The sequence below is a fragment of the Nocardia uniformis NBRC 13702 genome, assembly GCF_001613345.1.
GTDB lineage: Bacteria > Actinomycetota > Actinomycetes > Mycobacteriales > Mycobacteriaceae > Nocardia > Nocardia uniformis.
In genome coordinates this window covers 1-56711 of record NZ_BDCE01000073.1, presented here as the reverse complement: position 1 = coordinate 56711, position 56711 = coordinate 1, and the positions used below count along the sequence as shown (strand labels likewise).

Below are 56711 nucleotides of genomic sequence, written 5' to 3'. Positions count from 1 at the left end.
GCCGGGTGAGCAACAAGATGGCGCCGGTACTGCGCCAGGTCTACGACCAGATGACCGAACCGAAATGGGTGCTGGCGATGGGTGTTTGCGCCTCGTCCGGCGGCATGTTCAACAACTACGCCATCGTGCAGGGCGTCGACCACGTCGTACCGGTCGACATCTACCTGCCCGGCTGCCCGCCGCGGCCGGAGATGCTGTTGAACGCGATTCTGAAGCTGCACGAGAAGATTCAGGAAGCACCGCTCGGCGTCAACCGCGAGGAAGCGATCAAGGCCGCCGAGGCCGCCGCACTCGCCTCCACCCCGACAATCCAGTTAACGCTTCCCCGGCCCTAAGACAGGAGATTTCACGCTCGGACCGCAACCGCAACAGCCACCCGAAGGAGGTGATCCGATTGTCTGACGTCGTCAACACGTGTGTGGCCGCGCTCTGCCACAGCCAGAATCACTCTGGCGGCATTCCGATCCCGGTCGTCGGTGAAACCGCAGTCGTGGCATCGGAAAGTGCGTTCGGCGAGTTCGAGTCGCTGCTTGGCTCTCGCGAAGCAACTCGAACACGTCATCGTCGTATAGGCGGGCCGTACCAACACCACCTTCCGGCCGGCCCGCATGCCCCGCTCGATCAGTTCCCGCTTCGCCGCGCCGATGGCCGCGTCGGCGGCCTTACGCGCCATCGTGGATTTGGCCAGAAACTTTGGTGTGAAGTCCTCCACCGCGATCAGATCGTGGTGGTCGACAACCCGTTTCGCCCACACTCGAGCATCGTGTCGGGCCTGGCGGGCAGCCTTCTTCTGCAGCTTCGCCGCCTGGCGGGTGGCCCGCTGATACCCGCCGGACTGCCTGCCGCGTTTACCGCGGCGCCTGGCCATTTTTCGTTGCGCGCGGGCCAGTTCGGCGGCACAGCGGGCACGGTGTCCCCGATACGGCAGGTCGAAGGAGGCGTCAGTGGTTCTAGCCGTGACGAGTACACCCCAGTCGAGGCCGATCCCGCCGTTGGCGACCACTGCGGGTTCGATGGCGCGGCGAACGACGAACGACGCATACCAATCCCCGAGCGAGTCCCGCGTAATACGCACACTGGTGGGTTCGGATGGCAACTCTCTCGACCAGACGACCGGAATGTTCACGCCCTTCGCGAGAACCAGCCGTCCGTCGCGGATGCCGAAACCGCGCTGGGTGTATTCCAGCGACGGTGCGGTTGTTTTACGCGGTTTGACCGTCGGTCGGCCCCGGCCTTTGATCGTGAAGGACTGATCAAGTGCTTGGGCGTAGGGGCGCAGTGTCTGCTGTTGGGCGACTTGGGAGCCCTCCCGCAGCCATGGGCTGTGCGCGCGAGCTGCTGTCAACAGCTTACTCAACCTGCAGAAAGTCGGTTTGAAGCCCGATTTCTGTTGGTGGACAGCCTCATTCCAGACGAATCGGCACCGGTGCCATTCGGCAAGCAGAGCGGCCTCGGCGGTGCGACCAGGCCGCAGCCGATAGGTGTACCGCACCACCTCATCCATGTCGGACAACTTAGCCGAGGGCACCGACACATCACTTCGACGCAGAGGCCTTCGAAAGGAGGATGGCGCTGTCTCACCCTCATGAATGAGGGAGTCTCCGTGCCAAAAATCCGATGACATTCGATTCACCCAGCAGTACGGAAAGTCCCCCGGAGGTAACCGTGGAAGAACCCAAACACGGCGAACCGAAACACGGCGAGTCGAACGAACCGGTCGAACCGCGACCGACTACCGGCCCCACCCAGGACGACGTCGAAACCGAAGCCGCCACAACAGCGCCCGAGTCCACCCCCGATGACATTATCGGCGTGCGCCGCGGCATGTTCGGTGTCACCGGCACCGGCGACACCTCCGGCTACGGCGGCCTGGTTCGCACGGTCAGACTGCCCGGCGGCACCCCACCCCCGTACGGCGGCTACTTCGACGAACTCGATGACGCGCTCCAGGCCGCCCTCGGACCGGTCTACGACCAGGCCATCGAGAAGATCGTCGTCTTCCGCGGCGAACTCACGCTGCACGTGCGCCGCGAACACCTTGTCGCGGTCGCCACCGCACTGCGCAATGACAGTGCGCTGCGGTTCGAACTGTGCCTCGGCGTGAGCGGCGTGCACTTCCCGGACGATAAGGACCGGGAGCTGCACGCCGTCTACCACCTGAATTCCATTACCCACAATCGTCGTGTGCGCGTGGAGGTTTCGATTCCCGACGCCGACCCGCACATCCCCTCGCTCTATTCCGTGTATCCCACCACGGACTGGCACGAGCGGGAGACCTACGACTTCTTCGGCATCCTGTTCGACGGCCATCCCGCGCTGACCCGCGTTCTCATGCCCGATGACTGGCGTGGGCACCCCCAGCGCAAGGACTACCCGCTCGGCGGAATCCCGGTCGAGTACAAGGGCGCGCGTATCCCGCCGCCCGACGAGCGGAGGACTTACTCGTAATGAACGACATCGACACCCGGCACACCCAGGGCGGTGCGCCGGAAACACCTGTCTCCCAGTCGGATCCGAAGCCGGAGCGAAACGTCACGCTGGTCGGGAACGACTGGAACGATATCTCCGCGCAGCTCGACGGTGTCGCCGAGGAACGCATTGTCGTCAATATGGGTCCCCAGCACCCGTCCACCCACGGCGTGCTGCGGCTCATTCTGGAGATCGAGGGTGAGACCGTCACCGAGGCCCGCTGCGGAATCGGCTACCTGCACACCGGTATCGAGAAGAATCTCGAATACCGGGCGTGGATCCAGGGCGTCACCTTCGTCACCCGCATGGACTATCTGTCGCCGTTCTTCAATGAGACGGCGTACTGCTTGGCCATGGAGAAGCTGCTCGATATCACCGACGATATTCCGGAGCGCGTCAGCGTCATTCGCGTCATGCTCATGGAGCTCAACCGGATCTCCTCGCACCTGGTCGCCCTCGCCACCGGCGGTATGGAGCTCGGCGCGCTCACCCCGATGCTCTTCGGCTTCCGCGAACGCGAGCTCATTCTCGATGTGTTCGAGACCATTACCGGTCTGCGCATGAACCACGCATACATTCGCCCCGGCGGCCTGGCCCAGGACCTGCCCGACGATGCCGTCACGAAGGTGCGCGACCTGCTCACCCTCATGCCGAAGCGCCTGCGGGACCTGGAACTTCTGCTCAATGAGAACCCCATCTGGAAGGCCCGCACCCGCAATGTCGGGTACCTGGACCTCACCGGATGTATGGCCCTCGGTATCACCGGCCCGGTGCTGCGTTCCACCGGCCTGCCGCATGATCTGCGCAAGACCCAGCCGTACTGCGGTTACGAGAACTACGAGTTCGATGTCATGACCGATACCGGATGCGACTGCTATGGCCGCTACCTCATTCGCGTCAATGAGATGAAGGAATCGCTCAAGATCGTCGAACAGTGCCTGGACAAGTTGCGTCCGGGTCCGATCATGGTCAGCGATAAGAAGATCGCCTGGCCCGCCGATCTGCAACTCGGCCCCGATGGCCTCGGCAACTCCCCCAAGCACATCGCGAAGATTATGGGCACCTCCATGGAGGCGCTGATCCATCACTTCAAACTGACCACCGAGGGACTTCGCGTGCCACCCGGCCAGGTGTATGTGGCGGTGGAATCCCCGCGCGGTGAGCTCGGCGTGCACATGGTCAGCGATGGCGGCACCCGCCCGTACCGGGTGCACTACCGCGATCCCTCGTTCACGAATCTGCAAGCGGTGGCGGCAATGTGCGAGGGCGGCCTGGTCGCCGACGTCATCGCGTCCGTGGCCAGTATCGACCCGGTGATGGGTGGTGTCGACCGTTGACCGAGATCCTGCTCAACCTGACAACCCGGCCGATACCCTACTCCCCGCAGGTGCACGACCGCCTGCGGATGGAGGCCGAGGAGATCATCGCCCGCTACCCGCACCCGCGGTCGGCGCTGCTGCCGCTTCTGCATCTCGTGCAATCGGTGGAGAGCTATGTCTCCGGCACCGGTATCGAATTCTGTGCCGAGCAGCTGGGTTTGACCGATGCCGAGGTGACCGCCGTGGCCACCTTCTACTCCATGTACCGGCGCACCCGCACCGGCGACTACCACGTCGGCGTCTGCACCAACACGCTGTGCGCGGTCATGGGCGGCGACGAGATCATGGCGGACCTGACGCGGCATCTGGGCATCAAGCACGGTGAGACCACCGCCGATGGCGCGGTCACGCTGGAACATATCGAGTGCAATGCCGCCTGTGACTACGCACCCGTGGTGATGGTCAACTGGGAGTTCTTCGACGACCAGACGCCGGAAACCGCACGGGCACTGGTCGATGCGCTGCGGCGCGGGGAGCAGGTCACCGGCTCCCGCAGCGGCGCACCACTGTGCTCGTTTCGCGAAACGGCCCGCATTCTCGCCGGTTACCCGGATCAGCGGCCCGGAGCCAATGACGGCGCCCCCGGTGCGGCGACCCTCGCGGGTTTGCGTGCGGCACAAGAAAACTCGACCGACGGAGGTGCGCAGTGACCCTGTCGCCGGTACTCACCCGCCACTGGGCGGAACCCGAGTCGTGGACCCTCGAATCCTATCGCCGCCAGGAGGGCTACCGCGCTCTTCCGAAGGCGCTGCGCATGCAGCCGGACGAGGTCATCGCCACCGTCAAGGACGCGGGGCTGCGCGGCCGCGGCGGCGCGGGCTTCCCGACCGGTATGAAGTGGGGCTTCATACCACAGGGTCCCGGACCCGACGGCACCGAGAAACCGCACTACCTGGTGGTCAATGCCGATGAATCGGAACCGGGTACGTGCAAGGATATGCCGCTCATGTTGGCCACCCCGCACATGCTGGTCGAGGGCGTCGTCATCGGCTCGTACGCCATTCGCGCCTCGCACGCGTTCATCTATCTGCGCGGCGAGACGGTGTCGGTACTGCGACGATTGCAGACCGCCGTCGAAGAGGCGTATGCGGCAGGCTATCTCGGCCGCAATATCCTCGGTTCCGGCTACGACCTGGAGGTCGTCGTGCACGCGGGGGCGGGTGCCTACATCTGCGGTGAGGAAACCGCCCTGCTGGACTCCCTCGAGGGCCGTCGCGGTCAGCCGCGCCTGCGCCCGCCATTCCCCGCCGTCGCCGGGCTCTACGCCTGCCCGACGGTGGTGAACAATGTGGAATCCATTGCGTCGGTACCCGCCATCCTGGCCAATGGGGTGGATTGGTTCCGCTCGTTCGGCACCGAGAAGTCGCCGGGCACCACCATCTACTCCCTCTCCGGTCACGTGACGCGACCGGGACAGTACGAAGCGCCTCTCGGAATCACGCTGCGGGAGTTGCTGTCCTACGCGGGCGGCATTCGCGCGGGGCACACCCTCAAATTCTGGACACCCGGCGGTTCGTCGACTCCGCTGTTCACCGACGAACACCTCGATGTGGCACTCGATTACGAAGGCGTCGCCGCCGCGGGCTCCATGCTCGGCACCAAGGCCCTGCAGATCTTCGACGAAACCACCTGTGTCGTACGGGCGGTGCTGCGCTGGACCGAGTTCTACGCCCACGAATCCTGCGGCAAGTGCACCCCGTGCCGTGAGGGCACGTACTGGCTGGTCCAGCTCCTGCAGCGTTTGGAATCCGGCCAGGGCCACAGCACCGATCTCGACAAGCTGCTGGATATCGCCGACAACATCAATGGCAAATCCTTCTGCGCCCTCGGTGACGGTGCCGCCAGCCCGATCTTCTCCTCGCTCAAATACTTCCGCGACGAGTACGCCGACCACATTCGGCACGGCGCTTGTCCGTTCGATCCGTCCCGGACCACCGTCTGGGCGGACGCGGCTCAAGGAGTGCGATGACTTCAACTGTCAGTACCAATGACACCGGTACCACCCCGGCGGATCTGGTGAGCGTCACCATCGACGGCACCACCGTCAGCGTGCCCGCGGGCACCCTGGTGATTCGGGCCGCCGAACTCATCGGCGTCCAGATTCCGCGCTTCTGCGACCATCCGCTGCTCGATCCTGTGGGCGCGTGCAGGCAGTGCATTGTCGAGGTGGAGGGGCAGCGTAAACCGGTCGCCTCCTGCACCATGGCGGTCGCCGACGGCATGGTGGTGCACACCCAGATCTCCTCCCCCGTCGCAGCCAAGGCGCAGGAGGGTGTGATGGAGCTGCTGCTCATCAATCACCCTCTCGATTGCCCGGTCTGCGATAAGGGCGGCGAATGCCCCTTGCAGAACCAGGCCATGACCAATGGCCGTGCCGAATCCCGGTTCGAGGGTGAGAAGCGCACCTACCCCAAGCCGATTCCGCTGTCCACGGCCATCCTGCTGGACCGGGAACGCTGCGTGCTGTGTGCGCGCTGCACCCGTTTCGCCGCGCAGGTCGCCGGTGACCCCTACATCGAACTGATGGAACGCGGTGCGGTGGAACAGGTCGGGATCGCCCAGGGCGAGACCTTCGATTCCTACTTCTCCGGCAATACCGTGCAGGTCTGCCCGGTCGGGGCGCTCACCGGCAGCACCTACCGCTTCCGGGCCCGCCCGTTCGACCTGGTGTCCAGTCCGGCCGTCTGTGAGCACTGTGCCTCCGGGTGCGCCCAGCGCACCGACCATCGGCGCGGAAAGGTCATGCGCCGCTTGGCCGGTGACGATCCGCAGGTCAATGAGGAATGGAATTGCGATAAGGGCCGGTTCGCCTTCCAGTACGCCACCGAACCCGATCGGCTCACCACGCCGATGGTGCGCGGATGGGATGGGCGGCTGGCCCCGGCGTCGTGGTCGGAGGCGTTGGCCGCCGCGGCGGCCGGAATGGCCGGAGCGCACGGCAATGCGGCCGTGCTGGTGGGTGGCCGCGTCACCATGGAGGACGCCTACGCCTACTCGAAGTTCGCGCGAGTAGCCCTGGGCACCAACGATATCGACTTCCGCTCCCGCGCCCACTCGGCCGAGGAAGCCGACTTCCTCGCCGCTCGCGTCGCCGGACAGGGCATTACGGTCGACTACAACACGCTGGAGCAGGCTCCGGTCGTACTGCTGGTCGGGTTCGAGCCCGAAGAGGAATCCCCGATCGTCTATCTGCGGCTGCGCAAGGCGTCCCGCAAGAACGGCACGGCGGTATTCACCCTCTCGCCGTACGCCACCCGCGGGCTGGAGCGGATGTCCGGACAGTGGTTGCCGACCACGCCGGGAGCCGAACCGCATATCCTCGAGGCCCTGCGTGGCGGAGAGCCCACCGGATTCGTCGAACCCGCTATGGCACAGCGGATTTCCGCACTGCTGCGCCAGCCGGGCGCGGTGATCATGGTCGGCGAACGCCTGGCCGGAGCTCCCGGTGGGCTCTCCGCCGCCACCCGTTTGGCCGAGGACACCGGGGCCATGCTGGCCTGGGTTCCACGTCGCGCGGGTGAACGCGGTGCCGTCGAGGCCGGAGCCCTGCCGGTACTGCTGCCGGGCGGCCGTCCCGTCGCCGATCCGCATGCCCGGCAGGAGGTGCGCGACGCCTGGGGAATCGACGAGGTCCCGGGCGCACCCGGCCGCGATACCGCCGGAATCCTGTCCGCCGCACCGACTCTCGGTGCCCTGATTGTCGGTGGCGTGGAGGTCGGGGACCTGCCGGACCCGCATGCCGCCCTGGCCGCCATCGATTCCGCCCGCTTCGTGGTGAGTCTCGAACTGCGGCACAGCGATATCACCGGCCGCGCCGATGTGGTGTTCCCGGTGGCGTCGGTCATGGAGAAGGCCGGCACCTTCCTCACCTGGGAGGGCCGCTACCGGCCGTTCGAGGCCGCCCTGCGGGATTCCACCGTGCGTCGCGAGGCGGCACCGATGCCCGAACACCGGGTGCTCAATGCGATCGCCGCGGAAATGGGTATCGCACTGGGTCTTCCGGATGCCGCGCATGCCCGCGCCGAACTCGCCGACCTCGGTGTCTGGTCCGGTCCGGCCGCCGCCGCACCGGTGCACCGGCCGCATCCGGTGCCGCAGCCCTCATCAGGCACCGCCATCCTGTCGGGTTGGCGCATGCTCATCGACCGGGGTCGGCTGCAAGACGGCGAACCCAATCTGGCCGGGACCGCCCGGCCGCCAATCGTGCGGCTCTCGCAGCAGACCGCCACCGAAATCGGTGCCACCACAGGTGATCCGGTCACCGTGGGCACCGACCACGGCCACATCACGCTCCCTCTGGTGATCACCGATATGCCGGATCGAGTGGTGTGGCTGCCCATGAACTCGTCCGGATCCGATGTGCTCGTGCAATTGGGCACGACACCGGGCCACCTCGTGCGTATCCGTCGGGAGGACCACCGTGAGTGAGCTTGTATCAATTGGGGGGTTCGCGGTGCCCTACGTGGTTACGCAGGCTGCCGCCTCCGGGCCCGACGCGAACCCCCTGGGCATGTTCGGCCACGACCCGTGGTGGCTGATCCTCCTGAAATCGGTCGGGATCTTTATCTTCCTGCTGCTCATCCCGATGTTGGCGGTGTACGCGGAACGAAAGATCGTGGCGTTCATGCAGATGCGCGTCGGCCCCAGCCGGGTCGGCCCGCGCGGCACGCTGCAATCGATTGCCGACGGCGCGAAGATGCTCCTCAAAGAGGACATCATTCCGGCCATCGTGGATAAGCCCATCTTCATTCTCGCGCCGATTATTTCGCTGATCCCGGCGGTGATGGCCTTCGCGGTCATTCCCTTCGGGCCGGAAGTCAGCATCTTCGGTCAGACCACCCAGTTGCAGCTCACCGATTTGCCGGTCGGCGTCCTCTACGTGCTGGCCATGGCTTCGGTCGGCGTCTACGGCATCGTCTTGGCGGGCTGGGCATCCGGCTCCACCTATCCGCTGCTGGGCGGCCTGCGCTCCACCGCGCAGGTCATCTCCTACGAGATCGCCATGGCGCTGTGCTTCGCGGCGGTCTTCCTGCTGGCGGGCACCATGGCCACCTCCGGGATCGTGGAGGCGCAGTACGGCACCTGGTATGTCTTCCTGCTGCTGCCGTCGTTCCTCATCTACGCGATCTCCATGGTCGGCGAAACCAACCGTGCGCCTTTCGATTTGCCGGAGGCCGAGGGCGAACTCGTCGGCGGTTTCCACACCGAGTACTCCTCGCTGAAGTTCGCCATGTTCATGATGGCCGAGTACATCAATATGGCGACCGTCTCCGCGCTGGCCACCACGCTGTTCTTCGGCGGCTGGCACGCACCGTTCCCGATCAGCCTGTGGGCGGGCGCGAACTCCGGCTGGTGGCCCATGCTGTGGTTCACCGCCAAGGTGTGGGGCTTCCTGTTCGTCTTCATCTGGCTGCGCGGCACCCTGCCGCGACTGCGCTACGACCAGTTCATGAATCTCGGCTGGAAGCTGCTGATTCCGGTCTCGCTGGCCTGGGTCATGTTCGTGGCCACCCTGCGGGTACTGCAGAACGAGGGCATGAACGTCCAGATACCAGGCATGGTGATAGGCGGTATCGTCGTGTCGGTCTTCATGGTGGCGATGTTCCTGCGTGCCGGGCACGCGGGCGACGACCGAACCACCGCCGCACCCGATCTCGATGCGACACGGGCGTATTCGGACTTCCCCGTCCCGCCCATGCCGACCGCACCGGCCAAGGCGACCCCGAAACCCGGTCTGCTGGAACCCCTCGCCGGCTTCTGGGTGACCTTCTCCACCATGTTCAAGAAGCCGAACACCGAGCTGTACCCGGAAGTGAAGGTGCCGACCGCACCCCGCTATCACGGCCGCCACCAGCTCAATCGGCATCCGGACGGACTGGAGAAGTGCATCGGCTGCGAGCTGTGCGCCTGGGCCTGCCCGGCGGACGCCATCTACGTCGAAGGCGCGGACAACACCGAGGAGGCGCGCTTCTCCCCCGGTGAGCGGTACGGCCAGGTGTATCAGATCAACTACCTGCGCTGCATCGGTTGCGGTCTGTGTATCGAGGCCTGCCCGACGCGGGCTCTGACCATGACCAATGAATACGAGATGGCCGACGACAATCGCGCCTCGCTGATCTTCGAAAAGGAGGATCTGCTCGCTCCGCTGCGCAACGGCATGCTCGCCGCACCCCACGCCATGTACCCGGGCGCGGATGAGGGCTCCTACTACCGCGGTGAAGTCCCCGGCGCGACAACCGAATCCGAGACTCGCGAACCCGCGGTGGTCGGCGTGGAAGGAGAGACCCGATGAGTTCTCTTCTGTTGGCCCAGGCCGAACCACTCACCCGCACCGGCACCGGTGAAGCGGTCATGTTCTGGATTCTCGCCGTGGTCGCGGTGGGTGGGGCGCTGGGTATGGTGTGCGCCCGCAAGGCGGTGCATTCGGCACTGTGCCTGGCCGCCACCATGATCACGCTGTCGGTGTTCTATATCGCCCAGGAGGCGCTGTTCCTGGGCGTGGTGCAGATTGTCGTCTACACCGGCGCGGTCATGATGCTGTTCCTGTTCGTGCTCATGCTCGTCGGCGTCGACTCGGCCGAATCGCTGCGGGAAACGCTGCGCGGGCATCGAATCGCGGTACTGGTGGTGGGCATCGGCTTCGGAGTACTGCTCATTGCCGCCATTTCGCGCGGTATGAACGAGACCAGCGTCGCCGCGACCGGCCCCGGACTCGGCGGTGACTACAGCATCGGCGCGCTCGCGGAACTGCTCTTCGTGCGCTACGTGTGGGCCTTCGAACTCACCGGCGCACTACTGATCGTCGCCACCATCGGTGCCATGATTCTCGCGCACCGCGAGAAGTTCGGGCCACGGACCGATCAGCGGGAACAGTCCAAACAGCGATTCCGGGACGGCACCCAGGTCACACCGCTGCCCACCCCGGGCGTCTACGCCCGCCACAATGCCGTCGACGCTCCGGCGCGACTGCCGGACGGCTCGTTCGCCGAGCTGTCGGTCAGCACCATCCTGCGCCACCGCCGCGATCGCGCCCACACCGAAGCCGCGGCGCTCTCGGTGGGCAACGGCAATGGCGGCAATGGCAATGGGAACGGCCACAACCACTCCGACGACTCGGGCACGGCTGACGAGGAAGGCTTGCGGTGAATCCGGACAACTACCTGTATCTCTCCGCACTACTGTTCACCATCGGCGCGGCCGGTGTGCTGGTGCGGCGCAACGCCATTGTGGTGTTCATGTGCATCGAGCTCATGCTCAATGCGGTGAATCTGGCCTTCGTCACCTTCGCCCGGCAGCACGGCAATCTCGACGGCCAGGTGTTCGCGTTCTTCACCATGGTGGTCGCCGCGGCCGAAGTCGTTGTGGGACTGGCCATTATCATGACCATCTTCCGTGCCCGCCGGTCGACCTCGGTCGACAATGCGAATCTGCTGCGGTACTGATATGGACGCGCAGATGATGCTGTGGCTGCTGCCCGCACTGCCCCTCGGCGGTGCCGTATTCCTGCTCTTGGTCGGACGTTTCAGCGATAAATGGGGTCATTACGTCGGGACCCTGATGGCGCTGGGATCATTCGCGATCGCGGCGTGGGCGTTCGTGGAGATGCTCGGTCGCGCCGATTCGGATCGGGCGATTCACCAGTCGTTCTTCAGCTGGGTGCCGGTCACCGGGTTGCAGGTCGATGCCGCACTGCAACTCGATCAGCTCTCGATGTGTTTCGCACTGCTGATCACCGGTGTCGGCTCGCTGATCCACATCTACTCGATCGGCTATATGAAGGGTGATCCAGGGCAACGGCGATTCTTCGCCTACCTCAACCTCTTCCTGGCCGCCATGCTGGTACTGGTCCTCGCCGACAACTATCTGGTGCTGTACCTCGGTTGGGAAGGCGTCGGTCTGGCCTCGTACCTGCTGATCGGCTTCTGGCATCACAAACCTTCCGCCGCGGCCGCGGCCAAGAAGGCGTTCATAGTGAACCGGGTCGGCGATATGGGCCTGGCCATCGCGCTCATGATCATGTTCGCGACCTTCGGCAGCATCGACTTCCAGACGGTCTTCGGGGCCGCCGATGCCGCAGGCGAGGGCACGCTGACCCTGATCGGCCTGATGCTGCTGCTCGGTGCGTGCGGTAAGTCCGCGCAGGTGCCGCTGCAATCCTGGCTCGGGGACGCCATGGAGGGCCCGACCCCGGTGTCGGCGCTCATCCACGCGGCGACCATGGTCACCGCCGGTGTGTACCTGATCGCGCGGTCCAACCCGATCTTCGATCTCGCCCCCGCGGCACAGGCGGCGGTAATGGCCGTCGGTGCGGTGACACTGCTCTACGGCGCGATCATCGGCTGTGCCAAGGACGACATCAAGAAGGCCCTCGCAGCCTCGACGATGAGCCAGATCGGCTACATGATGCTGGCGGTGGGTCTCGGGCCGATCGGCTACGCGGTCGCCATCATGCATCTGCTGACACACGGGTTCTTCAAGGCCGGACTGTTCCTCGGTGCGGGATCGGTCATGCATGCCATGAACGACGAAACCGATATGCGGCGCTACGGCGGACTGCGCAAAGTCATGCCCATCACCTACGTCACCTTCGGGCTCGGCTACCTGGCGATTATCGGAATACCGCCCTTCGCCGGATTCTTCTCCAAGGACCGGATTATCGAGGCGGCCTTCGCATCCGGCGGGTGGGGTGGCTGGGTCACCGGTATCGCCGCGCTCATCGGTGCGGGCGTCACCGCGTTCTACATGACCCGCGTCATGCTGCTCACCTTCTTCGGTGAGAAGCGCTGGCGCGAGGGCACACACCCGCACGAAGCACCGGCCAGCATGACCGGACCAATGATCCTGCTGGCATTCGGCTCCGTATTCGCCGGTGGTGCACTGGCTTTCGGCTCCTCGCTGGTGAATTGGCTGGAACCGGTGGTCGGCGCGCACCACGGTGAGGCGGTACTTCCCGCGTGGATGATCACCCTCTTCATCCTGGCCGTGGTCGCCTCCGGTATCTGGGTGGCCTACGACCAATACGCCAAGCGTGATGTGCCGATGGAAGCACCGGCGGGCAACGTCCTGACCGTCGCCGCCCGTCGAGACCTGTACGGCGATGCGCTGAACGAGGCGGCCTTCATGCGGCCCGGTCAGCATGTGACCCGCTCGCTGGTATTCCTCGACAATCGCGGGATCGACGGTCTGGTCAACACCACCGCGGCTGTCATAGGCGGTCTGTCCGCGCGAGTTCGACGGGTACAAAGCGGATTCGTGCGGTCCTACGCCCTGTCCATGTTCACCGGCGCGGCACTGGTGGCCGCCGCCCTGCTGGCGGTGAGGATGTTTTGAACGACTTTCCTTGGCTGACAACGCTGTGGTTGACACCCCTGGTGGGTGCCGCGGTCACACTGATGATTCCGGGGGCCTGGCGGACGGCGGCGCGTATCTGGGCGCTGCTGGTTTCGGTCGCCACCCTCGGTGTCGGGATCTATCTGGCCACGCAGTTCGTACCGGGCAGCGTTGAGCACTTCCAGTTCGTCGAATCCCACGAGTGGATCCCGGCTTTCGGGGCGGGCTACACGATCGGCATGGACGGCATCGCCATGGTGCTGGTGCTGCTCACCGCGGGGCTGATACCGCTGCTCATGCTCGCCGGATGGAACGACGAGCGCGAGGTCGGCAGCGGGCCCCGGGTCATGCACAACTACATGGCGCTCACCCTCGTGGTCGAGGCGCTGGTGCTGGTCTCCTTCATCTCGCTCGACATCCTGCTGTTCTACGTGGTGTTCGAGGTCATGCTCATCCCGATGTACTTCCTCATCGGAGGATTCGGGCCGCGGCTCGAGGACCTGGCATTGCGGCAGCAGCGGTCGCGGGCGGCGGTGAAGTTCCTGCTGTACAACCTGTTCGGTGGATTGATCATGCTGGCCGCGGTGATCGGGCTGTATGTACTCACCGTGCGCGAGGGTATCGGCGGAGGGTCCGGAACCTTCGACTTCCGGCTCGTGATGGAGGCCGCGAACTCCGGACAGCTCGGGGCAGCACCCGCGGTGTTGAATGCGATCTTCCTCGGCTTCATGTTCGCCTTCGCAGTGAAAGCGCCGCTGTGGCCGCTGCACACCTGGCTGCCGGATGCGGCCGTGGCCGCGACACCGGCCAGTGCGGTACTCATGATGGCGGTGGTCGACAAGGTCGGGACGTTCGGGATGCTGCGGTACTGCCTGCTGCTGTTCCCCACGGCGTCCTCGACCTACGCGCCGGTGATCAGTGTGCTCGCGGTGATCGGCATCATCTACGGTGCGCTACTGGCCATCGGGCAGACCGATGTCATGCGGCTCATCGCCTACACCTCGATCTCGCACTTCGGCTTCATTATTCTGGGCATCTTCGCCATGACCAACCAGGGCGGCTCCGGGGCGACGCTGTACATGGTCAATCACGGCATCTCCACGGCGGCGCTCTTCCTGATCGCCGGATTCCTGGTGTCGCGGCGGGGAACCCGGGTCATCGCCGACTACGGCGGGGTGCAGAAGGTCGCACCGGTATTGGCGGGGAGCTTCTTCATCGCCGGCCTGGCCACGCTGTCCATGCCCGGGCTGGCACCGTTCATCAGCGAATTCCTGGTCCTGATGGGCACCTTCACGCGCTACCCGGTGGCGGCCATCTTCGCGGCCACCGCGCTGGTGCTCGCGGCGCTCTACATCCTGTGGATGTATCAGCGCATGATGACCGGGCCGGTCAAGGAGGGCAGCGACAAGATCTACGATCTGCTGCCGCGAGAGCTCGTCGTGGTGGTGCCGTTGATCGGGGCGCTGTTCTTCCTCGGGCTGTATCCGAAACCTGTACTGGACACCATCGATCCGGCGGTATCGCGCACCCTGACCACCATCGGTAAGCACGATCCGGTGCCCGCGGTGCAGCCGGAAGCCGCACCCGGTTCCAATCCGACGCACGGCGGAGGTTCGCACAAGTGAGTACTCCTCTGATTCTCGCGGCCGCGGTGCCCGCACCCAGCATCGAGTACCGATACCTGTCCCCCATGCTCATCGTGTTCGGCGTCGCCGTGGTCGGGGTACTGGTGGAAGCGTTCCTGCCCAGGCGATTTCGCTATCCGGCGCATGTGGCGCTCGGGCTCGGCGGGCTCGCGGTGGCATTGGGCGCGGTCATCGGATTGCGTGGCACCGAGTCGACCGCCGTGGTCGGTGCGGTCGCCATCGACGGGGTGACGCTGTTCCTGCAGGGCACCATCCTCGTGGTGTCGATTCTCGGTCTGCTGTTCATTGCCGAGCGTCGCGCCGACCGGATGCCGATTCGCCGCGAAGGTCCCGGCACCTGGAGCCTGACGGCGTCCAAGGGCGTCGACGCCTTCACGCCGCAGGCCGCCTCGATGCCGGGCAGCTCCGATGAAATCGCCGCTGCCCGAGCGGGAATCGCCACCACCGAGGTGTTCCCGCTGCTGATGTTCGCGGTAGGCGGGCTGATGCTCTTCCCCGCCTCCAACGATCTGCTGACCATGTTCATCGCACTGGAGGTGCTGTCCTTCCCGCTGTACGTGCTGTGCGGGCTGGCGCGGCGCAACCGGCTGCTCTCGCAGGAATCAGCGCTGAAGTACTTTCTGCTGGGCGCGTTCTCGTCGGCGTTCTTCCTCTACGGGATGGCGCTGCTCTACGGGTACGCGGGGACGGTGCGCCTGTCCGGCATAGCCGACGCCGTCGCCCGCGATTCCGGTGATCACACCCTCGCCATTCTGGGTGTGGCGCTGCTGGCGGTCGGTCTGCTGTTCAAGATCGGCGCGGTGCCGTTCCAGTCCTGGGTGCCCGACGTGTACCAGGGCGCACCTACCCCCATCACCGGATTCATGGCCGCCGCAACGAAGATCGCGGCCGTCGGCGCACTCCTGCGCGTGCTGTACGTGGGCGTGCCCGGGCTGCGCGATGATTGGCGTCCCATCCTGGCCGCCGTCGCCATCGCCACCATGGTGCTCGGCGCGGTCCTCGCCATCACCCAGACCGATATGAAGCGCATGCTCGCGTATTCCTCGGTCGCCCATGCCGGTTTCATTCTCACGGCACTGGTGGCGGCGAATACCGCAGGCATCTCCTCGACGCTGTTCTACCTCGTCGCCTACGGCCTCGGCACCATCGGCGCGTTCGCGGTGGTCACCCTGCTCCGCGATGCCAACGGCGACGAAGCCACCGACCTGTCCGCCTGGGCCGGTCTGGGCCGCCGGTCTCCTTGGCTCGCATCGATTTTCGCGCTTTTCCTGCTGTCCTTCGCGGGCATCCCGCTGACGAGCGGTTTCGTCGGCAAGTTCGCGGTATTCGAGGCGGCGGCCTCCGGCGGGGCGACCCCGCTGGTGATCGTCGGCGTAGTCACCAGCGCCATCGCGGCGTTCTTCTACGTCCGAGTCATCGTCCTGATGTTCTTCACCGACCCGCCCACAGACCCCCCGACGCTGGTCTACCCGACCCTCACTACCACCATTGTCGCGGTCACCGCGGCAGCCACCGTGGTACTCGGCTTCTTCCCGCAGCCGCTGCTGAATCTGGCGGAACAGGCGGCGGTGTTCACCAGCTGATCCGCTGCTGCTCCATTGGCAGGCCCGTCGCGACTATCGCGGCGGGCCTGCCCGCATATAGTGGCCTTCGTGGAGTCGGCTCTGCGCGACAAGTTGCTCAGCAATTCCGCCCATATCGCCGCTGACTACGAACGCGCCCAGGGCCGAGATACCACCGCGCACTTCGCCGAGGCCGAGGCCGAACGCGTCGCCTTGGCCGACGCGATTCGCGCCGACGGCGCCACGTGGTAACCGCCGCTACGCCCGCCCACGGTGAGCTCTGGCATTATCTGCCCACCATCGCCGGCCGCGAGAAACCCTCGTCGCTCGGCGGCGACCGGGTGCAGATCTTGTCCCGCACAGCCGCGAACGCGATCTTGCCGACCGTGCCACCGGCAAGCAGGCCCGCAGCTCCGAGCTCAAACGCAACCTCATCGCGGTCCTGCTGGCCAATGCGACCAACCTCGGGCTGGCCAGCATGGCCGACGCGTGTGGCATCTCCTACGACATTCTGCGCTGGACCGAGGAATGGTATGTGCGGGAGGAGACGCTGCGTGCGGCGAACTTGGCGATTGTCGACTACCACCAAAGGCTGCCGCTCACCGCAACTTTCGGTGGTGGCACCCTGTCCTCCAGTGACGGGCAGCGGTTCCCGACCCGCGGCAAATCGACCACCGCCCGCACGGTTCCGCATTTCTTCGCCGAGCAGGGCTTATCGACCTACACCCATGTGACCGATCAGCACACCACCTACGGCATCAAGGTGATCGTCACGACGCGGCGCGAGGCGCACTACGTGCTGGACGAGATCCTGGGCAACGCAACAGATCTGCCGATCACCGAGCACGCGACAGATACTCACGGGGTGACCCTGGTCAACTTTGCACTGTTCGACCTGCTCGGTATGCAGCTCTCGCCGCGTATCCGGGATCTGGGCAAGATCACCCTGTACCGGCCGGGGTCGCGGTCCGACATCGAGTCGCGGTTCCCGTGTGCCGTGCCGCTGTTGACCCGCAAACTGAACTTGGACCTCATCGGCGAGCACTACGACGATCTGCTTCGGCTGACCGGGTCGCTGAAGTTCGGGCATGCGACCGCGTCGATGCTGGTCGGGAAGCTGTCGGCGTCGAGTCGGCAGAACGCGCTAGCGGCGGCGTTGAAAGAGTATGGGGCGCTTCGCCGTACGATCTACGCCGCCCGCTATCTATCGGATCCGGACTATCGGCGCAAGATCGCTCGCCAGCTGAACAGGGGCGAGTCGGTCCACGCGCTCAAACGCGGCCTGCTCTACGCCCACGAGGGCATGATCCGGGCGCGGCATCTGGAGGACCAGGCCGAACAGATGTGGTGCCTGACCCTGGCCACCAATGCCGTAATTGCCTGGACGACTGAGTATTTCGGACTCGCTGTGGAGCAGATGCGGCGTGAGGGCCGCCGGGTGGATGATGTAGTGCTGGCTCACGTGTCGCCGGCACATAGCGAGAACATCAACTTCTTCGGCGCGATCGAGGTCGACATCGACGCCGAGCTGGCCCAGCTCGGCCCGACCGGGTATCGACCCCTGCGCATGCGCGACACACTGTTCTGATATCTGGGCGTCACGGTCCTGCTTGACATCCAGCCGTAGCCGTTTCGAACCGCGCGCTATGCAGCTATGACAGTGCGTTCGACGAAGGACACAATCTGCAGATTCGGGGGTGGTGGGCCGATAGGTCACACGAGGCGCTTCTACCGGCCCACTACCTCAGCCCACCGCCGAAATGACTTCGGTGTCACTGATTTCGAGCAGGCGACGGCGCGCCTTCGGATCGTGGGCCTGCGCGTGCGGATGGCTCTGCCTGGTGCCGTTGAAATACTGGCCTGTCATCTGTGACAAGCCCGGATCGCAGATCAGCCGGAGGGTCGCGTCTGCGCCTTCGGCGACAGTGCTGATCGCGGTAGCGCCGGATTCGCGCACCATGGTCGTCGCCATGAGGGTGGCCGGGTGCAGGGCATTCACGGTGACACCGGTTCCGTCGAGGTCCGCTGCGTACTCGATGGTCGCCATGATCATCGCCAGCTTGGCTCGGCAGTACGCGGTATATGCGTCGTAGTCGTGCTCGGGGGTCGGATCGTCGAGGTCGATCTCCTGCTGCCCGGCGGAGGCTACGTTCACCACCCGCGCCGGAGCTGAGGCCTGTAGCAGCGGAAGCAGCCGCCGTGTCAGCCGATACGGGGCCAGATGGTTGACCGCCCAAAGTAATTCGTTGCCGTCGGCGCTGAGTTCGCGTTTCCCGTCAGGCCGGCCGCCGGTGCCAGCATTGTTCACGAGCACATCCAATCGCGAAGTACGGGCGATGATCTCGTCGGCCAGCCGGTCCACGTCCGCAAGTCGCGACAGATCAGCCAGGATGATCAGCGGAGCGTGTCCGCTCGCGGCTGTTACCTCGGCGGCGACCGCTGCGGCCCGATCGGGGTTGCGGCCGTGCAGGATCAGCCGGGCACCCGCTGCACCGAGCCGCACCGCGAGTTCGCGGCCGAGGCCGTCCGTCGCACCCGTGATCAGCACAGTTCGATCGACCATGCGGTCGATATCGTTGTCGCTCACAGCTTTTCCTTGAGTTCTCTTGTCCGGTCCTCGGTCCGGATGCTGACCGAAGTTGCGGTCAGGTCCAGCGTGACGTGCGTGCCGAGAGTCGTGTGCACGACCCGCGGCTCGCCGGTGGCCGGCATCGGTATGCCGTTCACGTTGACCTCGGCCCAGCGGACGATGGCGTCACCGTCGCGCTGCGAGTGACGAACGATCTCGACATCGCAGGGGATCGAGTCGGTCATCGACGACGAATCCGCGTTGGCGGCGGAACCTGCGATTCGAACCGAATTCACTGCAGTGCCTCGGCCGTGGCGACGAGCGTGGCTCGGCCCAAGATGTGGCCGGCGATAGTGAATCCGAGCAGAGCGGGCGTGGAGTCGGAGGCGATGCCGATGTCATCCACATCCAGAGCGTGCACGGTGACGAAATAGCGGTGCTTACCGTGCCCTGCCGGCGGTGCCGCACCGATGTATCGAGGTAGGCGCGCGTCGTTGGGCAATTGGAAGGAGCCGAGCGGCAAGCCGCTACCTGTGTCGTCTCCGACGCCCTCGGAGAGGGTCGTGGTCGTGGCCGGGATGTTGGCGACGGCCCAGTGCCAGAAGCCGGAGCCGGTGGGGGCATCGGGGTCGTACACGGTAACGGCGTAGCTCTTGGTGCCTGCTGGGGCGCCGCTCCAATTCAGTTGCGGGGAAACGTCTTTGCCGCCGGGGGTGCCGGAGGACCACTGCGCAGGCGGCCAGGCGGCACCGTCGTTCACGGTGGTGCTGGTGAGCGTGAATGCGGCTGCCTCGGGGAGGCGGGAGAAGGGATCGTTTGCGCTCATCGTGTCGCGCCTTTCGAGTCGTACCGGATATGCAAGATCGACGATAACAGAAATAATCGATGATTTGGCAAATCGTCTATGATCGAGTGATGACTAGGACAGTCTCCACTCCAACCCAGCCGGCGAAGCAGATGCTTTCCGAGCAGGTCTACGCACAACTGCGAAACGCGATCATGCGCGGCGAGTACGCGCCCAGTGACGCGCTCAAGCCGCAGGATCTGGCCAGGCAACACGGTGTGAGCCTGGCCGTGGTGCGCGAGGCTCTGGTGCGGCTGGTTGGCGAGGGCTTGGCCGAACGGCTGACCAATCGCGGCTTCGCGGTCCCGGCTCTTTCCGCTCACCGCTGGCATCAGATCGGGGAGGCCCGCCGGACCATCGAGCCAGTCCTGCTACGCATGTCGATCGAACGTGGTGACGTCAAATGGGAAGGCGACGTACGAGCTGCCCACCACCGCTTGGCGCGCACACCGGTATTCACCCCGCAGGACGGCGAGTACTACAGCGAAGAATGGGCCGAGGCCCATCGGGTATTCCATCGCACACTCTTGGAAGGGTGCGGCAACCCGGTGTTGCTGGAAACCTTCGACCGGCTGTGGGTCGCGAGCGAGCTTGCCCGCCGCTGGTCGGCACACCGTAACCCTGAGCGCGACGGCATTGACGAGCATCGCCGATTGGAGGAGGCGGCGCTGGCCCGTGACCCCGACACCGCCGCCGACATACTGACTCGACACCTCACCCTGACGACGGCCGCACTGGCAGAGCAAGAAGGCTGACACGTCCGATGAACAGACTCAATTCTGCATTTCAGCGCGTCTGCCCATGAGGTGGCGAGCTTCAGATGATCTCTGCCCGTTGATCTTCCAGTGCCAGCGCGTTGGCGGGTTCGGTGACTGCCCCGTGCGGCTGGTGCGAAAAATTCACCGGAAAGAACACGGGCAAGCACCCTTCTGTCGCCTCGCTTTCACGCCCGAGGAAACCGACCTGCGCAACCGCCTCCAGACCTAGGTCCTCCAGCGTCCAGACAACCAGTAGCCAGCCGAAATTCCCGTCTCAACGCCATCCCCGACCAGGGCCTACGCCATATCCGTTGTTTTGTCGGCGGATACTACCGGAACCCCAGGTGGTCGCGTTCGGGGTTGAGGTCCGTAGTCATCGCGTCCATGATGGCGATGACGTGGAACAGGAACCGTCCGGGGCAAGCCGTCGCCGCTGGGCGGTGGTGAGGCGATCGGTCCGTGCGACCACGTAGTAGGCCCCGGCCTCGTTGCCGCAGACTACGACCGGGTCCGCGAGGTCGGGATGGCGGTCGGCGTCGTGCAGCGCCGAAATCACCCGCTCCAGGGGCCAATCCAGCGCGGCGGCAAGCTGCTCCGGGGTGAGCGGCATGGCCGCGTGCACGAGTGCGGCGATGACGGTGAGCGCGTGCTCGCCCGCGACGATATCCACGGGGCCGCCCACGATATCGCGCCCGAGTCGGGCGAAGAACAGGCCCATATGCTCGAGTCGCGCACCGACCGGTGTTGTCACACCGAAGATTTCAGCTCCGCGCTCGGCGGCCGCCGCCCACCGGTTGGTCGTGTGGGCGCTATCGGACCAGGCCTCGAACCACACACGGTCGTCGAGGATATAGCGTTCGCACCGCCCCTCACGGGCACGGCGGATCACCTCGAGCCCGTCGAGGTAGGCGACGGCCTTCGAAATCGACGCGGGACTCACCTGCAACTGCCGGGCGAGTTCAGCCGCCGTCGCGCTGCCCGAATCGGTGGTGAACAGCGACGCCAGCACGCGAGCCGCCATCCGAGGCACGCCGGAATCGACCATCAATCCCGCGAACTGTTCAGCGAATTCACGAACTCTTTCGTCATCACGGCCGCGGGTTGCCTCCGAAAGTGACTGCGGCGCAGCCGCTATGCGCCGTCGGGCTCGCCGCCGAGTGGCTCGCTGCGCAAGGTCGGCCCGGTAGCCGGCCGGTCCAGCGTTGCGCGCTACCTCACGGGTGACGGTCGAGGTGGGTCTGCCCACCCGCCGGGCGATCTCGGCGTAGTCGAGCCCGGCGGCGAGTCCGGACGCGATCTGCCTGCGGTCCTGCTCGGTCAGCCTGCCTCCGGGCATGGGTACGCGGTTTCCTTCCGGATCGGGGTCGGATTCAGTCTGCGTTAACCCGCCTGGTCATTGCAACGGATCATTGCGTTTGCCGGCACCGCTATTGCAACGATTTCCGAATATTTGCAGGTGAAATGGCATATATGCAGACGCTAAGCGTTGCTGACCTTCGAAATCTCGATATAGCTTTCGTGGCGGTCCATAGACGAAGCAAAGGAATCGATATGACGAAAACGACAGCCCCTACCGCGATTCAGGACGTGCTCGATCGGGCGGTATCCGAAGGCGGTGTACCCGGGATCATTGCCGAGGTACGCGACGAGGGGCGGCAGTGGTTCGGCACGGCGGGCGTTGCCGACACCGCCACCGAACAACCGCGCCTGCCGCAGCACCGATTTCGTATCGGCAGCATCACCAAGACCTTCGTAGCCACCGTGCTGCTGAAACTCGTGGGTGAGGGGCTTCTGGGCCTCGACGATACGGTGCACCAATGGCTGCCGAATATGGTGCGAGGCAACGGCAATGACGGTGACGCGATCACCGTGCGTCAATTGCTGAACCACACCAGCGGGCTGTTCAACTACACCGACGACCGAGAAGCGTTGAACCACTACGAAACCCACTCCCCGTCGGTGCTCGTCAATATCGCTGTCGCGCACCCGCCCACCTTCGCGCCGGGCACGAACTGGGGTTACAGCAACACCAACTACATCCTTGCCGGACTGGTCGTCGAGGCGGTGGCCGGCGCGTCCCTGCACGACGAACTCCGCCGCCACCTCATCGAGCCGCTCGGCCTCACCGTGACCTCCCTGCCGCACGGCAGCGACCCTGCGATCGAGGGACCGCACTCGCGCCACTACACGAAGCTGTTCGACTCGAGCACCGACGCCGTGATCCACGACGCGACCGAGTTGGATGTCTCCATGTTCGGTGCGGCGGGCGGCATGATCTCCACCCTCGGTGACCTGCACCGCTTCTTCGCGGCCTTGCTCGGCGGCCAGCTGCTCCACCCCGCCGAACAGGCCGAGATGTTGCGAACCGTGCCCACCGAGAATTGGATCGCGAACACCGGCTACGGCCTCGGCATCTCCTCGGTGACCCTGCCCTCCGGCGTCGCACTGTGGGGTATGGGCGGGGCGCTGTTCGGTTCGTGGACATACGCGTACGGCACCGGTGACGGTCACCACGTCCTCGTCGCCAATGTCAACGGCGAATGGGCACACGGGGTTTGGTGCGATCCGATCGGCGTGCTCACCGATCTGCTCAGGGCCGAATTCGACTGACCCCGTGGAAGCGGGCCTGCGCGCTGGCCGGGTCGCTGAAGTTCGGGCACGCCACCGCGTCGCTGCTGGTCGACAAGCTGTCGGCTTCGGGTCGGCAGAACGCCCTCGCGGCGGCGCTCGAGAAGTACGGCGCTATACGCCGGGGCTCGTTTCGGGTTTCGTGTAGAGGACCTCGCGGCCCTGCGCTGCGGCACGCAGGATGCTTTCGCTGATGAAGTCGCTGAAGCGGGCCATGTTTTCCAGGCGGGTGGCGACCAAGGTGCCGCGGCCGTAGATATCGACGCCTTGGCGGGTAATCTCGGCGACCTTGGCGATGCCGCGCGCGCTCTCGATCGTCGACTGATACCAGACATTGTCATCGACGAAGTAGCGCTCGCGGCGGCGTTCGTCGCGTTCGCGGCGCACCAGGCCCTCGCGTTCGAGGGACGCGATCGCCTTCGAGATCGAGGCCGGGGTGACCTGGAGGCGCGCTACGAGTTCGGACACGGCGGAGCTGCCCGTGTCAGCGGTGAAAAGGCAGGTCAGTACCCGGGCCATCATGGTGGGCATGCCCTGTGCGATGAGCAGGGTGGTGAACGTCTCCTCGTAGGAGCGCACGGCCTCGGAATCGCGTCCATGCACTTGCGTCGCTGTTTGCTGCTCTCGGGGCGCGGCCTGGCGGCGCTGGTGGGCGCGGCGTTCGGTGGCGCGCTGGGCCAGGTCGGCGCGGTAGGCGGTGGGTCCGCCGTTGCGCATCACCTCCCGTGTGATCGTCGAGGTGGGCCGTTCGAGGCGCCGGGCGATCTGGGCGTACGGGAGATTGTCCGCCAGTCCCAGTGCGATCTGGCGGCGTTCGGCCTGGCTGAGCCTACCTCGCGACATGGCGATCTCCTCGGTGCATCCGTCGTGGCGGTTCGAGGTCCCGACTGTAGCGGCCACTCCTCATTCAATGCAACGAACAAGAAGGCATCGTTGCGTTAGATCTACATCATTCGCAACATTTTGAGGTCACTTAGCTGCACTGATGCAGTAAGTACGCAACGTTTGTGTTGCCACTGAATGGAATGCAACATAGCGTTTGCGATGTCAGAAACAACGAGCCAGCACACCGGAGACCACGATGCAGACCTTCGACACCCCCACCCCGATCACCGCCGTCCTGGACATCCCCGCCGGACGCATCCAGTTCATCGCCTCGGACCGCGCCGACACCACCGTCGAGGTCGCACCCGCCAACCCCGCCAAGAGCCGCGACGCCAAGGTCGCCGAGCACGCCACCATCACCTATGCCGAGGGTGTCCTGCGGATCACGGCCTCGACCCCGGGCAGTCAACTCTTCGGCCCCTCCGGATCCCTGGAGATCACCGTGCAACTGCCCGCCGGCTCCCAGATCGAGGCCACTGCGGCCGGCAGCGAGCTCCGCGGCGTCGGACGCCTCGGCGAGGTCGCCTTCGAGGGCGCCCGCCAGGTCAAGATCGACGAGGCCGCGAGTGTCCGCCTCACCGCGGTCGACGGCAACGTCGAGGTCGGCCGCCTCACCGGCCCTGCGGACATCAGCACCACACGGGGCGATATCCAGATCGCCGAGGCCGTGCGCGGCACGGTCGTGCTCCGCACCGACTCCGGCGACATTTCGGTCGCCGCCGCTGCCGGGATCTCGGCCGCTCTGGACGCGAACACCATCCACGGCCGAGTCAGCAACGCCCTGCAGAACGACGGCACTGCCGAACTCGACATCCAGGCCACCACCTCCCGCGGCGACGTCATCGCCCGCAGCCTCTAAAGCACCAGAACCCAGACACGACCAGGAGCAACTCATGACGAACGACCGCATTTCCCCGACCGATTCGACGTGGACCGGCATGGTGCCGGTCGGTGACACGGCCCTGGCCGTCACCGACACCGGCGGCCCCGGCATCCCGGTGCTCTATGCCAACGGCCACGTCGCTACCCAAAAGTACTGGCGGCGAGTCATCGCCGAGCTCGGTCCGGGGTTCCGGCACATCACCTACGACATGCGGGCCCGCGGCAAATCGCAGACCTCGGCGGACTATTCGTTCGAGACCAACGTCGCCGATGTCGACGCCGTTCTCGCGGCCAGGGGTGTTGAGCGGGCACTGGTGATCGGCTGGTCCTACGGTGCCTTCGTCGCGGCACACTGGGCCAGCCGCAACCCCGACCGGACCGTGGGCGCGGTCCTGGTCGAGGGCGCCCAACCCCACGACTGGATCGACGAGGTCGATATCGAGGGCATGCGGAAACTGTGGCGGCGGCTGGGCTGGTTGATGCCGCTGATGCGCGCGGTGGGCCTGGGCGCGCGGATGACCGCCGAACAGATGGCCGACAGCAATATCGAAGCCGGCGAGATCGCCCGCGAACGCGTGCTCGGCCCGGTGATGGACAAGATCACGGTCCCGACCCGGTATGTGAATGCCTCGGGGTCCTCGCTCGGCAGCAAGGGTGATGAGCAGGAACGCATCCGCGCGAGCCTGCACAAGGTGGTCGAACGCAACCCGAACATCGAAATCCACGCGAAAGTCCCCAGCAACCACGGCAACATCCTGCGCAAGGACTACCGCACCATCGCCGAAGCCGTCCGCGTAGTCGCTGGGCTCGGGGGCGGGCAGCGCTGAAGACAACCTAACCGCGTAGCTGTGCGTTGAGTCGTGCGGCCTGTCGGGTGAGGTGAGCGCGTTCGAGGAGGTTGGTCGCCGATTGAGCGGCTTCGGTGTAGAGCCGGGCCGCGATCGCCGGGTCACCGTCGCGCTCGTGTAGGTATGCCGCGACGGCGGTGTAGCGGGGTAGCGCGGGATCGAGTTCTGTCAGGGCGGCCAGACCCGCCCGTGCACCATCGGCCTCGCCGACGGCGACCGCCCGGTTGAGGCGGGCCACCGGATTGTCGGTGAGACGCACCAATTCGTCGTACCACTCGACGATCTGCACCCAGTCGGTCTCCTCGGCGGTGCGGGCGTCGGCATGCAGCGCGGCAATGGCGGCCTGGGCTTGGTACTCCCCCAATCGATCTCGGGCGAGGGCGGCCTGGAGCACGTCGACGCCCTCGGCGATCAGACGGGTGTTCCACCGGCCGCGGTCCTGCTCGGCGAGCGGTACGAGACTGCCGTCGCGGGTTCGGGCCGGGCGTCGGGCGTGGTGCAGCAGCATGAGAGCGAGCAGGCCCGCCACCTCCTCATGCTTGGTTATTGCCGCCAGTTGGCGGGTGAGCCGGATCGCCTCGGCGGCGAGGTCGATATCGCCGGAGTAGCCCTCGTTGAAGACCAGGTAGAGCACGCGCAGGACGGTGGCGACATCGCCGGGTTGGTTGAACCGGACGTCGGAAACGGTCCGCTTGGCTCGGCTGATGCGCTGGGCCATGGTCGCTTCCGGCACCAGGTAGGCCTGCGCGATTTGCCGCGTGGTCAGGCCGCCGACCGCGCGCAGCGTGAGCGCGACGGCCGAGGCCGGTGTCAGGGACGAGTGCGCGCACAGGAAATATAGCTGGAGCGTGTCATCCACCGACTCGATCGGGCCGGGCACGGGCTCGACGTCGACGCGTTCCTCACGCTGCCGTCGAGAGGTGTCGGCCCGGGCGGCATCGAGGAACTTGCGCCAGGCCACCGCGACCAACCAGCCCTTGGGGTCGCGCGGCGGATCATCGGGCCACCCGCGCACGGCCTCGATCAAGGCTTCCTGCACGGCATCCTCGGCCGCCGCGAAGTCGGCTCCGCGACGGACAAGGATCCCGATCACCGCAGGGGTGAGGGTCCGCAGCAGGGTCTCGTCCACCAGGTGTCACTCCGTGATGGTCGGGGGCGCGGTGTAGAACGGGCGCACCTCGAGCCACTCGTGGATCGGCTTCCCACCCGCGCCCGGAGCCGCTGACAATTCGGCTGCCAGTTCGAACGCGCGCTCGCGGCTGTCGACGTCGACGACCATCCAACCGGCGATCAGGTCCTTGGTCTCCGCGAACGGTCCGTCGGTCACCGGTGGCCGACCCTCGCCGTCGTAGCGGACGAAGGTGCCCTCCGGAGAGAGCGCCTGACTGTCGACGTACTCGCCGGTGCTCTCGAGTCGAGCGGCGAAGTCCTCCATGTACCGGACGTGAGCCGAAACCTCTTCCGGCGTCCACTGATCCATCGGTACATCGTTGACCGCCGCCGGTGCGCCGCGGTAGTGCTTGAGGAACAGGTACTTGGCCATCATGTTCTCCTTGGTGCGGTACGGCCCATTCTGGCCGTACTCACTGCTGGGACGGAGCCGGGTACGGGTTCTCGACAGTCCGCCGCGATATTTCTCGGCGGACTTCAGGGATTCCGCTGGTGCCGGTAGGGTGCGGATGTCCAGAGTTCGACGGGCGTGTGTGGCGTGGGTCGTGCTGAGTTCGCGCGTATCGCGCGATATCCGAAAGCACTGGGATGAAGCGCTATTTCACTACGGTGGCACTGTTGCCGCTGCTCTTGGCCGCAGGTGTGGGCTGCGGGTCAGCTACGTCGTCGGAGCCGGTCTCGACTTCGATTCCGTCCAGCTCCAGTGCCGAAGCGTCGACGAAGCGGCCCGCACCGACCGCGAGTTCCCTCGCGAATCCCGGTAGTGCGGGTACGGCCGAAGCCACCGTCGACGGCTCGACCTCCCGGTTCGCACTGTCGACCTGCCAAACCCTCCTGATAGTGCGGGCCGATGGCGTTTCCGATGACGGGACCACCGTGCGAGTTCGCGCGGGCCGAGTCGAACTACACGGTCCCACTATTGACTTCACAGGCGGGATCAGCGAGTGGGCGCTGAACTTCAGCGGCTACACCGCCTCCGGTAGGGAGGTGGACGGACTCCGGCATTGGTCGCTCACCATGCAATGCGGGTAGTTCGTCAGACCGGCCGGCATTCGATGGTGGAGAACTTGGCTTGCCCACGCCATTCCGTGGGAACTCGCACAACGCCAGCTCTCCCGCTGAGGATGTGCACGAACTCCGATCAGAGTCCCGACTTTGCGCACAGTGCATGCATCGACCACACCGACGACGAGTGAACGTCAGGGGCGCTGATAGCGCGCCGCGCCGACCGTTTCTCGGAAAGCGGTCACGTCGAGCTGTTCGAGACTGGAGCAGCCCAGACGTCCTGGGCCCGCGAAATGCGATCCCATCCCCCGGCAACCTGCAACGGCCGGACGCGCGGCGCGATCGATACATCTGGGGAATGTCGCGGCTGGCGTGGACTTTAATGCGTTAACGCTGAATGCGGAGAATGAGTCAGTGTATTAGTAGCAGTAAAGCAGCGTTTCGACACAATGTGGCTGAGCGGTCCAGGCTTTTCGTCAGCGTGAGTTTTATTGCGGCGCAAGGAGTTAAGTGCGAGTGGGGGAAGTCACTTCAATTCACCGGAGCGACACCGATCACTTTTCCTAGTCCTAACCCTGTCCAATTTGCGTAGATTTTTCAGCGAATGGTTAATAGCCGGTTGCCGTTGTCTGAAAGATTCACTTACGAAGTGGTCAGTCGATCAATGGCGTTATAGCGTCGCCTCATCGCAATGTCGCGATTCCTGGTTCCACAATTCCGAGCCGCGGGAAGCAGCGTTTCTCACCGCTTTCCGTGAAGTCTGTGAGCCCGGCCGATGCAGGGCTGTCCACCAGGCCGCTCGGGTCCCGATGCCCGACTCTCGATAGGTGGTCATAGTGGCCGATCTGTTGGCAAACGAATCTCACGGTGGTATCCGCACCTGGCCCGCACCACGATGGACCGCGCGCGATCTGATTGCCGCCAAAGGTAGAAGAACGGTATCGGTGGTGCTTCCCGCGCTGAATGAGGAAGCCACCGTGGGTGGTGTGGTCCGTGCCGTGCGCTGCCTGCCCGACGGGCTGGTCGACGAACTGATCGTCATGGACTCCGGATCGACCGATGCCACCATGCGGGTCGCCGCGGCGGCGGGCGCCACCGTTGTCTGCCGAGAAGATGTGCTGCCCGACCATCCCCCGTTGCCCGGGAAGGGGGAGGTGCTGTGGCGTTCGCTGGCGGTGGCCTCCGGCGATGTCGTGATGTTCATGGACTCGGACCTGATCGATCCCGACCCGCACTTCGTACCCAAACTCATCGGTCCACTGCTGCTCGACGAATCCATCGTCTTCAGCAAGGGCTACTACCGTCGCCCGCTGCTGATGGGCGAGTCGGTCGACGAATCGGGCGGCGGGCGAGTGACCGAACTCGTGGCCCGGCCGCTGCTGGCAGCGCTGCGGCCACAGCTGCGACACGTCGTACAGCCGCTCGGCGGTGAGTATGCCGCCACCCGTCATGCGCTCGAAAGGTTCTGCTTCGCACCGCATTACGGTGTCGAGATCGGCCTGCTGATCGACATGTTCGACCAGTACGGTGCTTCCGGGATAGCCCAGGTCGATCTGGGTGTGCGCAAACACCGCAACCGTCCACTGCATGAACTCGGGGTCATGAGCAGGCAGATCGTCGCCACGGCGCTCGGCCGGTGCGGACTACCCGACTCGGGGGCCGGAATCATCCAGTTCCCCCTCGGTGCCGATGGGTTCGTCGCAGAAGAGTCCGTACTGCACACCGACCACCGGCCACCGATGAATTCGCTGCTGAAAATCGCCTCCTGACAACAGCGTTCGAGAATTGATGAGGATCCACAGCCATGATGCAGAGCGGTCTCATAGACGACTGGCGGCCCAAGAGCGGCCGATTGACGATCATCCGACCCAGCGAGGGAGCACGCGCGGCCGTCATCCGCGCCCGTATCGACCCCACCCCGCCGTCCTTCCAGCAGGATGCCTACCTGGAAATGGCGCGAACGGCCAAACGCGCCGGCCGACGCTTCGACCGGCTCATCCTGTGCGCCTTCACACTTGGGGGTGAACCCGATATCGAGGCGCTGGCACGCGCCACGACCATCGTGGTGCGGCGGCATGACGCCTTCCACAGCTGGTTCGAGATCGACGCCGACTTCCGTATCCACCGGCATGTGCTCGACGCCGAGAACATCGAGTTGGTCCCGGATGCCTGGGGCGAGATCGACGGCCCGATGGTGAGCCGAATCCTGCAGCATGTGACGCCGGGCCCCAGCAGCTGGGACTGCTTCACCTTCGCGGTGATCGATCACGGTGGATCCTTCACGGTCGTGGTGGCCTGTGATCACCTCAACTGCGATGCCGTATCGGGCGGAATCATCAGTGGTGAGCTCACCCAGCTCTACTTCGATCCGACCGCCGAACAGCGCCTCGCGACCGTTCCGGTGGCGAGTTACCGCGAACACTGCGGCCGGGAACGGTCGCGGGCGGCGGAACTAGAGGTGAGTTCACCGCAGATCGTGGAGTGGGCCGACAGGATCCTCACCAATGGTGGCCGACTGCCGAGCTTCCCCCTGCCGCTGCGGGCGACCGATACGCAGGGCTCCGTCTCGGCGGCGTCGAGCCGGCAGGTACTGCTGTCCGGCGCGGCGGCCGAGAAGTTCGAAGCCCAATGTGCGAGAGCGGGCGTCCGGTTGGTATCGGGTCTGTTTGCCGCGGCGGCCTTCGCCGAATACGAGATCACGCGGCGCACCAGCTATTTCACGCTCTCGCCGAAGAATACCCGTAGTGGTGACGCCGAACGCGCCTCGATCGGTTGGTATGCCAGCCTGATTCCGATCTCCTTCGACTTCGACCCCGCGGAGGGCTTCGCCGCGGTGGCGAAACGCGCCGACGCCGCCTTCGAATCCGGCAGGTGGCTGTCGGACGTGTCGTTGCATCGTGTCGTCGAGCTACTGGAATCGCACGACGGTTTCGAGGTGCGACGTGGCTGGGTGGCGCCCATGCTGTCGTTCCTCGATATGCGCAAGTTGCCGGGCGCAGAGCTGTTCTCCGCGATCGACTTCTCCTTCTTCGGCAGTCGAGGCACCTCCGAGGAGGTCTACACCTGGGTGCAGCGCACCGACGACATGATCTGGATGGCCTCGCTGTACCCCGACACCGAGGTCGCGGCGGCATCCATGGCGCGCTACAGCAATGTGCTCGCCGGGGTCATGGAGTCGATCGCGCACACCGGCTCCCGAGTGCTCACCCGCGACGTCGTCGCGTAGCCGCCATGAGCGCACTCGGCGTACAGCGCAATACCGCTCTCCCCGGGACGAAGTCCTCGGCGTGGGTGGGCGTGGTGGCCGTGTTCATCGCGGTCTTCATGCAGATGGTCGACGCGACGATTGTTATCGTCGCCATACCCGACATCGTGCGTGACCTCGGCGCGAGTTCGGCCGAATCGTCACTGATGCTCACGGGATACACGGTCGCGCTGGCGTGTTCGCTGCTGCCGAGTGCGCGCCTGGGCATGCGGTGGGGGCGCGGTGGCTTCTTCACCGCGGCCGTCGCGCTGTTCGTGGTGGCATCGGTGCTGTGCGGTGTGGCGCCGACGCCGCTCACTCTCATCGCGGCGCGAGTATTGCAGGGGGCCGCGGCCGGAGCGGTATCGGCACAGCCGATCGCCATCATTACCGAGCGGTTCGCCGACTCCCGCCGCCGCAATCTGGCGTTCGCGCTATACGGCGCGACCGCCGGCACGGCGGCCATGCTCGGCCCGCTGGTCGGCGGACTGCTACTGGGCGCGAATCCGCTCGACCTGTCCTGGCGTTCCATCTTCCTGGTGAATCTGATCCCGGGGGCTGTGGTGCTGGTGCTGGCCGCCCGGCATCTGCGCGGTTCGGTCAGATCGCAACGCGCCACACTGGACCCGATGGGTGCTGTGCTGGCGGCGACTGGTCTCTTTCTGCTCGTCTACGGGCTGTCGATCGGGCGCGAGCACGCGTGGTCACCGCCCATCCTGGCGATGCTGACAGCGTCCGTGATCATCCTCGCGGGCTTCGTCGCCCACGAGCGGCGGCTATCCGGGCGCGGCGGATCACCGCTCGTCGATCCGGGCCTGTTCGCCTCCGCGCGGTTCCTCTGGTGGATCCTCGCCTGCCTCGTGGTGTACGGGGTCTTCGCGGCCTACCTGTTCACCATGTCGGTATCGCTCCAGTTCGGGCTCGGGTACTCCGCACTGCGCACCGGTGTGACCACCCTGCCGTTCTCGGCGGGCGCGGTGCTGGGGGCACTGTCGGCGCCCCGACTGGCCGACCGACTCGGGGACCGGATGATCGGAATCGGTTTCGTGCTCTTCGGTGTGCTGCTGGTCGGTTGGTTACTGGCCTTGGAACCAACACCGGCCGCCCTGTCATGGCCGGTGTTGCTGATTCCACTGGCGCTCGGCGGATTCGGGGTCGGTATGGCGGCGGCGCGGTTGCAGATCGCGGTCGTCGCGGCGGTACCACCGCGGTCGGTGGATTCGGCCTCCGGATTGGTGCCGGCCGCGCAGCAGGTAGGAAACTCCCTCGGCGTCGCGCTGATCGGCATTCTGTTCTTCCACGCGGTGGGCGCGGCGGCCCCGTCCGCTGTCGAGCCGGAACAGGAGCAGTTGAAGCGGGAACTGTCGATCGTGACCCCCTTTGCGCCGGGCATCGCCGACGAGTTCGCGCGCTGCGCCACACTGCAATTGCGGTCACCCACACCCGAGCGGACCCCCACGGGTTGCGAACACTCCGCAACGGGCACCACACCGGCCGCTGCCAAGCTGCGCGAACAGACGAGCACCGCGGTCGAGGAATCCGCACGGCGGGTCTCCGGCACGGTCTTCGTCTCCGCCTTCCGGACATCGGCGGTCGTGCTGCTCGTGTTGTTGACCGCCGCCGGTGTACCTTTCCTGGCTCGCCTCCGGAGGAACCGGCCGCCGAGCAAGCCGGAGGTGCCGGTCAGGCAGGCTCGGATATGAGCCCTCGACGGTAGAACATCATCTGATCCTCGAGTGAGACCGGCAGTGCGTGAGCCGTGAGACATTGGGTGCCGAACACTGTTCAGTACGCGAGGCTTTCATCGGGAATGACGAACGGAAAGGGAAGGTGGTAGGCCAAATCGCCCGCGCCTTCCCAAAAAGCCACTGGCTCATAGTGGTACGAACGCAACGGTGTCACCCCAGCGGGCCTGTTTTCCGGTGCTGGAAGCAGGGCATTGATCCGAATACTTATCGTCTGCTCGCCCGGCTCGATCTCCCAGTACCACGGAATTCGGGCTTCGGCGTACCGCAGCGTCTTCCGTGCCATGTCCTGGACGGAATTCGAGGGCGACAGCACCTCGCCCGCGATAACCACGGCCGTGGCAGGCACTTCCTGCTCGTCGGCGGGAAGACAGCGGTACAGAATGAAGTCGGGTTTGAGGAAGTCGTTCTTGGCGGTGAAGAAGATCGGTTGCTCGACGTCGGCTTCGAAGCACTCGCCGGGCAGGTCGCGTGACGCATCCGTCCAGGCCGACTCCAGTGCGTTGCGCACACGCACGGCGGCTCGCTGGTTGCGACGTGGGCCGGTTCTCGCCCAGACCACCCGACCATGGTCGAGTCCCTCCACACATTGCGCGACCTCATCGGGCAATGCGAGATACTCCTCCCACGTGAGCGTTTCCGGGAGTGAATCAGCGCTGTTCGGCCCCACCGTCACAACGCAACCCTAGCCCACCGTCGACGGGTGCCGATGCTGGTCGTAGCCCGCAGTTGAGCCGTGCTGCTGTCACCGGGTCACGGTCGCGCTCATATAGGTATGCCGTGACCGCGACGTAGCGGGGCAGAGCGGGATCGAGTTCGGCCAGGACGGCCAGCCCGCCCATGGGCCATCGGCCTCGCCGACCTCGACCGCGCTCGGCAGTGTCGTCTCGAAGTCGATCAGCTTCGCCCACGTCGGGTCACGATAATCCGGACCATGCCGCGATAGAGCGAACGCACCTCCGCCTCCCGGTGCGTCCGCTGCTCGGGTGTCATCTCGGAGGTGGAGTTCGCGCCCGTTCGTGGGCGGCGGTGTCCCTGGGACGGAGCCGACTGCACCTTTTCGACATCGGGACGAGTGCTGATGTCTGAGCCGCGGCTGTGTTGTCAGCTCGGCTTGCACTCGATGGTGCTGAACTTGGCCTGCCCGCGCCATTCCGTCTTGGCCAGCCCGATCGCAGCACGCACCCCGTACTTGGACTCCACGGTTACCGGCGGCATCGCATCCCCGCCGAAGGACTCAGCCGTGCAGGTGAACGTCGTAACCCGAGCCTGAGCCGAACCAGCACCCGCCAACCCGATCGCGGGAACCATCAAGAACACCGCAACCGGCAAACCAACCAAAAATCGAACACGCACAACGGCTCCTCATCGCCATTCGGGCAGAGCAAGAACGTCGCCGATTCTCACACACCACCAGCGCTGCCGCTGAGGATGTGATCGAATTTCGATCAGGTGTTCCGACCTCGCGCATCGTGTGGTCGGCGCGAAGTCGGGAATACGTCCGGAGAATCCGTTCAGGAATTCAGCAGTTCGCGCATGCGGGCGGCGAAGCCGACCGGATCCGGAACGAAGCCGGTGTGATCGCCGGGAAACAGGGCCGGGGCGATCCCGAGAGCATCGCCGAGCGCGCGAGAGGTGCGGTCGCAGGTCTGGCCGGTCGACTGTTCGCCGATCCCGATAATGAGGTGCGCGCCGGCCCCGCGCAGGGCATCGATATTCGGGGTGAAATGCGTGGTCCCTCGAATTTCATGACGGAACCAGAAGTTCTCCGACGCCGCCTGCTCGGCGGGCGGCTCGGCTCCGAAGTACTGCAGGAAAATCTCCTCCGGCATGTGAATCTGCGCATCCGCCATGAACTTCCGCCACGCCCCCACCCGATCGCCACTCACGAACAGCGCAATCTGTTCCTCGGTCTGCGCATGCAGTGTGTCGCGATCATCGACCAACTCCACCAGCGGCGGCTCATGCGCGATAGCGGCAGTCACCAATTCCGGCGCGCTTTCCAACAACGCCAGCGTGGTCACCGCCCCGCCACTGGACCCGAAAACCACAGCGGGCCCCGCATCGATCGCCCGAATCAACCGAGCCGCGTCATCAGCCCGCAACTCCGGCGTCGACTCCTGCTCCGGATCGTTCGACACACTCCGCCGATGCCCCCGAGGATCAGTGGTCAGCACCGTGTACTCCCCCGCCAGCCCCACAAAGTCCTCAGCCCCCATGGGCGCACCCAACAACACCATGAGCGGCCCACTCCCCCGCACCTCGTAATACAAACTGCCATCAGGCACAGTCAGGGTTGCGGTGGTAACTGCTGCGGTCGAGGTCATGGGGTCTCCCAGCGTGCGTACGACACGGACAAAGGTTGTGACGATGCGGGGCAGGGAAATTCATCGGTCCGCGACCGATAGAGTTGGCCGCGCGTTCGAAGGTTCGGCGTATCACGGCTGGAGCATCGTGCGGATTTCGTGTGCGAGGCGGGGGTTTCCGGCGGCGATGAATTTCTGACGCCGGTCCATCGCCTGTTTGATCGCGGACAGTGAGTTCAGGCCGTAATCCAGGGTGATGGGCTTCCCGTGGAGATCAGTGACGGTGCCGCCGGCTGCGTGCAGGATGTAGTGGCCTGGGGACAGATCCCAGATGGCGAATCCTTTGGCGAATTCCACCATGGCATCGGTGAATCCAGCAGCTATGTGGCACAGGCCGATCGACCCGAAATCGACACCGATGCGCCCCCGAGCTTTCCCATCCGGAGATGGTGCGCCGAGTGCGTTCAGAAGCTGCTCTTGCCCAGCAAGCGGCCGGAACCGTTGTTGCGGGCGCATCAGGTAGTTCGTGACCAGCGATTCGGAAAGTGCTGCTTTTGAAGGACTTTCGAGAGAAAATTCGTCGCCCTCCGCGGTGATCACGAAGGCTCGATCCCGGCCACTATCGTCGCGGGCCGCCACGTACAGCTGGACGTGGTGGAAAATATCGCCGACCACGGCTACCACGGGCCTGGCCAGCGTACGCGAGTACACCAAGACATGCGTGTACCCGCACAGGCCCCGCACGGCCAGCTCACTGGTATCGAGAGGATCGACCAGCACACACAGGCTGGGGTCGCGTTCCACGCCGATGACCTCGGGGTCAGCTTCCTCCGAGGCATAGACGAATGACGGGATGTGTTCGGCGAGAACTTCCTTGTAGCGATGATGCATCCACAGATCGTGATCGGAGAGAAAGTTGTCGACGTGCCGCGGATTATCGTTCTCCGCGCGGTGTCCGGTGAGGGCGGCTTCCATCAGCTGCGGCCTGATCTCTCCCATCAGCTGCTGCACCAGCCCTGCGATACGTTGCGCTAGTTCGGGAATGTTCAAGCTAGGCATCGGCAATCACCTTTCTGGGAGCTCATCGCAACTCCAGAGGAGGTTCGATGCCGGGTGGGCTCATGGTGGCGGCGATGAAGATGGCTTCGAAGTCCGCGCCGCGCATGATCTTGGCACCGGTCAGATCGTCGAAGCTGGCAACTTCCAGGTCGCGGCCTTTGGTCATGGCGCCGAACACAGCAAAATACAGCTCTGCTTTCGGGTACTTCGCGCGGACCTGTCCGGCCAGTTGGCCGATGACATCGGCATGTTTGACCTCGAAGTCGCAGATGACGATGGTCGGTGTGGCTCTGGCTTCAGGGAAGTACGATGCGACGTCCAACTCGATGCCGTCGCGGATCTTGTTGCAGCGCAGGTAGCCGATCGTGCAGCGGGAGAACCGAGACGAGGCAAGGAACGTTGCCATCACCAGACCGGCCTCGTTCACGCCGAAGCATATGTCCACGTCCAGGCGTCTCCCGACGCTCTTGATCTGCTGCGAGAGTCGATCTATGCCGAATCCGAAAGTCTCCCAGGTCAAGTCGAGCAATTGGCCGGGTCGCGGATTGGGGAGAGAGAACACGCATATGTCCGAGTTCCCGTACTCGAAAGTGGGAACCGAGAGGGTGAACTCACCGCCGATCTGTCCTACTGCTCCTTGCGATACGGAGCCATGCGTTTGCGCAGGTGACGCGGTTGAGTGCGAGTGATCGGCTGCGGCTGCCGGTCGGAAACCGCGATCTGCGGTGAACCGCTTGAGCGCAAGCTGATCCTCGATCGGCAGTCGCTCGTAGGCTTCGGCAATCAACTCGGTCGGCGAAATGTGCTCGTCTGCCATCCCTAGCGGGCCACGGCCATAGGCGGTGCACAAAATCAAGACGCTCGACAATGACGGTGGCGACCCCTGGCCACGTGCCCGTGCCCAGGTCTCCCAGGCGTTGATGGAAGTGCCGCCCAGGCTGGTCTGATTGCCCGTGACCTCGTTGTAGCGGGCAGCGGCCTGATCCTGGGACAGACCGGCGGCATACCGATACGCCTGCAAACTCGGCACATCCGGATACCGGTCCAGCAATTCCGTCGCCGTGCGGGTCACCGACCCCAGCTCGGTCCACAGCCTCTTGCCAATGGCGGCCATCTCTCGGCCACGCGCTTGGGGGCTCAACGGTTGGCTCGCCCGAGCGTTCGCATTCGGCGATCTCGAAGAGGTTCGCAGACGCGCGCCCCTTCGAGATCCGAGTGTCGACGGCTTATCCGGCTCACCCATTCCGATGGGCAACATGCGGATAGCGTAACAACTTCGCAGGTCAGCGCGCCCAAGAATCCGGTGAATAGCGAACCGGTGGGCAGGTGTCACGGCGGGCTTCGCGTGCGAGGGTTATTCGGAAGCGGCACAACATTTCTCCCCGGTCAACCAGGGGATCCAACGCACTGGAGGTCCTGCACCATGGTTCCCGATTACAGTCTTCAGCCGACAGACCACAGCGTCCCACCGGACGGACTCACGCTCGAATCCGCGTGCGCGGTAATGCAAGAACACATCGAATGTCCGATCACCGCATGCCCGATCAAACTGTGCGCCAGGACCTTGCTCATCCGCGAAGGCCGCATCGAACCGGCCGAGCGTCCGAAGTTCGGTTTCTGAATATGCTCGACCGCGACGAGATTGCCGACATCGAGATCCACGTCATTCAGGACGTCATCGATATCGTCGAAAACCGTCTGCAGCAGCACGAACACTGCGGATGGCGGCTAACCGTGCCCCGCTCCCACCTCTACGCCACCGTGCTCTACGCCGTAATCGCAGGCGCCCGCCAACAATCATTCCGAGCCACGCTCGACAGCGCCGATATCCTCGACTCAATCCTAGACGGAGCCGAGCCGTGTGTGTCGACGGACGCTTCCCATCAGCCGATTGACGTTGCGATCACCCGTCATGCCGTCCATGTGAACTGACAAGGCGTGTTGGTCACTGCCGTCCGGCATGATCGCTACTGGGTGCGCTGGGCTGCGGGTCGGCCGAAGAGATCGTTGGCACGTCTGCACCATGGAGGTGTGCGACCTCGTGGCTCAGTGAGGTAGGCGCACTGGCATCAGTACGTAGATCAGGCCATCGCGGCGCTCACCGTCGGATTCGCGATCAGCGGCACGAACTGTTGCCGCTCCGGTCGGTCCGTTCATAGCGATCTCTACAACCTCGGCACGTGCGGCGGCCAGTCCTTCGAGCAGGTAGCGGGGGTTGAAGGCAATGGTCAAAGGTTCCCCATCGAACTCGCAACCGATAATCTCCTTCGCGCTGCCTTCGTTGCCACCGCCGGCGGACAAGCGGGCCGAGGCTGTGGCGAAGGTCAACTGCACTTGCGCGCTTCGGGGCGAGAGCAGCGACACCCGTTTGATCGCATCGACCAAGGCAGCCGTATTGATCAAAGCGGTTGCGGTGTGGGTGCTTTCGAGATAGCGCTGATAGGGCGCATAAGGCATATCGAGCGTACGCATCGTGTGGCGCTGGTCGCCGGTCGTCAGCCCCAGAACGGTCTGCCCTGGGCCACCGGAGATTTCGATCCGCGGTCCCGACAGTGCCTTGCTGGTTTCGGCCAGCGCGCGGGCGGGCACCAGCACGCTGGCAGGTCCCGAGATCCCCACCGGATCCCACTCCAGCTCGTGGATCGCGATGCGAAACCGATCCGTACTCACCAACCGTAGGAATCCGGGATGGAACTCGATACTCACCCCGGTCAGCATCGGCAGCGTGTCGTCACGCCCGGCGGCCACCGCTACCCGGGCCACCGCGTCGCATAGTTTCCCGCGGTCGACGCCACCGACTGTCGCGGGCGATTCGGGAAGTTCCGGATAGTCGTCAACGCTCCGAAGTACTGCAGGAAAACCTCCTCCGGCATGTGAATCCGCGCATCCACCATGAACTTCCGCCACGCCCCCACCCGATCACCACTCACGAACAGCGCAATCTGCTCCTCGGTCTGCGCAAGCAGTGTGTCGCGATCATCGGCCAATTCCAGCAGCGGCGGCAGCGACGTGACACAGGCCGATCGACCCGAAATCGACACCGATGCGCCCCGAGCTTGCCGGAGGTCTTGTCGATGAAGATCTGTTCGCACCCGGCTGGGGTGAGTGCGTCATGCTGGGCTTCGGGATGCTGATCGCAGGTGGCCGTCAGGCTCGGACAATCTGGCAGCGGGTTGGGGCGTTCGTGGGGGACGGAGAGTCTTCAAAAGAATCGTCTCCATCTGCGACACGCTCGAGACCCCTATGGGCAAATGAACTGTGGACTGTGTTCCGGGTTCATCGAGCAGGCGAACACCCCACCGTGGCTGGCGCGTCCGATCGTCAAACCTGTTGGCTCACAGGCGAGATTGTAGTGTGGAGTGCCCGGAACGAGTTGGGAGTCTTCACGGGGGCGCCAGTGGGAGTCAGGCTGTCCCGGCGGCCACTCGTAGGTGTCGAGTTGCAACAGTAGTGCGGTCGATGCCTTGCAGTCGGGACAGATCAGATCCGGCACATCATTAGTCGACCAGTTCATGCTCCCACCAATTTTGAATCCAGGTGCGGCTGACAGCCGGTAGTACAACGACGGTGGGTATTGACGGGCGCCGTTGTGGGCCAGATCGTCGGTGTCTGCTGGTTCTGGTCGGCACTGGACCAGTTGTTCACGGACGTTGGGGGGAAGCTCCTCGTACCAGGGAAGATCCGATATTCGCTCGGGATCGAGAATGCAGGCGCTCATGGTGATGGTGTCACCGAACTCCTCGGCGAGTTCAGCGGCAGGGGGTTGTTGGATGCCGATGATATCGGCGGAGTCCTGCCAGAAGACTTCGATGGAGTCGTGGTCGAAAAGGCCACGCCACATCACCTGCGCGATGTCTTTACCTGCAGGAAAGGTGATCTCGGGGAAATCAGCGGCGAACAGTTGCGCGAGCGGTATCAACGGGGTCGCGCAGGGCTCGCGCAACAGGGCCGTGCGTTCAGCGACGCTCGCTCGGTCTGCGCGTCGGCGAGAGGCGGCCTTCCAGCTCAGTCGGGCGGCTCGCTCACGGGCAGTCAGCTGACCTGACGGCACGGGCAGGACGACACCTCGCGCGGTGGAGCGCGCGAGGTTGTGCGCGCAATGGATGGCGCCGCAGCGTGGCCACGGTTGCGTATCCGGCCACAGGATCGGACCCCCGATGTGGCTTTCCGAAACTGCTGGCCGGCCTGGACGCGGATGCAGACGAACAGCGGGTCGCGCGTAGGTGTCGATTTCGGGGACGATCCGCGCGAGATCAGTAGTTAAGGTGCCGGAGGTATGCGTCACCTCGACATTCTCGATGCAGACATCACGCCTGATCTTCCCATTGCTGGACATACGGGCCGGGCGTCGCGAGCTTGCTCGCCTACGTTGCGGTGCGGTGGCCGGTCACATTCTGCTTCGGGGGCGGTACGGGCTCCTCGGCTGCTCCGCTGTCGCCATCACTGTCCACCGCGTCGTGTGGGCAACCCCCCTCGCCGGAGCCGCCGGAACGGGCGCAATCGCGCTCGCCCGCACCACGATCGGCACACCCAGCATCGCGCAGATCGTCACGCTGACCGCGGGCGCGGCCGTCGGCACCGCAGTAGTCCTGCTCGCCGCGCGAGTGGTCGGTATTCCCGAAGTCCGTACAGCACGAACACTGCTGATCCGTTCGCGACATCGGAGGTACGGCCCGCCGACCAACCTCATCGGCTGGCGAGCTCATGGGCGACATGCAGAGTCGCGGCAAGCGCCAGGGAGGAGGCCGCCCTCACCGACTTCTCGAACAGGACCCGTTCGAGAGACCGCACAGCGACCGGTCCCGAGAACCGTCAGGGTTCGAGGTCGACCATGCCTTTGCCGCTCGCGATGTCGAGCGGCACCGACACCTGATCATGCGTGATCAACCAGGTGTCGTTGATCCTTCGCATGCCGTACGTGACTCGGACCCACATCCCGCTCGTCGCGGTCCCGTTGTTCAGCGTGCCGCTGAGACGACCGAAGGCGTGCCCGAATGCCACATCACCGCCTACGGTGAATGTCAGATCGCGAAACTCGTAGTCCACACTGTCGAAGAACAGGAACACTCTCGCCCAGTTCTCGAGTTTGGCCCCTATCCCGACGTGCTGGAGCGGCGGCTCGACATCGAAGGACACGACGTCGGTCGCGTACAGGCGTTTCAGTGCATCGAGGTCCTTGGCCCGCAGTCCCTCGACCACCCTGTCGATTTGCCGGCGAATCTCGACCTCGGCTACCTCAGCGCGTGACTGAAAGTCATTGGATGTGCTCATGATTGGCTCCTCAGGAACTGATGAGAGTGGTTTCGGCGGCGGCTCGCAGCGGCGCGAGCGCGGCGCTCCAGGAGACGACCTGATCCAGCAAGGTGTTCAGCGCGGTGGCGTGGTGGTCGCCCGGGGTGAAGGTGGTGTGGTTCTCGAAATCGGTGAGCAACGAGATCTCCACCGGGCGGCTCACATCGGCCATACCCAGCGTGCTGCACACCATCCGCAGTTGCACCACCGCGCGGGTGCCGCCGCTCACGCCGTAGGAGACGAATCCGACCGCCTTATTGGTCCATTCCGCGCACAGATGGTCGATGGCGTTCTTCAGCACCCCGGGCATGCCGCCGTTGTACTCCGGAGTCACCACCACGAACCCGTCGAACGGGGCAATCCGCGCGGCCCAGGCGCGGGTGTGCGCATGCACCGACGGGCCGTGCATCGGTGGGACGGGTTCGTCCAGATGTGGTAGCGGGTGGTCGCGCAGATCGATCAGTTCGAACTCGGCGGCGTCGCGCCGCGATGCCGAGTCCAGAACCCACTGGGCGACCTGCGGGCCGTTACGGTTGGGCCGGGTACTGCCGAGGATGATGCCGATTCTGATCATTTCCGGAACTCCTGGTTGGCTGAAACTGTCTTGACCTTCCGACGACGCAGCCGTCCGGAATGTCAGGACGCCTCATTGAGACGCTTCGCGGCGCTCACATTTCGGGGCGCTGCTTCGTCGATATCGGTGAGGACGCACGCAACGAAGGAGCCGAGCATGACCGACCCGCGCCTGTCCGAGGTGATCGATGAACGCCGTCAGCTGATCAATCTCGCCTACCGGATGCTCGGCTCGCTGGGCGAGGCCGAGGATGTGGTGCAGGAGGCGTACGCGCGCTGGTACTCGTTGTCCGAGCGGCAGCGGCGGGAGGTGGCGGTGCCGGGCGCGTGGTTGACGACGGTCGCCAGCCGGATCTGCCTCGATCTACTCGACTCGGCGCGCGCCAGGCGCGAACGCTATGTGGGCGAATGGATTCCGGAGCCGGTTCCCGGACGGTCCGAATGGGTCGAGGGTCCCGCCTCCGCCGATCCCGCCGACCGGGTCACCCTCGACGAGTCGATCAGCATGGCCTTCCTCGTCGTCCTGGATTCCATGACACCGGCCGAGCGGGTGGCGTTCATCCTGCACGACGTCTTCCGCTACTCCTTCGCCGAGGTCGCCGACGTCGTCGGGCGAACTCCCGCAGCCTGCCGACAGCTCGCCTCCAGCGCTCGCCGCCGCATCGATACCTCACGGGGCCCGTCGAGTACCGAGCGCGCCGAAGTGGTCCGCGATTTCAAACGTGCGTGGGAGACAAAGGATATCGAGGCGCTGATCGGTCTGCTCGACCCGCAGGCGATCGCGACGGCCGACGGGGGCGGCCTGGCACTGGCCTTCCTCGACCCGATCAACGGCGGCGAGCAGATCGCCCACGCCTGGATGGAAATCGCCACCCACGGTCCCGCGGTAACCCTGCTGGAGCGCACGGTGAACGGCCAGCCCGGCCTGGTAGCACAGCTCGAAGGCATCATCGTCTCGGTTTACGCCTTCGACATCGCAGACGGCCGGATCACCCGCATCTGGGCGATCCGGAACCCGGAGAAACTCCGAGCCTGGACGATGCGTGGATGATTCGCGCGAGGCGTCAGGTCGCCGGGCGTCAGCCAGCTGCCGACGCGGACCGGGACTGGTCATCATCGCCGAGCGCAACACCTGAGCACCGGAGACGGCGCAACCCGAGAGTTGACACCGGTCCAGTCCGGTGGACTACGGTGTGAATCGATGACTACCGGGACGGCACTGCGCCACACACGGATTGGTTACCCGGTGCTCTGCTGAGCACCGGGCGGGCCGGTGTCGGCCCGCTTTTCCATCGAGCGTCATGCTGTATTGCGCGGGCTCCGCCTTCTTCGTGTTGATCACAGGACATCAACCACGACAGAAGGATTCAACAATGACCACAACGCACGGTATATCGGTCGATGTGCAGACACCCGACGGTGTCGCTGACGCGTATGTCGCCTACCCCGACGATGGCGCCGCTCATCCGGGAGTGCTGGTGATTCAGGATGGTTTCGGACTGCGTCCCAGCCTGCGGTCGCTGGCCGATCGTATTGCCGCCCACGGCTACACCGTCCTACTTCCGAACGCCTATTACCGGCACGGGCGCGCGCCGGTAATCGAGCTGCCGGACTTCATAGACCCCGAGGAGCGGCCGGAGATCTTCGGGCAGGTCTTCCCGATGATCCGCGCGCTCACACCGGAGCTGCTGCGTTCCGATGCCGGTGCCTACCTCGAGTGGCTGGCGGCATCGCCACTGGTTTCCGGGGAGAAGGTCGGCGTCACCGGCTACTGCATGGGTGCGCGGTTAGCGGTGCTGGTCGCTGCCATATTCCCCGAGCAGGTTGCGGCGGTGGCCGGATTCCACGGCGGGCCGCTGGTCACCGACACCCCGGACAGCCCGCACCTGGCCGTCGGAGAGATCACGGCGGAGCTGTACTTCGCCCACGCCGGCGAGGATCACCACATGACGCCGGAACACATCGACCAGTTCGACAAAGCACTCGCCGCCGCCGGCGTCCGCCACCGCACCGAGGTCTACGAGGGAGCCCAACACGGCTACACGCAGGCCGACACTTCCGCCTACGACCCCGCGGCCGCCGAACGGCACTACCGCGAACTACTGGCCCTGTTCGACCGCAATCTGCACTGAACGCCATACTTTGATACAGCGTGTTGATGTATCGTTGCCGGATGGCGAAATTAACCATCACGATGCCGGACGAACTGGCTGAGGCCATGCGAGATTCCGCCGCCGGCAACGTATCCGAATACATCCAGCGCGCGGTCCGAAACAGCCTGCTCGAAGAAGACCTCCGCAAACTCGCCGAATTCGATGCCCGCAACTCCCAGCCCGAGCTGGCCGACCTGTTCCCGCAGGAGTTCGGCGAGTGACCATCACGCAGGGTCAACTCTGGAAGGCTGTCAGCCCGATCGGGGCGGAAGAAGCGACCGTCGTCATCCTCGAGGCACAGCCCGCGATGCTCGGACGCCGTCGGCTCCTCGCCGCACGGGTCCGCCCCGAACGGGAGGTGCCCGAGGCGATGAAGCTGCTGACCGTCCCCATCGATGGCGGGCTCTCCGTCGCCGTCTACGACATCTCCCCGTTCGACAAAGGCTGGCTCAAAGAACCAGCCGGACATCTCACAACCGCCCAACTGGGACGCTTGAAGGTCGCGCTCCGAGCGCGATTCGACCTCTGACCGCCGGAACGAAGCGCGATAATGGGGATCGGCTCAGCCCAGCGCTGACGCCTTCTGCAGCAGCACCGTTCGTTCCTGTTGATTGCCGGTGAGCCGCGAGGCCACGGTGAATTCCGCGCGAGCTTCCTCATATCGGCCGAGACGGGCGAGTAGTTCACCGCGAGTCGCGTGCAGGAGATGATATTTCGCGAGGCGGCCGTCGGCGACGAGGGAGTCGACGATGCGCAATCCGGCTTCCGGGCCCGAGGCCATCGCCACAGCTACCGCGCGGTTGAGATCCACCACCGGCGATGGGGCGAGGCGACCGAGAGCCTCGTAGAGGATCACTATGTGGCACCAGTTGGTCGCGTCGACAGTGGGTGCGACAGCGTGGCATTCGGCAATCGCCGCCTGTAGGGCGTACGCACCGCGTCCGCTACCGATCCCGTCGCCACGGGCCAGTGCGGTGCGGCCGCGAACAATGGCTGCGGTGTCCCAGCGGCGACGGTCCTGATCAGCCAGCAGTACCGGTTCGCCGGCAGCGTCGAGGCGGGCCGGGAAGCGAGCGGCGGTGAGTTCCATGAGCGCGACCAGGCCGTGAGCTTCGGGCTCGGCGGGGACTAGCTCAGCGAGTATTCGACTCAGCCGCAGGGATTCTCGGCTCAGTTCCGGGCGCATCCAGTCCTCGCCGGCGGTGGCGGCATGGCCTTCGTTGAACATCAGGTACAGCACCCCGAAGACGGCCGTGAGGCGCTGTTCGAACTCGGGCCGCTCCGGCACCACGAAGGGCACCTTCGCTGCGGCGAGGGTCTTCTTAGCGCGGACGATGCGCTGCTGCACCGTCGCGGTCGGAACCAGGCAGGCGCGCGCGATTTCCTCGGTCGACAGGCCGCCGATGACCCGCAGCGTCAGCGCGACCTGAGCTTCGCGGGACAGGACCGGGTGGCAGGCAATGAAGACCAGACGCAAAACGTCGTCGTCGATTCCATCGGGGTCCCAGGGCAATTCGGCCCCGGCGCCGATCGCGTCCGCGACATCGGCCGAGAGTTCGCGAGCCAGCGCGGCCAGGCGTTCGTCGTAGCGTTCCCGTCGTCGCCACCCGTCAATGGCCTTGCGCTTGGCGACGGCGGTCAACCACGCACCCGGATTCGCGGGAATTCCGGATTCCGGCCACTGTACGAGCGCGTCGGCGAGTGCCTCCTGCGCAAGGTCCTCGGCGAGTCCGAAATCGCCGACCATCCGGGTCAGGGTGGCGACGATACGAGCCGATTCGATGCGCCACACCGCCGCGACCGAGCGCCGCGCGGACTCCACCGAGTCCGTGCGGCGCCGCCCCGGATCGGTGGTCATCCGTGCCGGTTCGCTATTTCCTCGCGCCACCCGTCTTCCTTCTGCACCCATTCATTGTCCTGCGGGAAATCGGAGGCATCGGCGACCCGCCGCAGTTCGAGCTTCGATCCCACACCGAACGGTGCCCGTTTCGCCCACTCGATCGCCTCCTCCTTGGAGGCGACCTCGAGAATCCAGAACCCGCCGAACAGCTCCTTGGTCTCCCCGTACGGACCATCGGTGACCAGCGGCGGTTCACTGGAGAAGTCGACGACAACACCCTCCGAGGCGTCGCTGAGCCCCTCCCCGGCCAGCAGTACCCCGGCCTTCACCATCTCCTCGTTGTACCTGCCCATGGCCTCGAGCACCTGCTCCACCGGGACATCGTTCGCCGCACAGACGGCTTCATCGGGCGCGCGCATGATCAGCATGTATTTCATCGCTCTGCTCCTTCGTGCCGGGTCGTCTCTCGACCCTCTCATCAGGTGCGTCGAACGAGAAGACGCTCGATCGACATATCTGGCGAAAGACTCAGCGCGGATTCTCGAGTCGTCCGCGATTCGTCAGTCCCGAATGTCACATCATCGCCGACGGTGAACGTCGGATCGCGAATCTCATAGCTCACACTCTCGAAGAACATGCTGACAGCTCGCCGCGCCGACCATGTCTCGGAGAACGGTCACATCGATTTGTTCGAGACTGGATCGGATCAGACGTCCCTGGGCCGGAGGAATCGGCAGGAGGGAGGGGACGGCCAGGACCGGGCAGCCCGCCCCTTCGGCGGAGGCCACGCCCGTGGGCGAATCCTCTACGGCCACACAGACTTCGGGCCGCAGCCCCAACCGGGCCAGCGCGGTCAGGTACGGGTCTGGATGCGGTTTGTTCCGTGGCGAGTCCTCGGCGGCGACGGTCACCGCGAACCGGTCGGCGCCGACGGTGCGCAGGACGTGGGAGACCACCCGGCGCGGTGAAGCGCTGACCAATGCGACGGTGATCTCGGCGGACGCCAGCAGATCGAGTAGACGCAACGCCCCGGGGCGTAGCACGACTCCGGACGAGACCGCCTCGCTGAATGCGTCGTCCAGGCGACGGGCCAGCAGCGACGTCGCCCCCGACGACGATGTCCTCGACGACAGAAACTCGGCGGTGTCCGCCACGGACGCACCGGTGACATGAACGGCGTCACCCGGCACGAGTCGGTATCCCGCCTCCGCGGAGACGAGTTCCACTGTGTCCCACCAGAGGATCTCGGTATCGACGAGCGTGCCGTCCATATCGAACAGCACGGCTTGCAGGCTCATGCGCACGCGGCCACCAGCACCGGGTGATCCCGCAACCGCACCGACGCGGCACCGCCCGGTGCCAAGTCGGCGGCGTCTCGGGTGGCGATATCGGCTTTGACCAGTGTCCCATCGGGAAGTGCCAGGTTGACCCGCGTCACCGCACCCAGGAACGAGGTCGAGACGACCTTCGCGTCACCCGCCGCGGTCACCAGCACTTCCTCCGGCCGCACCAGCACATCCACCGATGACTCGACGGGCACGCCACCGCGCACATGTAGACGCTGTCCGAGCACCTCGACCTTCTCGCCCACCAGGCGGCCCGGGATCCGGCTCATTGTTCCGACGAACTCGGCCACGAAGGCCGTGGCGGGCGAGTCGTATAGTTCGGCGGGCGTCGCGCACTGTTCGACCCGCCCGTCCTTCATGACCGCCACCCGGTCCGACATCGACAACGCTTCCTCCTGGTCGTGCGTCACGAACAGACTGGTGATCCCGAGCGAGAGCTGGAGTCGCCGGATCTCGTCCCGCAGCGCCGTACGCACCTTGGCGTCGAGCGCGGACAGCGGTTCGTCCAGCAGCAGTACCCGAGGGTTCAGTGCCAGGGCTCGCGCCAACGCGATGCGCTGCTGCTGACCACCGGACATCTGATGCGGATACCGGTCGGCCAGCTGCGGCAACCCGATGAGATCGAGCAATTCGTCGACCCACGCGTTCCGTGCGCGCGCCTTCACCTTGCGCATGCGCAGCCCGAACGCCACATTGTCACGCGCGGTCAGGTTGGGGAACAGGCTGTAGGACTGGAACACCATGCCCGCGTCCCGCCGGTTGGCCGGAACGCCGGTGATGTCCTTGCCGTCGATGAGCACCGCACCCGAATCGGGGTGCTCGAACCCCGCGACACAGCGCAGCGCGGTCGTCTTACCGCAACCGGACGGTCCAAGCAGCGCCACCAGCTCGCCCGGCTCGATCGCCAGATCCAGCCCGTCCAGTGCGACCGCGGCGCCGAAAACCCTGCGCAAGCCCGCGAATTCGACGCGGGCGGGCGTGGTCGATGTCGTCATTTCGATTCCTTCCGGCGTGCCCCGGCCGTCGACAGGGCCAGGAGCAGCGCCCACGTGAGCGCCAAACTGAACAGGGACACCGCGACCGACAACTGCGGGTCGACACCGGCGTTCCACACGATCCAGACCGGGTACGTCTGATAGTTGAGCAGAGCTGCGACGGTGTACTCACCCAGTACCAGCGCCAGCGTGAGGAAGCAGGCTCCGGCCAAGGCCGAGCGTAGGTTCGGCATCAGCACACCGATGACGACCTGTGGCCAGCTAGCGCCCAGATTCCGGGCGGCCTCGACCAGAGTGCGCACATCGATGGTGCGCAGCCCCGCATCGAGGGCGCGGTACACGAACGGCAGTGCCAGCACGACGTAAGCGATCACCAGTACCAAGGGGAATGACGGCTGCTGAACAACATTGAACGTGCTGTACAGCGGGGTCGCCGAGAGCGGCTCCTGCCAGGTCAGCGTGCGCTTGATCCCGGCGACGAAGGTGATCGGCGGCACCACCAGCGGCAGCGTGCACAGCACCTCCAGCACCGGGCGCAGCCGGGGCGCAGCCAACCGGACCGCGATCATCGCGGGCAAGGTCAGCGCCAGCACGATGACGATCGCGGCGACGGCCAGGCCGAACGAGAGCGCCAGGCTCGCACCGATCCCGTCGGCGCTGGCGATCCGCCCGTACGCGCTGGGGTCCCAGCCGCTGTTCGGTCCATCCCCGGGAACGAGCACGGTGAACAGGAACGCGGCCAGCATCGGCATGCCGAAGTACAGCGCACCGAGCAACAGTATGAAGGGGCGTGATGTCAGACGGTGCCGTCGTCGCCTGACCTCGCTGGCAGGTGGGGTCCCGCTGCGCTGCAGCCTCCTGCCCGCCGTACTCACGCGAGCCATCGGCTGCTCCGCCGTTGCAGGGGAAGGTAAATCGCCATCACCACGGCGACCACGAGAATCATGTCCAGACTCATCGCGAAGGCCACGTTCTCCTGTCCGACCAGCACGTCACCGCCGAGCGCCGCGGCGATCTTCAACGTGATCAGCGGGACTGCGCTGCCCGTGCCGAGCATGGCCGCCGCGGTGGCGTGCGCGGCGAACGAAGCGCCGAACAGCAGCACGGCACCGCCGAGCAGGGACGGTGTCAGCACCGGGATTCCGATGTACCGCCAGAACTGCCAGGTGGACGCGCCGTTGTTCTGCGCCGCCTCACGCCACTGGGGTCGTAACCCGTCCAGCGCCGGGGTGATCGTCAGGATCATCAGCGGGATTGCGAAGTACAGGTAGGTGGCCGTCAGACCGGTGAAGCTGTACAGGCTCCAGCCGCGGTCGGTGAGGTTGAACCAGTCGGTAATCATCCCGGCATTGCCGAGCGTCGCGACCCAGGCGAAAGCGAGCGGGACGCCGCCGAAGTTGGCGAGCACGCCCGATGCGGTCAGCACCGGCTCGCGCAGCCACCGCGCTCCGGAGGTGACCACAGCCTGTGCGAGCAGTGTTCCGACGATCACGCCGAGTACCGCCACCGTCGCGGAGATCTTGATACTGGATTGCAGCGCATTCAGATAGGCGTCCTGCAGCGAGGCCGACATATTTCCGACGCCGAATGAAGTCTGCAGCGTCTCAGGGTCTTTCACCTGGAACGCGGCGTGCACGATCGCGGCGAGCGGCAGGCCGAAGGCAAAGGCGAGGAACGCGAAAAGGGGGACGGTGGCGAGCCGGCCCCGCCCGCGCCGCTTACGGGGCGTGGGCGGGACCGACTCGCTGTCGAGTACGGCTGTCATCAGGAGACGGCTTTATCCCAGCCGGCGGCCAGGGCGTTCTTGGCCGCGGTCACCTGCTCTGGGGTCGGGAAGGTCGGATCACCTTCCACAACGGGAAGTTTGGCGACCGCCGCCTTGTCGACGGTGCCGTCGGAGATCATGGTCGGCAGCAGCACCGGACGTGCGTAACCCTTGAGCCACAGGTTCTGGCCCTCGGCGCTGAAGAGGAATTCCTGCCACAGGCGCGCTGCCGCCGGATGCGGTGCGTGCTTGTTGATGGCCTGGGCGTAGTAGTTGGCGAACTTGCCGTCGGACGGGATCGCGACCTTGAAGTCGACGCCCTTGTCCTTGAACTGCTCGGCGTAGCCCGCGTTCAGGTAGTCCCAGTCGATGCTGATCGGGGTTTCACCCTTCTGCACCGTGGCCGGGGTCGCTTCGACCGGATTGAAATTGCCGGACTGCTTCAACTTCGTGAAGAAGTCCATGCCGGGCTGGATATCGTCGAAGGAGCCGCCATTGGCGAGGGCTGCGGCGAAGACACCCGAGTAGGCCGAGCCGGACTTGGTCGGATTGCCATTGAGCGCGACCTTGCCCTTGTACTCGGGCTTGAGCAGGTCAGCGAATGAGGTCGGGCACACCTGGATGCGAGCGGCATCGCAGCCGATCGACACATAGCCGCCGTAGTCGTTGAGCCAGTTGCCGTTCGGGTCCTTCATCCCCGCCGGGACGGCATCCCAGTTCGCGACCTTATACGGCGCGAACAGGTCCTCCTTGGTGCCGGACAGGGCATAGGCGACGCCGATATCGAGCACGTCGGGTGCGCGATCCTGGCCCTTGCGGGTCTTGATGGCGTCGATCTCCTCGGAGGAGGAGGCGTCCGGATTCTCGCTCTCGATCTCGATGCCGTACTTGGCCTTGAATGCCTCGAGGACCTCCGCGTAGTTGGCCCAGTCGGGCGGCAGCGCGATGACGTGCAGCTTGCCCTCCTTCTTCGCGGCCTCGATCAGCGCGTCCATCCCACCGAAGTCGGCGGCGGACGTGGCGGTCGCGGCATTGACGCCGGTGGCGGTGAGGGCGGCGTCTTCGTTCTTGGCACCGCAGCCGGCGAGGGCCGCCGTGGCGACGATCAGGCTGGCCGTGAGGCCGGCGATACGCGTTGCTTTCACGCTGTCTCCCGTGTGGGGTTTGGAGGTCGGGCGGCACTTGTATAAACAAGTACGGCGGAGCCTGCCAGGAGATCGATACCCTCGGGTTAATTCGGAATGACGTATCTCCGAATATTTAGTCGGTCAGAGTAGGTACTCACGAGCAACCCTAGGATGGTCACCCGACACGGCCGCATGTTTGAACTGCACACAATTTCAGCTAGAGGAGATGGCATGCCCGGGCGCTACGAGGAGATTGCGGGGACCATCCGCGAGAGCATCATCGGCGGCAGGTATCCCGTCGGTTCGCAGTTGGCCTCCGAAGCCGAGCTGATGGAGACCTTCGGCGCCTCCCGGGGAACCGTGCGTCGGGCGGTGGCGCTACTGGCCTCCGAAGGGCTGATCGGGTCGCGGCAGGGCGCGCGGCGCATCGTGCTGCGCACGGAGCGCCACCAGTCGTTCGCCGAGCTGCACAGCTTCGCCCAGTGGGCACAGTTCCACGGCTATGAGATCGCGAGCCGGGTGCACGCACAGAAACGCAGGCGCGCCACCGACATCGACCGCCAGAAGCTGAACATCGCCGCGGATGCCGTGGTGCTACACGTCGTCCGGTCGCGGTTTCTCGACGGTGAACCGATATTGCTGGAGCGGACGGTCTACGCGCCATTCCTCGCGCACGAGGTCGAGAAGTTGCCGGCCGATTGTGTCTCGGTGACCGAGAGCCTGCACGGCAGCATCGGCACGGTCTTCGCCTACGGCGATCATCTGATCGACGCCGTCCCGGCCGGCTCACAGGACGCGCGGCTGCTCGGCGTGCGTCGCGGCAGCCCGCTGCTGCGCCAGCGTCGCGTCACCACCACCCCGGACGGCACCCCCGCCGAATACTCCGACGACCGCTACCGGCCCGACCGGATCACCTTCAGCATCCACAACTCGGTCGGCGCGAATCCCCTACTGCGGCTGCCGCAGGGCTGACATCGGTGCTCGATCGGCACCACCGAACACCGTCACCCGACACCGCAGCTACGTGACGTGCGCCGCAACCAGGCGATCGTCTCTGGCGCAGTGTATTTCGACGACAATGGGACCTTTCGTCATTTGGTCGAGGTCTGTGGCGTGATCACTGTGAACCCCCAGACGAGGTATCTGCGGTGCCTACGCCTACCGTCTACCGAAAGCTGGATCAATCACGCGTTTCCCGATTGACCGTCCGCGTTCCCGCAGCTACCCGATATCCTGGGTTTCTCGCCTCGACATGGAAGAGCTTTATCCCGTGACAACACGCGTGGCAATCGGAGTGATCTGCCTGGATCTCCGCGACGACGTGAACGACGTGGTGGCGCTGAAATCCCTTGCCCGCGAGCACGGCTACGAACTCAGCACAGTCTTTCGGTTCAAGCTGAACGATCCCCTTTGGATATTCCGATTGATCCGAACCGTTCACTCCACTGGCGCGCTCGCCGTCGTCACCTCTGATATCCGCCATCTCGACGGCACCGAGAAGGCCGTCACGGGCGTGGCGGTGTTGATCACCAGCTCCGAAGTGCGCCCCTACCTCGGCTACACGCATCCCGGCTATCGCCCCGAATGAACTGGATCCGAAGCCGTTGTCCGACAAGGGTGAACTCACCGATGTCGCCCGCGAACACCACACCGTTCTCGACGCGCTCGAGTCACGAGACGCCGACGCCGTGGAACGCATTATGGGCGAACATATCCGGCAGGCGCGTGGCCGCTGGGCCAAACCAGCGGAGTGACCGTGCCCGTGCCCGCGGACCACTCGGAATCGGTGCGCTAGGGATTTTCGGCTTCCGCGACGGAGTCGATGAATGACCGCAGCAGGTCCACGGTGCGCTGCGGGTCTTCCAGCATCGGCGTATGGCCCACTCCCGGAAGGGTTTCGATCCGTACCCCGGGGACCGTGCGATACTCCTCGGCCGAACTGGCGTGGACGCGTTCGTCCTCGGTTCCGAAAATGACCAGCAGCGGCAAGTCCAGCCCGGCCAGACGGTTCGGCAGCGGCCGCACGGAGCGATAGCGGGCGGATTCCTTCGGCGACCGGGTGAATGACGTGTAGGTCATGGCGCGGACGTCGGCGACGATACGGTCGGGGATGGGAATGTCGCGGTAGAACGCGGTACCCAGACCATTGCGGAGGGCGGCATCGGTTCGGAAGCGCCACAACAGTTCTCCGACGACCGGCACCGGGATAAGGCGAGCGAGGAAACCTTGCGCGGTGGTGGCGGAATTGCTCGGAGCAGTATTGATCAAGGCGAGCGCCGCGACGAGGGTGGGTCGTTGTTCGGCCAGTGCGGTGGCGACCAAGCCGCCCATGGAATGCGCGATAACCAGGGCCCGGTCCACGCCGAGCCGGTCCAGAACCGCGGCCATCCGTCGCCCCTGAGCGGGCATGTCGTAGCCGGACTCCGGTTTCGCGGAACCGCCGTGGCCGAGCAGGTCGACGCGAATGACGTGATAGTCGTCGGCGAGCTGCGCGAGGACCGGATCCCACCACGCCGTCGAACCTGCGTAGCCGTGAATCAAGAGCAGCGCCGGGGCGTCGCGCGGCCCATCCTCGACCACCCGCAGATCACCGTCCTCGAGGCGCACCACCTGGTCCCCGCTCGCCGCCGTGGTCTGCCGCAGCACCGATACGGTATTCACCCCGAGGAATCCCGCGACCACGACGAGGGCCACCAGTGCGACAATCCACCGGCGACGCCGCCGCGCCTCCGGCGAAACCGTCTCCACCATCGAATGTCTCGCCACAGTGCCCCCGCAATCGGTCGTGCGCGGGGAGCGTAACCCAGCCCGAGCTCGAGCGCCGGGCAAACTATTCGCGGGTCAGCTCGCGTTGACCGAGTCGGGGGCGGGGGTGCGGCGCCACGTCGGCCACTGGCGGTAGGTGGCCGCGCGCAGCAGCCATTCGACCGGGCCGTAAGGATGCCCGCGCAGCCACCACACGCTCAGCCACAGTTGCGCCGCGTAGGTCACCAGGGCGATCGCGACCACGGTGGCGGGCGGTACCCGATCACCCAGCGCGAGCCCGTACCCCGTGTACACGAGCATGAGGACCACCGACTGGAAGATGTAGTTACTGGCCGCCATTCGACCCGCCGGGGCCAACCGCCCCAATGGTGCGGCCCACCGCGTACGTGCCAGCCAGACGATCGCCGCCACATACGTGAGTGTCACGAGCGGATTCACCAACTCCTGCAATCCGTACCAGAACGAGGGCACAGAACCGTTCTTCATCTCCATCACCACGGTGCCGAGGGAAATCGGCAGCCCCACACCGCATCCCAACCACAGTGCCCTGGGTGTCCAGCGGCGCAGCAGTGCGGCATCCTCGAATATCCGGCGCTTGCCCGCCGCCATTCCGATCAGGAACATCGCCAGGCTCGGCACACCCTGCGCCAGCCAGATGAAGAGCATGAATACCGGACCCACGTGGATCTGGGTGAAGAAGGTCTCCGAGAAACTCCCGGTGTAGCCCTCCCGGAACCGCTCCAAGTCGAAGATATTGCCGAGGCCCTCGATATCGCCGCTACCCGGAATGAACGCCACCGCCGCGAACAGCAGGTACAGCACCGCACCGGTGATGAGGGCCGTCCGGGGACGAATCTTGCGCAGCAGTACCAGGATCAGGCACAGGCCCGCGTACAGGGTGAGGATGTCACCGAGCCACAACAGCGCCACGTGCGCCAGCCCGATCAGGAAGAGCGCCCCACTGCGCCGCAGCAACCGCCGTACCGGTGCGGCGCCCACCCGTTCGGCCGCCGCGATCTGCAGCGTGAACGAGTAGCCGAACAGGAAGGCGAACAGCAGATAGAACTTCCCCAGGAAGAATCCGTTGACGAGCCCGTAGACGAGCCGGTCCCAGGTCCCGTCGTACAGCGGTTGCGGATCGGAATTCGGTCCCGTGAATGACAGCAGCGTCGTCATGACCACGACATTGGTCACCAGAATCCCGAAGAGCGCGAACCCGCGCAGGACATCGATTTCACCGATACGGCCAGCGGACGACGGAGCTACGACCGGATCGGACATACCGTCACGCTATGACACCGCCACCGAACCGGACATCCACCACGGGGACCATGTCACGATGGGATTCCGCGACTTCAGGATGATCTCCCACCGGCCAGCAATGAACCTGCGCCGGATTGACTTCCCGACACGCCACCGCTCACGTCTGCTCATACGGCGTGATCGGCTCCCGGCGCGGACTCGGCTACGCCCTCGAGTCGGCCCGCTGCCTGACCGGATTCGCCGTTGCCACACCTGAGGTCCACGCGGTCCGACGGCGGCGCAGGCCGAGCGGTAGTCCAGAGGGATCGGCAGCCGAATCCGACTGCCGATCCCCAGCCGTCTACCGGTCGGCTGCTTCATCCGGTGACGGACCATCCGGGCCGAGGAGACCCTTGAATGCGGTTCCGAAGACGCTAGTCCAAACACGCTGAGTAAGTAGGCCTTTCCGTCAGCCGGGGCTGAGGATCCGCCGTGATTGTGAGATCATCACCGGACCTCACCGTCTCGACCAAGGAGGCCAATGGAGATCCAAGACCTGACTCCCGGTGCGGATTCCGTGGATTTCAGCCAATCGCCGGTCAAGGGCAAGGCACGGGAGATAGGAACTCGCCCAGGCATACTCCCTGCTGGCAGTCTCCGCCGTGCCGGTTGGTGGCACCCTGGTCCCCGTCCAGTGCCGGGCGGGTGGCCACCAAGTCGGGCTGTGCTCGGAGCTGGAGTGGTAAGTGCGATTTGTGCGGCGGCTTTCATGTTCGTCAAGTGCAGGCATTCCGGGGCTGACCTGGGGTACTACCGAAAAGCCATGACGCTGGTCCGCGATGCCGGGTTCACGGAGAAGTGGGTCGATGTCGACGGGTACCGGACGAACTATGCCGAGGGACCCGACCGCGGTACTCCCCTGCTACTGATCCATGGGCAGGGCTCCCGATGGCAGGACTACCAGCGGGTGCTGCCGGAACTTGCTGAGCGGCACCATGTTTACGCCATCGATGTGTACGGTCACGGCGGTTCGGCCCGGCTACCCGGTGACGAGTACACGAACGCCCGAATCGGCGAGCTCGTGGCGCGGTTCGTCGACGAGGTGATCGGTACGCCCGTACTCCTCGCCGGCCATTCGTCGGGCGGATTGACCGCCACCTGGCTCGCCGCCGTCCGCCCCGACCTCGTGCGCGGGGTAGTACTCGAGGACCCGCCCTACTACTCCTCGATCATGCCCCGGGCGGCACAGACCACCGGCGGCGACATGGCCCGGGTGGCACACA

57 protein-coding genes and 3 pseudogenes (1 of these 60 running past the window's edge) are annotated in these 56711 nt (G+C 65.3%); 33 read left to right on the top strand and 27 right to left on the bottom strand.

Annotation, left to right across the window (positions count from 1 at the left end; all coding sequences use genetic code 11):
• Positions 1-335: the 3' portion of a NuoB/complex I 20 kDa subunit family protein gene (locus NU1_RS27685; RefSeq protein WP_067525896.1), read on the top strand. 220 nt of this gene lie to the left of the window's left edge; only the last 335 of its 555 coding nucleotides appear in the window; its start codon lies beyond the left edge, outside the window; its stop codon occupies positions 333-335.
• An 11-nt stretch (positions 336-346) separates the two neighbouring features.
• On the opposite strand, the gene NU1_RS27680 is transcribed toward NU1_RS27685, so the two are convergent.
• Positions 347-1504 (bottom strand): RNA-guided endonuclease InsQ/TnpB family protein, encoded by a 1158-nt coding sequence (locus tag NU1_RS27680; RefSeq protein WP_067526127.1) that lies wholly within the window; start codon positions 1502-1504, stop codon positions 347-349.
• Between the two features lie 161 nt (positions 1505-1665).
• Here NU1_RS27680 and NU1_RS27675 point away from each other — a divergent pair, with 161 nt between their 5' ends.
• The 14 genes and pseudogenes from NU1_RS27675 to NU1_RS27620 form a co-directional block, all read left to right on the top strand.
• On the top strand, positions 1666-2448 hold the full coding sequence (locus tag NU1_RS27675) for an NADH-quinone oxidoreductase subunit C (protein ID WP_169815149.1): 783 nt from the start codon (positions 1666-1668) through the stop codon (positions 2446-2448).
• Complete coding sequence (nuoD, locus tag NU1_RS27670) at positions 2448-3806, top strand: NADH dehydrogenase (quinone) subunit D (protein WP_084521854.1); 1359 nt, start codon at positions 2448-2450, stop codon at positions 3804-3806. Before NU1_RS27675 ends, nuoD begins: the two co-directional genes overlap by 1 nt.
• Positions 3803-4498 (top strand): NADH-quinone oxidoreductase subunit NuoE, encoded by a 696-nt coding sequence (gene nuoE, locus NU1_RS27665; RefSeq protein WP_067525894.1) that lies wholly within the window; start codon positions 3803-3805, stop codon positions 4496-4498. Before nuoD ends, nuoE begins: the two co-directional genes overlap by 4 nt.
• The gene (gene nuoF, locus NU1_RS27660; RefSeq protein WP_067525892.1) at positions 4495-5817 is read left to right on the top strand and encodes an NADH-quinone oxidoreductase subunit NuoF; all 1323 of its coding nucleotides are present in this window, start codon (positions 4495-4497) and stop codon (positions 5815-5817) included. Before nuoE ends, nuoF begins: the two co-directional genes overlap by 4 nt.
• Positions 5814-8276 (top strand): NADH-quinone oxidoreductase subunit G, encoded by a 2463-nt coding sequence (locus NU1_RS27655; protein WP_084521853.1) that lies wholly within the window; start codon positions 5814-5816, stop codon positions 8274-8276. The genes nuoF and NU1_RS27655 overlap by 4 nt, the downstream gene beginning before the upstream one ends.
• Before the next feature lie 82 nt (positions 8277-8358).
• Positions 8359-9613 (top strand): annotated as a pseudogene (gene nuoH, locus NU1_RS27650) (NADH-quinone oxidoreductase subunit NuoH).
• Positions 9610-10140, top strand: coding sequence for an NADH-quinone oxidoreductase subunit NuoI (nuoI, locus tag NU1_RS43475; RefSeq protein ID WP_281221272.1), 531 nt, complete (start codon positions 9610-9612; stop codon positions 10138-10140). The pseudogene nuoH and the gene nuoI overlap by 4 nt, the downstream one beginning before the upstream one ends.
• Positions 10137-10994 carry an NADH-quinone oxidoreductase subunit J gene (locus NU1_RS27645; protein WP_067525890.1) on the top strand — a complete coding sequence of 286 codons (858 nt, stop codon included), beginning with the start codon at positions 10137-10139 and terminating at the stop codon, positions 10992-10994. Before nuoI ends, NU1_RS27645 begins: the two co-directional genes overlap by 4 nt.
• Positions 10991-11290, top strand: coding sequence for an NADH-quinone oxidoreductase subunit NuoK (gene nuoK / locus NU1_RS27640; protein WP_067525888.1), 300 nt, complete (start codon positions 10991-10993; stop codon positions 11288-11290). The genes NU1_RS27645 and nuoK overlap by 4 nt, the downstream gene beginning before the upstream one ends.
• 1 nt (position 11291) lies before the next feature.
• Positions 11292-13178 (top strand): NADH-quinone oxidoreductase subunit L, encoded by a 1887-nt coding sequence (gene nuoL, locus NU1_RS27635; protein ID WP_067525886.1) that lies wholly within the window; start codon positions 11292-11294, stop codon positions 13176-13178.
• On the top strand, positions 13175-14803 hold the full coding sequence (locus NU1_RS27630) for an NADH-quinone oxidoreductase subunit M (protein WP_067525884.1): 1629 nt from the start codon (positions 13175-13177) through the stop codon (positions 14801-14803). Before nuoL ends, NU1_RS27630 begins: the two co-directional genes overlap by 4 nt.
• Complete coding sequence (gene nuoN / locus NU1_RS27625) at positions 14800-16407, top strand: NADH-quinone oxidoreductase subunit NuoN (protein WP_067525882.1); 1608 nt, start codon at positions 14800-14802, stop codon at positions 16405-16407. The genes NU1_RS27630 and nuoN overlap by 4 nt, the downstream gene beginning before the upstream one ends.
• 69 nt (positions 16408-16476) lie before the next feature.
• Entirely contained in the window at positions 16477-16638 is a 162-nt protein-coding gene (locus NU1_RS41805) for a hypothetical protein (protein WP_157553146.1), read from the top strand.
• A 136-nt stretch (positions 16639-16774) separates the two neighbouring features.
• A pseudogene (locus NU1_RS27620) lies at positions 16775-17974 on the top strand (Tn3 family transposase); the annotation flags it as partial.
• A 156-nt stretch (positions 17975-18130) separates the two neighbouring features.
• On the opposite strand, the gene NU1_RS27615 reads toward NU1_RS27620, so the two are convergent.
• The 3 genes from NU1_RS27615 to NU1_RS27605 are packed head-to-tail and all read right to left on the bottom strand — an operon-like array spanning position 18131 to position 19781.
• Positions 18131-18973 (bottom strand): SDR family NAD(P)-dependent oxidoreductase, encoded by an 843-nt coding sequence (locus tag NU1_RS27615; protein WP_245720340.1) that lies wholly within the window; start codon positions 18971-18973, stop codon positions 18131-18133.
• Positions 18970-19200 carry a hypothetical protein gene (locus NU1_RS27610; RefSeq protein ID WP_157553144.1) on the bottom strand — a complete coding sequence of 77 codons (231 nt, stop codon included), beginning with the start codon at positions 19198-19200 and terminating at the stop codon, positions 18970-18972. Before NU1_RS27610 ends, NU1_RS27615 begins: the two co-directional genes overlap by 4 nt.
• A gap of 47 nt (positions 19201-19247) precedes the next feature.
• Entirely contained in the window at positions 19248-19781 is a 534-nt protein-coding gene (locus NU1_RS27605) for a YbhB/YbcL family Raf kinase inhibitor-like protein (RefSeq protein WP_067525878.1), read from the bottom strand.
• A gap of 89 nt (positions 19782-19870) precedes the next feature.
• Between NU1_RS27605 and NU1_RS27600 the strand changes: the two genes are divergently transcribed.
• Positions 19871-20554 carry a GntR family transcriptional regulator gene (locus tag NU1_RS27600; protein ID WP_067526111.1) on the top strand — a complete coding sequence of 228 codons (684 nt, stop codon included), beginning with the start codon at positions 19871-19873 and terminating at the stop codon, positions 20552-20554.
• Positions 20555-20930: 376 nt separating this feature from the next.
• Here NU1_RS27600 and NU1_RS27595 read toward each other — a convergent pair whose 3' ends face one another.
• Positions 20931-21893 (bottom strand): GbsR/MarR family transcriptional regulator, encoded by a 963-nt coding sequence (locus NU1_RS27595; RefSeq protein WP_067525877.1) that lies wholly within the window; start codon positions 21891-21893, stop codon positions 20931-20933.
• A 215-nt stretch (positions 21894-22108) separates the two neighbouring features.
• Here NU1_RS27595 and NU1_RS27590 point away from each other — a divergent pair, with 215 nt between their 5' ends.
• Positions 22109-23167 (top strand): serine hydrolase domain-containing protein, encoded by a 1059-nt coding sequence (locus NU1_RS27590; protein ID WP_067525875.1) that lies wholly within the window; start codon positions 22109-22111, stop codon positions 23165-23167.
• Positions 23168-23187: 20 nt separating this feature from the next.
• Positions 23188-23310: pseudogene (locus NU1_RS44365) on the top strand (Tn3 family transposase); the annotation flags it as partial.
• Here the strand turns inward: NU1_RS44365 and NU1_RS44360 are convergent.
• Positions 23300-24028, bottom strand: coding sequence for a helix-turn-helix domain-containing protein (locus tag NU1_RS44360; protein ID WP_067526109.1), 729 nt, complete (start codon positions 24026-24028; stop codon positions 23300-23302). The pseudogene NU1_RS44365 and the gene NU1_RS44360 overlap by 11 nt on opposite strands.
• Before the next feature lie 238 nt (positions 24029-24266).
• Between NU1_RS44360 and NU1_RS27580 the strand changes: the two genes are divergently transcribed.
• A complete protein-coding gene (locus NU1_RS27580) occupies positions 24267-24929 on the top strand; it encodes a DUF4097 family beta strand repeat-containing protein (protein ID WP_067525873.1) in 663 nt (220 codons plus the stop codon).
• Positions 24930-24963: 34 nt separating this feature from the next.
• A complete protein-coding gene (locus tag NU1_RS27575) occupies positions 24964-25779 on the top strand; it encodes an alpha/beta fold hydrolase (protein ID WP_067525871.1) in 816 nt (271 codons plus the stop codon).
• Between the two features lie 7 nt (positions 25780-25786).
• Here NU1_RS27575 and NU1_RS27570 read toward each other — a convergent pair whose 3' ends face one another.
• Both NU1_RS27570 and NU1_RS27565 read right to left on the bottom strand, forming a co-directional pair.
• Positions 25787-26929 (bottom strand): RNA polymerase sigma factor, encoded by a 1143-nt coding sequence (locus NU1_RS27570; protein WP_067525869.1) that lies wholly within the window; start codon positions 26927-26929, stop codon positions 25787-25789.
• Positions 26930-26935: 6 nt separating this feature from the next.
• On the bottom strand, positions 26936-27343 hold the full coding sequence (locus tag NU1_RS27565) for a YciI family protein (protein ID WP_067526107.1): 408 nt from the start codon (positions 27341-27343) through the stop codon (positions 26936-26938).
• Between the two features lie 215 nt (positions 27344-27558).
• Here NU1_RS27565 and NU1_RS27560 point away from each other — a divergent pair, with 215 nt between their 5' ends.
• From NU1_RS27560 to NU1_RS27545, 4 genes are all read left to right on the top strand, one after another.
• A complete protein-coding gene (locus NU1_RS27560) occupies positions 27559-28002 on the top strand; it encodes a hypothetical protein (RefSeq protein ID WP_067525867.1) in 444 nt (147 codons plus the stop codon).
• Positions 28003-28811: 809 nt separating this feature from the next.
• Positions 28812-29744 (top strand): glucosyl-3-phosphoglycerate synthase, encoded by a 933-nt coding sequence (locus NU1_RS27555; RefSeq protein ID WP_157553142.1) that lies wholly within the window; start codon positions 28812-28814, stop codon positions 29742-29744.
• 35 nt (positions 29745-29779) lie between these two features.
• On the top strand, positions 29780-31201 hold the full coding sequence (locus tag NU1_RS27550; protein ID WP_067525865.1) for a condensation domain-containing protein: 1422 nt from the start codon (positions 29780-29782) through the stop codon (positions 31199-31201).
• Between the two features lie 5 nt (positions 31202-31206).
• Entirely contained in the window at positions 31207-32922 is a 1716-nt protein-coding gene (locus NU1_RS27545; protein WP_067525863.1) for an MFS transporter, read from the top strand.
• 82 nt (positions 32923-33004) lie between these two features.
• Here the strand turns inward: NU1_RS27545 and NU1_RS27540 are convergent, their stop codons facing one another.
• The 5 genes from NU1_RS27540 to NU1_RS27520 all read right to left on the bottom strand — a co-directional run bounded on the left by NU1_RS27540 (position 33005) and on the right by NU1_RS27520 (position 37443).
• Positions 33005-33640, bottom strand: coding sequence for a Uma2 family endonuclease (locus NU1_RS27540; RefSeq protein WP_067525861.1), 636 nt, complete (start codon positions 33638-33640; stop codon positions 33005-33007).
• A gap of 428 nt (positions 33641-34068) precedes the next feature.
• Complete coding sequence (locus tag NU1_RS27535) at positions 34069-34275, bottom strand: hypothetical protein (RefSeq protein WP_157553140.1); 207 nt, start codon at positions 34273-34275, stop codon at positions 34069-34071.
• Between the two features lie 203 nt (positions 34276-34478).
• Positions 34479-35291: an alpha/beta fold hydrolase gene (locus tag NU1_RS27530; RefSeq protein WP_067525857.1), complete on the bottom strand. Its 813-nt coding sequence runs from the start codon at positions 35289-35291 to the stop codon at positions 34479-34481.
• Between the two features lie 111 nt (positions 35292-35402).
• On the bottom strand, positions 35403-36320 hold the full coding sequence (locus NU1_RS27525; protein ID WP_212761194.1) for an inositol monophosphatase family protein: 918 nt from the start codon (positions 36318-36320) through the stop codon (positions 35403-35405).
• Positions 36321-36351: 31 nt separating this feature from the next.
• Positions 36352-37443: a helix-turn-helix domain-containing protein gene (locus tag NU1_RS27520; RefSeq protein ID WP_067525853.1), complete on the bottom strand. Its 1092-nt coding sequence runs from the start codon at positions 37441-37443 to the stop codon at positions 36352-36354.
• Between the two features lie 509 nt (positions 37444-37952).
• On the opposite strand from NU1_RS27520, the gene NU1_RS27515 reads away from it, so the two are divergent.
• Complete coding sequence (locus tag NU1_RS27515; RefSeq protein ID WP_067525851.1) at positions 37953-38261, top strand: hypothetical protein; 309 nt, start codon at positions 37953-37955, stop codon at positions 38259-38261.
• A 114-nt stretch (positions 38262-38375) separates the two neighbouring features.
• Here the strand turns inward: NU1_RS27515 and dnaN are convergent, their stop codons facing one another.
• From dnaN to NU1_RS27485, 5 genes are all read right to left on the bottom strand, one after another.
• Positions 38376-39236: a DNA polymerase III subunit beta gene (dnaN, locus tag NU1_RS27510; protein WP_084521850.1), complete on the bottom strand. Its 861-nt coding sequence runs from the start codon at positions 39234-39236 to the stop codon at positions 38376-38378.
• 334 nt (positions 39237-39570) lie between these two features.
• Positions 39571-40665, bottom strand: coding sequence for a hypothetical protein (locus NU1_RS41795; protein ID WP_157553136.1), 1095 nt, complete (start codon positions 40663-40665; stop codon positions 39571-39573).
• A 28-nt stretch (positions 40666-40693) separates the two neighbouring features.
• Positions 40694-40990: a hypothetical protein gene (locus NU1_RS42355; RefSeq protein WP_067525842.1), complete on the bottom strand. Its 297-nt coding sequence runs from the start codon at positions 40988-40990 to the stop codon at positions 40694-40696.
• 151 nt (positions 40991-41141) lie between these two features.
• Entirely contained in the window at positions 41142-41600 is a 459-nt protein-coding gene (locus NU1_RS27490; protein ID WP_067525840.1) for a YybH family protein, read from the bottom strand.
• 10 nt (positions 41601-41610) lie between these two features.
• Positions 41611-42195, bottom strand: coding sequence for an NADPH-dependent FMN reductase (locus tag NU1_RS27485; protein WP_067525838.1), 585 nt, complete (start codon positions 42193-42195; stop codon positions 41611-41613).
• Between the two features lie 156 nt (positions 42196-42351).
• Between NU1_RS27485 and sigJ the strand changes: the two genes are divergently transcribed.
• From sigJ to NU1_RS27465, 4 genes are all read left to right on the top strand, one after another.
• On the top strand, positions 42352-43245 hold the full coding sequence (gene sigJ / locus NU1_RS27480; RefSeq protein ID WP_067525836.1) for an RNA polymerase sigma factor SigJ: 894 nt from the start codon (positions 42352-42354) through the stop codon (positions 43243-43245).
• A 322-nt stretch (positions 43246-43567) separates the two neighbouring features.
• Positions 43568-44326 (top strand): dienelactone hydrolase family protein, encoded by a 759-nt coding sequence (locus NU1_RS27475; RefSeq protein ID WP_067525834.1) that lies wholly within the window; start codon positions 43568-43570, stop codon positions 44324-44326.
• Between the two features lie 41 nt (positions 44327-44367).
• On the top strand, positions 44368-44568 hold the full coding sequence (locus NU1_RS27470; RefSeq protein WP_157553134.1) for a hypothetical protein: 201 nt from the start codon (positions 44368-44370) through the stop codon (positions 44566-44568).
• Entirely contained in the window at positions 44565-44876 is a 312-nt protein-coding gene (locus NU1_RS27465; protein WP_067525829.1) for a hypothetical protein, read from the top strand. The genes NU1_RS27470 and NU1_RS27465 overlap by 4 nt, the downstream gene beginning before the upstream one ends.
• A gap of 33 nt (positions 44877-44909) precedes the next feature.
• On the opposite strand, the gene NU1_RS27460 is transcribed toward NU1_RS27465, so the two are convergent.
• The 7 genes from NU1_RS27460 to NU1_RS27430 all read right to left on the bottom strand — a co-directional run bounded on the left by NU1_RS27460 (position 44910) and on the right by NU1_RS27430 (position 51438).
• Positions 44910-46205, bottom strand: a complete 1296-nt coding sequence (locus tag NU1_RS27460; RefSeq protein ID WP_067525827.1) for an RNA polymerase sigma factor — start codon at positions 46203-46205, stop codon at positions 44910-44912.
• On the bottom strand, positions 46202-46624 hold the full coding sequence (locus NU1_RS27455) for a YciI family protein (protein ID WP_067525825.1): 423 nt from the start codon (positions 46622-46624) through the stop codon (positions 46202-46204). Before NU1_RS27455 ends, NU1_RS27460 begins: the two co-directional genes overlap by 4 nt.
• A 174-nt stretch (positions 46625-46798) precedes the next feature.
• Positions 46799-47485 (bottom strand): HAD family hydrolase, encoded by a 687-nt coding sequence (locus tag NU1_RS27450; RefSeq protein ID WP_067526102.1) that lies wholly within the window; start codon positions 47483-47485, stop codon positions 46799-46801.
• On the bottom strand, positions 47482-48528 hold the full coding sequence (locus tag NU1_RS27445; RefSeq protein ID WP_067525823.1) for an ABC transporter ATP-binding protein: 1047 nt from the start codon (positions 48526-48528) through the stop codon (positions 47482-47484). The genes NU1_RS27450 and NU1_RS27445 overlap by 4 nt, the downstream gene beginning before the upstream one ends.
• Entirely contained in the window at positions 48525-49412 is an 888-nt protein-coding gene (locus NU1_RS27440) for an ABC transporter permease (RefSeq protein ID WP_084521849.1), read from the bottom strand. The genes NU1_RS27445 and NU1_RS27440 overlap by 4 nt, the downstream gene beginning before the upstream one ends.
• Complete coding sequence (locus NU1_RS27435; RefSeq protein ID WP_067525821.1) at positions 49400-50293, bottom strand: ABC transporter permease; 894 nt, start codon at positions 50291-50293, stop codon at positions 49400-49402. The genes NU1_RS27440 and NU1_RS27435 overlap by 13 nt, the downstream gene beginning before the upstream one ends.
• Positions 50293-51438, bottom strand: coding sequence for an extracellular solute-binding protein (locus NU1_RS27430; RefSeq protein WP_067525819.1), 1146 nt, complete (start codon positions 51436-51438; stop codon positions 50293-50295). The genes NU1_RS27435 and NU1_RS27430 overlap by 1 nt, the downstream gene beginning before the upstream one ends.
• Before the next feature lie 213 nt (positions 51439-51651).
• On the opposite strand from NU1_RS27430, the gene NU1_RS27425 reads away from it, so the two are divergent.
• The 3 genes from NU1_RS27425 to NU1_RS40685 all read left to right on the top strand — a co-directional run bounded on the left by NU1_RS27425 (position 51652) and on the right by NU1_RS40685 (position 53174).
• Positions 51652-52392, top strand: coding sequence for a GntR family transcriptional regulator (locus tag NU1_RS27425; protein ID WP_067525817.1), 741 nt, complete (start codon positions 51652-51654; stop codon positions 52390-52392).
• Between the two features lie 280 nt (positions 52393-52672).
• Positions 52673-53008, top strand: coding sequence for a hypothetical protein (locus NU1_RS27420; protein ID WP_157553132.1), 336 nt, complete (start codon positions 52673-52675; stop codon positions 53006-53008).
• A 16-nt stretch (positions 53009-53024) separates the two neighbouring features.
• Positions 53025-53174 (top strand): FCD domain-containing protein, encoded by a 150-nt coding sequence (locus NU1_RS40685; protein WP_212761193.1) that lies wholly within the window; start codon positions 53025-53027, stop codon positions 53172-53174.
• 37 nt (positions 53175-53211) lie between these two features.
• Here NU1_RS40685 and NU1_RS27415 read toward each other — a convergent pair whose 3' ends face one another.
• Both NU1_RS27415 and NU1_RS27410 read right to left on the bottom strand, forming a co-directional pair.
• The gene (locus tag NU1_RS27415; RefSeq protein WP_067525812.1) at positions 53212-54171 is read right to left on the bottom strand and encodes an alpha/beta fold hydrolase; all 960 of its coding nucleotides are present in this window, start codon (positions 54169-54171) and stop codon (positions 53212-53214) included.
• Between the two features lie 90 nt (positions 54172-54261).
• On the bottom strand, positions 54262-55467 hold the full coding sequence (locus tag NU1_RS27410) for a DUF418 domain-containing protein (protein ID WP_067525810.1): 1206 nt from the start codon (positions 55465-55467) through the stop codon (positions 54262-54264).
• 784 nt (positions 55468-56251) lie between these two features.
• Here NU1_RS27410 and NU1_RS42350 point away from each other — a divergent pair.
• The coding region (locus NU1_RS42350; RefSeq protein ID WP_169815148.1) for an alpha/beta fold hydrolase at positions 56252-56711 on the top strand (460 nt) is incomplete at its 3' end.

What these genes read in the sequence shown, in the direction of transcription:
- NU1_RS27680 (WP_067526127.1), bottom strand. Translation starts at nt 1,504, where the DNA reads ATGGATGAGGTGGTGCGGTACACCTATCGGCTGCGGCCTGGTCGCACC.
- nuoD (WP_084521854.1), top strand. Translation starts at nt 2,448, where the DNA reads ATGAACGACATCGACACCCGGCACACCCAGGGCGGTGCGCCGGAAACA.
- NU1_RS27655 (WP_084521853.1), top strand. Translation starts at nt 5,814, where the DNA reads ATGACTTCAACTGTCAGTACCAATGACACCGGTACCACCCCGGCGGAT.
- NU1_RS27645 (WP_067525890.1), top strand. Translation starts at nt 10,137, where the DNA reads ATGAGTTCTCTTCTGTTGGCCCAGGCCGAACCACTCACCCGCACCGGC.
- nuoL (WP_067525886.1), top strand. Translation starts at nt 11,292, where the DNA reads ATGGACGCGCAGATGATGCTGTGGCTGCTGCCCGCACTGCCCCTCGGC.
- NU1_RS27610 (WP_157553144.1), bottom strand. Translation starts at nt 19,200, where the DNA reads ATGACCGACTCGATCCCCTGCGATGTCGAGATCGTTCGTCACTCGCAG.
- NU1_RS27605 (WP_067525878.1), bottom strand. Translation starts at nt 19,781, where the DNA reads ATGAGCGCAAACGATCCCTTCTCCCGCCTCCCCGAGGCAGCCGCATTC.
- NU1_RS27600 (WP_067526111.1), top strand. Translation starts at nt 19,871, where the DNA reads ATGACTAGGACAGTCTCCACTCCAACCCAGCCGGCGAAGCAGATGCTT.
- NU1_RS27595 (WP_067525877.1), bottom strand. Translation starts at nt 21,893, where the DNA reads ATGCCCGGAGGCAGGCTGACCGAGCAGGACCGCAGGCAGATCGCGTCC.
- NU1_RS27590 (WP_067525875.1), top strand. Translation starts at nt 22,109, where the DNA reads ATGACGAAAACGACAGCCCCTACCGCGATTCAGGACGTGCTCGATCGG.
- NU1_RS44360 (WP_067526109.1), bottom strand. Translation starts at nt 24,028, where the DNA reads ATGTCGCGAGGTAGGCTCAGCCAGGCCGAACGCCGCCAGATCGCACTG.
- NU1_RS27580 (WP_067525873.1), top strand. Translation starts at nt 24,267, where the DNA reads ATGCAGACCTTCGACACCCCCACCCCGATCACCGCCGTCCTGGACATC.
- NU1_RS27575 (WP_067525871.1), top strand. Translation starts at nt 24,964, where the DNA reads ATGACGAACGACCGCATTTCCCCGACCGATTCGACGTGGACCGGCATG.
- NU1_RS27565 (WP_067526107.1), bottom strand. Translation starts at nt 27,343, where the DNA reads ATGGCCAAGTACCTGTTCCTCAAGCACTACCGCGGCGCACCGGCGGCG.
- NU1_RS27560 (WP_067525867.1), top strand. Translation starts at nt 27,559, where the DNA reads ATGAAGCGCTATTTCACTACGGTGGCACTGTTGCCGCTGCTCTTGGCC.
- NU1_RS27550 (WP_067525865.1), top strand. Translation starts at nt 29,780, where the DNA reads ATGATGCAGAGCGGTCTCATAGACGACTGGCGGCCCAAGAGCGGCCGA.
- NU1_RS27545 (WP_067525863.1), top strand. Translation starts at nt 31,207, where the DNA reads ATGAGCGCACTCGGCGTACAGCGCAATACCGCTCTCCCCGGGACGAAG.
- NU1_RS27535 (WP_157553140.1), bottom strand. Translation starts at nt 34,275, where the DNA reads ATGGTTCCCGCGATCGGGTTGGCGGGTGCTGGTTCGGCTCAGGCTCGG.
- NU1_RS27530 (WP_067525857.1), bottom strand. Translation starts at nt 35,291, where the DNA reads ATGACCTCGACCGCAGCAGTTACCACCGCAACCCTGACTGTGCCTGAT.
- NU1_RS27520 (WP_067525853.1), bottom strand. Translation starts at nt 37,443, where the DNA reads ATGGCCGCCATTGGCAAGAGGCTGTGGACCGAGCTGGGGTCGGTGACC.
- NU1_RS27515 (WP_067525851.1), top strand. Translation starts at nt 37,953, where the DNA reads ATGCTCGACCGCGACGAGATTGCCGACATCGAGATCCACGTCATTCAG.
- NU1_RS41795 (WP_157553136.1), bottom strand. Translation starts at nt 40,665, where the DNA reads ATGTCCAGCAATGGGAAGATCAGGCGTGATGTCTGCATCGAGAATGTC.
- NU1_RS42355 (WP_067525842.1), bottom strand. Translation starts at nt 40,990, where the DNA reads ATGTCGCGAACGGATCAGCAGTGTTCGTGCTGTACGGACTTCGGGAAT.
- NU1_RS27490 (WP_067525840.1), bottom strand. Translation starts at nt 41,600, where the DNA reads ATGAGCACATCCAATGACTTTCAGTCACGCGCTGAGGTAGCCGAGGTC.
- NU1_RS27485 (WP_067525838.1), bottom strand. Translation starts at nt 42,195, where the DNA reads ATGATCAGAATCGGCATCATCCTCGGCAGTACCCGGCCCAACCGTAAC.
- sigJ (WP_067525836.1), top strand. Translation starts at nt 42,352, where the DNA reads ATGACCGACCCGCGCCTGTCCGAGGTGATCGATGAACGCCGTCAGCTG.
- NU1_RS27475 (WP_067525834.1), top strand. Translation starts at nt 43,568, where the DNA reads ATGACCACAACGCACGGTATATCGGTCGATGTGCAGACACCCGACGGT.
- NU1_RS27470 (WP_157553134.1), top strand. Translation starts at nt 44,368, where the DNA reads ATGGCGAAATTAACCATCACGATGCCGGACGAACTGGCTGAGGCCATG.
- NU1_RS27460 (WP_067525827.1), bottom strand. Translation starts at nt 46,205, where the DNA reads ATGACCACCGATCCGGGGCGGCGCCGCACGGACTCGGTGGAGTCCGCG.
- NU1_RS27455 (WP_067525825.1), bottom strand. Translation starts at nt 46,624, where the DNA reads ATGAAATACATGCTGATCATGCGCGCGCCCGATGAAGCCGTCTGTGCG.
- NU1_RS27450 (WP_067526102.1), bottom strand. Translation starts at nt 47,485, where the DNA reads ATGAGCCTGCAAGCCGTGCTGTTCGATATGGACGGCACGCTCGTCGAT.
- NU1_RS27445 (WP_067525823.1), bottom strand. Translation starts at nt 48,528, where the DNA reads ATGACGACATCGACCACGCCCGCCCGCGTCGAATTCGCGGGCTTGCGC.
- NU1_RS27440 (WP_084521849.1), bottom strand. Translation starts at nt 49,412, where the DNA reads ATGGCTCGCGTGAGTACGGCGGGCAGGAGGCTGCAGCGCAGCGGGACC.
- NU1_RS27435 (WP_067525821.1), bottom strand. Translation starts at nt 50,293, where the DNA reads ATGACAGCCGTACTCGACAGCGAGTCGGTCCCGCCCACGCCCCGTAAG.
- NU1_RS27425 (WP_067525817.1), top strand. Translation starts at nt 51,652, where the DNA reads ATGCCCGGGCGCTACGAGGAGATTGCGGGGACCATCCGCGAGAGCATC.
- NU1_RS27420 (WP_157553132.1), top strand. Translation starts at nt 52,673, where the DNA reads ATGGAAGAGCTTTATCCCGTGACAACACGCGTGGCAATCGGAGTGATC.
- NU1_RS27415 (WP_067525812.1), bottom strand. Translation starts at nt 54,171, where the DNA reads ATGGTGGAGACGGTTTCGCCGGAGGCGCGGCGGCGTCGCCGGTGGATT.
- NU1_RS27410 (WP_067525810.1), bottom strand. Translation starts at nt 55,467, where the DNA reads ATGTCCGATCCGGTCGTAGCTCCGTCGTCCGCTGGCCGTATCGGTGAA.